This window comes from Candidatus Accumulibacter phosphatis (assembly GCF_012939955.1).
Taxonomy (GTDB): Bacteria; Pseudomonadota; Gammaproteobacteria; order Burkholderiales; family Rhodocyclaceae; genus Accumulibacter; species Accumulibacter delftensis.
The window spans coordinates 56,985-105,530 of the sequence record NZ_SPMY01000040.1 but is presented as its reverse complement, the minus strand read 5'-3'; the positions used below and the strand labels follow the sequence as shown (position 1 = coordinate 105,530).

The window sequence follows — 48,546 nt, the reverse complement described above, 5'->3', positions numbered from 1 at the left end:
GCGGGATGCACAGCGGCGGCCTTTCCAGTTCGACCGCCTTGACGTGCCCGTTTTCCATCAGACTGGTCAGGGCGAACCTGCGGCCAGCATCGTCTCCTACAGGGTGCGAGAAGTAATTGTCTCCCCCAACGAAGTAGATCGCTTGGCCATCCTTCTCCAGAATCGCCAACCCTTCGCCCACTTTCTGCGCACCATCGGGAAACCCCGGAAGCCACGACTGCCTCAACGCCTGCTCCTCCTTGCACCCCGAGTAACGCTTGCTCTATGCCATACGAAAACTACAGCCTTCAAAATAAAGTGCCACTTGCAATTCCTGAATTCTACCTACATTCCCGGTCGGGATCAGGAAATCTGAACTTGGCGGTTCGCTGCTGCTGAACGGCAAGCAACGAATAAATCGCGGTTTCCAAGCCCAGGTCATCGGCTTTTCCGACACTACCACCGGCCTGCAGGGGCGCAGCGTGTGGACCGACGAGAACGGCGACAAGGTCTTCAGCGAGTTAAGCGGTGAAGGGCTCGGCCCGGGCCTGCTGATCGAAGGCAAGCTTATTGGCGGTACCGGTCGCTACGCCGGCGTTAGCGGTGAATACAGCTTCAAATGGAAGCGCATCGGCGCTTTCGAAGGCAGCGAACTGACCGGCCGGGTCGTCGATCTGAATGGCTGGGCTCGCCTCGGGTCGCCCAGTGCGGTTGCTCCCACCACTGCAGGAGGTCAACAATGAGTACAGCCGCTTTCGGAACGGGAAGGATCGTGAAACTGGTGATCCTCCTGATCATGTTTTTCGGCCTCTGGTTCGCGCCGGTTCCCGCGGGCCTGACCGTTGAGGCCTGGCATCTGTTTGCCGTCTTCGCCTCGGCAATCACCTCCGTGGTCCTCAATGTCTTCCCGCTCTTCACTTCGGCGGTGTTGGCTTGTGCGATCGTCGTGCTTACCGGCACACTGACTCCGGAGAAGGCCTACGGTGCCTTTGCCAACGCCATCGTGCTCCTGGTGGTGACCGCTTTCCTGGTCTCTCAGGCGGTGGTCAAGAGCGGACTTGGCAAGCGCATCAGTCTCTATGTGATTTCGCTATTCGGGAAATCGACGCTCGGCCTGGCGTACAGCATCTTCATTACCGACACCCTGATTGCCCCCGGTTTCCCGAGCAATACCGCTCGCGGTGGCGTTCTCTTCCCGGTGATCCTGGCCCTGGCGCAAAGCAGGGGCTCGACACCCGACGACGAGAACCTGCGCCGCCTCGGCGGCTACCTGATGTTTTGCGGCATGGCCAGCCTGGCCATCACCTCGGCACTGTGGTTCACCGCCACCTCGGGCAACCCGGTCGGAGCAGCACTCGCCGCCGAACACGGGATGAGCATTGATTTCGGCTCCTGGCTGCTTGCCTCCAGCGTACCCTGTCTGGTGGTGATCGCCCTGCTCCCGGCTCTGCTCTATCGTGTTTTTCCGCCAGGAATCACCGCCACTCCGGAAGCTCCAGGCATCGCCCGCAAAGAGCTGCAGACCATGGGGCCGATGTCGCGCAACGAGTGGATCACGGCGGTGACTTTCGTGATCATGGTCACCGGCTGGATACTGGCGGCTCCCTACAAGCTCAACCTGACGGCAATTGCCCTGGCCGGTCTCGCCACGCTGATGATCAGCGGCGTTTTAACGCTTGAAGACATCAACAAGCAGGGCGGCACGCTGGTCACTTTCATCTGGCTGGCCATACTTTTTGGCATGAGTGGGCAGCTCAACGAAATGGGCTTCATGGGCTACGTCGGCGAGCGACTGGCTGTCGGGCTGGAAGGCCTCGCCTGGCCGGTCGCCTACGTTGCCTTGCTGGTCATTTATGTGTTGCTCCACTTCGGGTTCGTCAGTCAGAACGCGCAGGTCCTGGCGCTGCTCGGAGTGTTTCTCGACGTCGGCGTGAAGTCGGGCGTTCCCGTCCATTTGATGGCCTACGCGCTGCTGTTTGCCAGTAGCTACTTCTCGGTCATTACGCCACAAGGCGGCAGCCAGAACATCATCTTCGTCGCCAGCGGCTATCTCAAGCAGAGCGAACTGTACCGCCTGGGGCTGACGACAACCGCCTTCTGCACCCTGGTGTTTCTGGTCATCGGCACCCCCTGGATACTCTGGGTCGGCTAGTCCGAACAGACCGCGCGGAGGCGCTACCCCGCTCGCCACGGGTAGCGCGATCGAGCAGCCCACATAGCCGGCGGCAACGAACCGCCAGCACCTCTGGAGACAAGTCATGAACCTAAATACAGGCACCGCTGGCCCCGACTCGACCTCATTGAGTCGCCACCGCAGCGTTTGGGACGTACGATCGGAAAGCTGGATCGGGCTGGTCGACGTCCTCTCGCAGCTCGCCAAGCTGGCACAGGATGACCCCGGCCGGGAAGAGCGCTTGACCAAGGTCGGCGCCCTGACAGAAGCCTTGCGGCCGATTGAAGCCTGTTGGGCGTATCCGGGCCGCCGCGCCTTCGCCGAGCTCTGTAGCCACATCGATCGCGGCAACCTGGCGCATGCCGCAATCATCGCTCGCCGCTTTCATCGCACGCTGGCCTCGCTGACCTATCGCCACGAGGGTACGGGGGCGAAAAACGATGCCGATTTGCCCTCGCAGATCGAAAGCGAGCAGGAGTACCAGGCGCAGCTGCGCTGCCCATACTTCGAGGTTCTGGTCGTCGACGACATGCTGGTCGAAGAAGAGGAAGCGCTGCATCGCCAGGTGCGCAACGAGCGCAGACCTGACGACGATTTCGTTTACGACGTGGTCGTCGTGCCGACTTTCGAGGATGCACTGGTTGCATCATGGGTGAACTTCAACCTGCAGGCAGTGGTGATCCGCTACGGCTTTCCCTACCGGTCGCTCTACTTCCGCGAACTCGTCGGGCGGCGCTACATTGATGGTGCTGAGGTCGACGGCGAGTTGCTGCCCGAGTCAGAGCGCGGTCCTCTGCTCGGTCGACAGATCGCGAAGTTGCGTCCGGAGCTGGATCTCTATCTGGTCACCGACGTCAATGTCGAAGACGTGGCGGCGAAGGCGGGGGAAACTTTCAACCGCATATTTTTCGGCGAAGAAGACAAGCTCGAACTCAACCATTCGATCATGCAAGGGGTTGCCGAGCGCTATCACACCCCGTTCTTCGACGCCTTGTGCAAGTACGCGAAGCAGCCTACCGGCGTTTTCCACGCCCTGCCGCTGGCGCGTGGCAAGTCGATCATGAATTCGAACTGGATCGGCGACCTCGGCCAATTCTATGGCATGAACCTGTTCATGGCCGAGACCTCGGCCACCTCGGGCGGGCTCGATTCGCTGCTCGAACCCACGGGCTCGTTGAAACTGGCTCAGGAGTATGCCGCACGGGCCTTCGGCTCACGGCGCACTTTCCTGGTCACCAACGGCACATCAACGGCCAACAAGGTCGTTGTCCAGGCCATCGTCCGGCCCGACGACATCGTTCTGGTTGACCGCAATTGCCACAAGTCGCACCACTACGGGATGGTCCTGGCCGGCGCACAGGTCACCTACCTGGAGGCCTATCCGCTGCACGAGTACTCGATGTACGGTGCGGTGCCGATCCGCCACATCAAGGAAACGCTGCTCGACTTGCGCCGCGCCGGGACGCTGAACCGCGTACGCATGGTGCTGCTGACCAACTGCACCTTCGATGGCATCGTCTACAACGTCGAGCGGCTGATGCTCGAGTGCCTGGCCATCAAGCCTGACCTGGTGTTCCTGTGGGACGAGGCGTGGTTCGCCTTCGCGCGTTTCCACCCGGTCTACCGCCCACGCACGGCCATGGGTGCCGCCGCCAAGCTGACCGAGATGTTCAAGAGCGAGGCCTATGCCAAACGCTACGCGGAATTCGCCAGCAGTTTTGACGAGGCGGCCTGGGCTGACGACGAGAAAGTCCTGAACACTCGCCTGCTGCCGGACCCCGGCAAGGCACGAATCCGCGTCTACGCCACCCATTCGACGCACAAGACGCTGACCGCCCTGCGCCAGGGCTCGATGATCCACGTCTGGGATCAGGACTTCAAGGACAAGGCCGAGGAAGCCTTCCATGAGGCCTACATGACGCATACCTCGACTTCGCCCAACTACCAGATCCTCGCCACCCTCGATGTCGGGCGGCGGCAAGTGGAAATGGAAGGCTACGAACTGGTGCAGCGCCAGCTCGAACTGGCGATGAACCTGCGCGACCAGGTGGCCGCGAATCCCCAGCTCAACAGCCACTTCCGTTTCCTGACCGTGACCGACATGGTGCCGGAGGAGTTTCGCGAGTCGCACGTCGAATCGCTGTACAACATGGAGACGGGCTGGGAAAACCTGTTGAAAGCCTGGCAGTCGGACGAGTTTGCGCTCGACCCCAGCCGCGCCACGCTGGCCATCGGCCTGACCGGGATGGACGGTGACACGATCAAGAACAAGTACCTGATGGACAAGTACGATATCCAGATCAACAAGACCTCGCGCAATACGGTGCTGTTCATGACCAACATCGGCACCACCCGCTCGACGATCGCCTACCTGCTCGGCGTGCTGGTCAAGATCGCCCGCGACGTGGACAACAGGGTGCGCGACATGAGCACTCCGGAACTTCGTATCCATGAAAAACGCGTGCGCTCCCTGACCCTGGAACTGCCCCCGTTGCCCAACTTCTCGTGCTTCCACCAGGCCTTCCGCGGCCGCAGCCTGGACGGGCAGAGCGAGACGCGCGATGGCGACGTCCGCAGCGCCTTCTTCCTTAGCTACGAGGATGCCAACTGCGAGTACCTGACCATGGACGATACGGCCAAGGCGATCAGGAACGCACGCGAATGCGTCTCTGCTCAGTTCGTCATCCCTTACCCGCCGGGCTTCCCGATTCTCGTGCCGGGACAGGTGATCAGTGCCGAGATATTGCAGTTCATGCAGGCGCTTGATGTGCGAGAGATCCATGGTTTCCGGCCTGAACTGGGCTTTCGCATCTTTACCGAAGCCGCACTCGAACTGGCAGGGCAGGCAAACGCAGTCTGGAAAGCGCAGGTCAATGCCAGCGCCGAGGCGGCGGAAGGCGAGTGAAATGACCGCTGGTGAGCGTCAATCCAGCCGTCTTTTTGTGGTGACAACGAAGAGGAGAAAATAATGACTTTCAAAGTAAAGACAATTTCCGACCTGCGGCTGATGTTTCATCGCAACGAGCGACCGATCTATTTCATCAGCGCCACCAACTTCAATCTGCTGGGAATCGACCAGTGGGTGAATCGCTTCCGCTTCATCAGCTACATCGATTGCTTCGATGGCCGGCATCCGAACGTCTTCGTCCCGCAGGAGACGCCGCACGACGAGTTCACGTCGATCGAAGACATCAACAACCACATGTTGCAGCACAAGGACGTGATCGACTTCATCGAGCGCCGCGGTGGCAGCCCGGCGGCAACCTTCCTGATGTTTGACGAGAAGACCGAGGAGCTGGCCAAGGAACTGGGCATGGAAGTCTGGTTTCCGCCGGCCAAACTGCGCCAGCGTTGCGACAACAAGATGGAGACGGTACGCATCGGCAACAAGGCCGGCGTGTTGTCGGTACCGAACGCCCTCGATAAGGTGAGCAGCTTCGCCAACCTTATGGAAATTGCCGAGCGCCACGGACTGGGCAAGCACCTGGTCCTGCAGTCGGCCTTCGGTGATTCCGGCCACACGACTTTCTTCATCTCTTGCGAAGACGATTTCAACAAGCACAAGGAAGATATCTGCAAGGATCCCGAAATCAAGATCATGAAGCGCATCAACTGCCGTGGGGCGACGCTCGAAGCCTGCGCCACGCAGTCGGGAACTCTGGTCGGACCGATGCTTACCGAAGTCGTCGGTGCCAGCGAACTGACGCCCTACAAGGGCGGCTGGTGTGGCAACGAGGTTTTCCCCGGTTCCTTCTCGGAAGCCGTGCGCGCCCAGGTCAGAGACATGACCGAGCGTTTTGGCAACCAGTTGATCGAGGAAGGTTACCGAGGGTACTTCGACCTCGATTTCCTGATCGACCAGGACAGCGGCGACGTCTATCTCGGCGAACTGAACCCACGCGTCTGTGGCGCCAGCCCGATGACCAACCACGCGGCCTTTGCCTATGCCGATGCCCCGCTCTTCCTCTTCCACCTGCTGGAATTCTCGGGCGTGCCCTTCGATCTCAACGTCAGCGAAATCAACGAGCGCTGGGCGCAGCCGCACTTCATCGATTCGTGGTCGCAGGTGGTGATGAAGTACACTGACAAGAACGTCGATCAGGTCACGCACGCGCCGGGCACCGGCATTTACCGCATGAGCGAAGACGGCAGCGTCAGCTTCCAGCGCTTCGACTATAACCGCCAGGCGATCGACAGCGAACGCGAGGCCTTCTTCCTGCGCATCACCGGTTCGGGTGACTATCGCTATGAGGGCGCCGACCTCGGTATCCTGATTACGCGTGGCCGTTCGATGGACGATAACTTCAAGCTCAACCTGCGCGCCCGTGACTGGATTCGCGGCATCAAGCAGTACTATGCCGGCAAACCAATCGTTACCACCGAGCACGAGGCGGCACCGGAGCCCGGCGCGTTCAAGATCCTTTGACCGCCGTGCCGCACGCGGACCTGCCTATCCACCAGCGATTTACGGCGCTGGTGGAGGACACTCCCGGCCCATTGTGGCAGGCGCTTTTCGAACGCTGCTGGCCGGGTTACCGCGACTGGTACCTGCGCAGCGGCGTCTTCGATCGCCCCAGCTACCTTGAAAGCCGGCGCGCGCTGCGCCAGCACATGCCGGAGCTGGTACCCACCTGGGAGCAACTGGTCGAGTTGGCCGGCGGTGGCGACATTGAGGCGCGCGCGCTTTCCTTGTGGTGCCCGCCGGCTTATATTGCCGGTTGCTCGCAAGCAGTGTGGATCGACCCTTGCGGCGCCCAAGACCCGGCGCTGGTGCGCAACTACGACTACGCCCCGGCCTTGCTGGAAGGCAACTGGCTGGCCACCCGCTGGTGCGGCCATCGGGTGCTGGCCATGGGCGATTGTCTATGGGGAGCGCTGGATGGCATGAACGAGGCGGGCCTGGCCGCTTCACTGAGCTTCGGCGGCAGAACGCAAACCGGCACGGGCTTCGGCATCCCGCTGGTGATGCGCTACCTGCTGGAGGTATCGAGCACGGTACAGGATGCCTGCGCGATCCTCAAACGCCTCCCCGTACACATGTCGTACAGCATCACGCTGCTCGACACTTCCGGAAATTGGGCCACCGTGTTCGTCGGACCCGACGAAGCCCCCTATGTCAGTCGCCGGCGGGCGGTCACCAACTTCCAGCACAAGGTCGATTGGCCGCAGCACGCCAAGGCAACTTGTGCCGTCGAGCGCTTCGCCGCCCTGGAACAGCTGGTCGACAAAAAGCATTCCTTGCTGGAACTCACGACAGCACTGCTGCAGCCGCCGCTGTTCCAGACCAGTTACCGACGCGGTTACGGCACGCTGTACGGTGCCGTGTACCAACCGACAGACCGCCGTGTCGAGTTGCTCTGGCAAGACCAGCGTTGGCAGCAGTCCGTGCTCGCGCCGCATGCCGGCGAGCGCGACATCGTGTTCCCGAGCGGCCCGAACTGAAGCCGACCGGTGACCAATTATCCGTTTGAAGAGGAGACAAAGACGATGTTCACTATTTCGCGGCGCCTCGCCATTGCTGTAACGCTTGCCACTGTCCCCCTGCTGTCGGCTCCGGTCTTGGCGCAGGAATTGACCGGTACGCTCAAGAAGATCAAGGAGACCGGGTTGATCACGTTGGGCCATCGCGAATCGTCGATTCCGTTCTCGTACTACGACGACAAGCAGCAGGTGGTCGGCTACTCGCAGGACATGATGCTCAAGGCGGTGGAGGCAATCAAGGCCGACTTGCAGCTTGCCAAGCTCGATATCAAGCTGCTGCCGGTAACCTCGGAGAATCGCATCACGCTCGTCCAGAATGGAAGCGTCGACCTCGAATGCGGTTCGACGACCAACACCGCCGAACGTCAGAAACAGGTCAGTTTCTCGTACAGCATTTTCGTCGCCGGCACCCGACTAATGACCAAGACCAGCTCCGGGATCAAGGATTTTCCCGATCTGGCTGGCAAGAACGTCGTGACCACCGCCGGCACCACCTCCGAGCGTCTGCTGCGCAAGATGAACCAAGATAGCAATATGAAGATGAAGATCATCAGCGCCAAGGATCACGGGGAAGCGTTCCTGCTCCTGGAAAACGGCGGCGCGGCGGCTTTCGTCATGGACGAGGGGTTGCTCTTTGGGGAAATGGCCAAAGCCAAGAACGCCCGCGAATGGAGCGTGGTCGGTACGCCGCAATCGTATGAAGCCTATGGCTGCATGATGCGCAAGGACGACCCGGCGTTCAAGAAGGTCGTCGATGCGGGGCTGGCCAAAGTGATGACCTCAGGCGAAGCCGACAAGCTCTACGCCAAGTGGTTCCTGCAGCCGATCCCGCCGAAGGGCTTGAACCTCAACTTTGCCCTCTCGTACGCGCTCAAGAAACTGTACAAATCGCCCAACGACAAGGCCTACGATTAGGGCAGCAAGGGCAAGCACGCATTCGGCACCGACCTTTCGTGTACTGAAGAAAGGCCAGGCAGCGTCGCTGCCTGGCCTTTCTTACTTTCCCGCACCGGAGTAAACCGCTGCGGGCACCCGCCTCCGCTGATCAGCCTGAGGCCCACGCAGATGGCCGGACTGCCCGCATCCGCTACAGCTCAGTGGCCTCGACCCTTGCAAGGTCGGTCGCGCGGGCACTCGCGGACGGTCAGTTCAGGCGCCCACCGCCCGCAGCGATGCCTCGATGATATCCAGGCCTTCGTTGAGCACGGCATCCGAAATGGTCAGCGGCACCATTACCCGCAAGACATTGCCATGCGGCCCGCACAAGAGCAGCAGCAAGCCGCGTTGCGCCGCTTCATTCTTCAGAGCGACAGCGATGTCCGCTGCCGGCTGCTTTGCATCGCCGTTGCGGCAGAACTCAACCGCCGTCATCGCCCCCAGTCCGCGCACCTCGATGATCGTCGAGAATTTCTCCTGCATGGCGGTAAATCGCTCGCGCATGTGTTCGCCAAGGGCGATCGAGCGCGCGCAGAGTTGTTCTTCCTCGACCACGTCGAGTACCGCCAGGGCGCCGGCAACGGCCATCGGATTTCCGGCGTAGGTGGAACCCAGACCGCCGACCTCTGCAGCGTCCATGATCGCCGCCTTGCCGACTACCGCGGCAATCGGCAAGCCACCGCCGAGGCCTTTGGCCAAGGTGATGATGTCGGGCTCGACAGCATAGTGCTCGCTGGCAAACAGCTTGCCGCAGCGGCCAATGCCGGTCTGCACTTCGTCGGCAACGAGAAGAATTCCGTGCGTGTCGCATAGTGCCCGCAGGCGGCGCAGGAAGCCGAGCGGCGCCGGGACATAGCCACCTTCTCCCTGCACCGGTTCAATGAAGATTGCCGCAACGCGCGAAGCTTCGATAGTGGTCGTGAAAAGTCGCTCGATAGCCGCGATGGAATCGTCCTCCGAGACACCCTGCAGGGCATTCGGGAAGGGAACGTGGAAGATCTCGCCCGGGAATGGCCCGAACTTGATCTTGTAGGGAGCCACCTTGCCGGTCAGTGCGAGACCGAACATGGTGCGACCATGGAAGCCGCCACCGAAGGCAATCATGCCCGAACGCCCAGTAGCCGCACGGGCGATCTTGACCGCATTCTCGACGGCTTCGGCGCCGGTGTTGACCAGAAACGACTTCTTCGGCGTGCTCCCCGGGGCAGCCGCATTTAGCCGCTCACACAGTTCGACGTAGGATTCGTAGGCCACTACCTGGAAGCAGGTATGGGTGAAGGCCGCCAGTTGCTGGCGCGCCGCCTCAACGACCCGGGGGTGGCAATGCCCGGTATTGACCACCGCAATACCCGCGCAGAAGTCGATCCAGCGACGACCTTCGACATCCCAGATTTCGGCATTTCTGGCAGTTTCGGCAAACAGTGCGTGCCCCTGGCCGACACCTTTGGGCAGCGCTGCCGTGCGCCGGGCCATCAGCTCGGAATTGGTTTTAAGGTTCAGTTTTTCGCTCGGTGCATTCATGTTCATTTCCTTTGCAAACTTGACTTGGCGGCTCAAACAATACCGCCGATACAGATGTATTTGATTTCCAGGTAGTCCTCAATCCCGTACTTGGAACCTTCGCGACCCAGCCCGGACGACTTCATGCCGCCGAACGGCGCAAGCTCGGTCGAGATCAGACCGGTGTTGATGCCGACCATGCCGTATTCGAGGGCGCTGGCTACCCGCAAGCTGCGCGCCAGATTCTCGGTGTAGAAATAGGACGCCAGGCCGTACTCGGTATCGTTGGCCATCGCCACCGCATCGGCTTCGGTCTTGAAAGCGAACACCGGCGCCACTGGCCCGAAAACCTCTTCGCGAGCGATGCGCATCTGCGCCGTCACCCCCGCCAGTATCGTTGGCTCGTAATAGGTCTTGCCGAGGCTGTGGGGCTTGCCGCCACAAACGATACGAGCCCCCTTGCCAAGCGCATCGGCAACCAGCTCCTCCACCTTGGCGATCGCCGCGTCATCGATCAGCGGACCTTGCGTGACCCCCTCTTCCGCCCCATTACCGACACGCAGAGTGCCAACTGCGGCAGCGAGTTTTTCGACAAATTGATCGAGGACGCCTTCCTGGACCAGCAAGCGGTTCGCACAGACGCAGGTCTGGCCCGTATTGCGATACTTTGAGAGCATCGCTCCCTGCACGGCGGCATCCAGATCGGCATCGTCGAAGACAATGAACGGGGCATTGCCGCCCAACTCGAGCGACAGCTTCTTGATCGTCGGCGCACACTGCTGCATGAGAATCCGACCGACCTCCGTAGACCCGGTAAAGCTGAGCTTGCGGACCGTTGGATTGGCGCACAGCTCGCCACCAATAGCGATCGGGTCTCCGGTGAGCACATTAAAGACCCCTTTGGGGACTCCGGCGCGCTCCGCCAGCTCGGCCAGCGCAAGCGCCGACAGTGGCGTCGCTTCAGCGGGCTTGAGCACTACCGAGCAGCCCGCCGCCAGCGCCGGACCAACCTTGCGGGTAATCATCGCGGCCGGGAAATTCCATGGCGTGATCGCGGCACAGACGCCAATCGCTTCCTTGCTTACCAGGATACGTTTGTCGGCGTGATGAGGGGGAATCATGTCGCCGTAGATGCGCTTTCCTTCCTCGGCAAACCACTCGATGAACGAGGCGGCGTAGGTGATCTCGCCACGCGATTCGGCAAGTGGCTTGCCCTGCTCCGCAGTCATGATTCGAGCGAGGTCCTCCTGATTGGCAAGCAGCAACTCACACCAACGGCGGAGCACCTTCGCCCTCTCACCTGCAGTCCTGGCACTCCAGGTGCGCTGTGCAAGCCGCGCCGCCTCGATGGCGCGACGGGTCTCCGCCGCGCCCGCGTCGGGCACGTCCGCCAGGTGCCTCCCGGTAGCCGGGTTGGTCACGGCGAAGGTCAGCCCACCATCGGCGCCAACCCATTGTCCATCGATGTAGCACAACTGCCTGAGCAGTGATTTGTCGGCAAGCTCCAAAGACTTATCTCCTGTTGGCCGGGTCAATCTGCAGAAACGGTCATCAGGGCCGAAGCCGGCCGCGAACTGCGCACCCCGAAGTGGCGCCACTTTACATGGGCGATCGGTGCAATAACGAACCACTTATTGAGATAATGCTGCTACCAATTTAGCGAAGTCACTGATCGACAGTTCGCTTTTCGCAGACCTGGTCCAGCTCGCCACGAAGGCGGGGCGAGCGAACGTGGCTCGCGAGCGGAGCCGCAGCGAGTGATCTGACGGGGATGATTCCCGGCCTTGCCGCCGTCGCCGCCAAGGCGCTTGCGCTAGCCGCCAGCGCTGCCCGCAGCGCTGGCTTGCCGGATACGACGGAAAGCGCTCGCCCTTAGCGGTAGACGATCACCGGCACCTTGGAGTGTGAAAGCACCTTCTGGGTGACACTGCCAAGCAACAGCTTCTTGATTTCGCTGCGACCACGCGAGGCGATGAAGATGGCGTCGCACTTCTTCTTCCGCGCCGTTTCGATGATGCCCTCGAACGCCGACGCTGGCTTGGTAGTGAATCCAGCATACTCTACACCGGCAGCAGCAGCGGCCGTGGATATCTCCTCAAGGTATTTCTCAGCGGTGGCCCGCTGCAGCCGGTCGAGCTTGCTCGCCATGCCCTTGTCGATAATGTCACCGTCGCCAAACATGGAATACGGCAGCATCACGATGCCGGAGTAGCCAGTGACTTTCGCTCCCAGCGACTTCGCGAACTGGATGCCGGCCTTGATGGCCTTGCGCGATACGACCGAACCGTCGGTGGGGATAAGGATGTTTTTGAACATGTGCAGTTCTCCTGGTAGTTGTTGCCTGGCTGCGAGGCGGCATGCCCCTGCTCTTTCCCGGCGCGAGGAAAACGCTACCGCAACGCCAGTTCTCCTGATCGCGAGTCGAAGGCCGGCAGGCGCCCTCAGGCACACCCTCCTCCCGACATCCCCGCCATCCACCTCACCTGCCCAAAACGATGGCCAAGCCAAAGATGCGGAAAATAGTATATGGGCTCAGCTGAATCGCGGTCAATCTCAAGGACGAAGTGCCTGTGCAGCAGTGTTAACGACCCTTGCACACACCGGTGGCGGTCGACGCCTCAAAGGTAGCGCATCGCGTCGTCAAAATTGATCTTTTTCGGAGGCGGCAATTCGCTGCGCGCGACGCGTGCCAGCACGAAAGCTCGGCGCATCGGCGGCGATCCCCTGAGTTCTGCGAGGCCGAAATCGACGTCCGCGGCAGCGTCCGTGCTGGCTGCATCGATCACCACGTTCATCGGGCTGAGGCGCAAGCACTTTGTCTCGACGTGCAGATAGCGCTGCGGGTTTTCGAGCACCGTCGTCAGGCTTTCGAGTTCGGCATCGAGGACCAATTCACTGCCCCCGATGGCTCCCAGTTGCCGCTCGTTTTCCAGCAATTCCGCCTGCAGTCTGGCCTGCTCGCTTGCTGCCGCCGGAGCTCCGCCGAACATTGACCCCAGGCCCGGTCCCTGCTGTTGAAGAAGTCGCAGGCGTGCCCGCATCAGCGCACGACTTCCTTGCAGTTCCTGCCTTTCGACACGCTCCCGGCCAATCTCCGACAAGGCCTGACCAAGCAGGTATTCGAAAGCCTCGACACCGACGATGCGGCGCAAACGCGCCTCGTCGCTGCCGCAGATGCGCGTCCCGTGATCCGAGAAACTGACGCTGGTCTGGGCAACGTCACGCTGCACCATGCCGCCTTGCAGCGCCATTCCCAAGACCCGCTTTTCATTGAGCGCCATGCCCAGAACCAGGCAAGCTTCATCGAGTTCCGGAAACTTGTCGAACAGGGTGCGCAAATTGTCCGAGCGGCCGAGAACAGACGGAATATCGGAGGACGCGACAAAGAACGCCTTTAGAGCAGGATCGGAGGACCACATGGCCGACGCAAGCGGTCGTGCGGCGGGCAGCGCCTGAACCAGCGTGCGCAGGAATTCGATCGTCGTCGTGACGGCGGGCGTCAGGCGCCTGTGGCAGTTGGGCAACAGCTTGAGGCGTGGGTTGGTCAGCGTAATCGCCTTGTCGACCGCCCCGCGAACCATCTCGTCAGACACCCGATCCGGATCGAATTGACCCGGCCTGTTCTTGAACCAGTCGAGAATACCCATGGCACCTTCCTCCTGCGGAAATGGCTGAGCAAATCAAAGCGCGAGCAGCACCAAGCCGCGGGTGTTGAGACCTCGGCGCAGTGGCTGCCTGCTCCTGTTTCGTACGCTCCGGAATCGGCTTGGCGATTTACGTCGGCGACTTCGCCAGTTGCGTGCACGATGATTCCGAAACAAGCTTCGCCCCAGCGTCTTTCCAGGGCTGCCGAAATTGTGGCGACTCCAATCTTACTGTACCGGCGGCAGCACACAGGCGACCGATTGCTTTGCCGGGCCAGCGCACACCCGGGTGTTTCCTGCCCGCCGCCCTGACAGCTCCCGTGCAGCGGGTTCCTGCTGCAGGGCTTTCCGCCACAGTCGAGACTCGAGAGTTTACTGCGACTTGCAATTATGTTGTGATGCGCAGGAGTGGTCGCCTTCTTGCCAAGATTATCGGCGTTTCCGCCGCCTCAACAACTTTCGCTCTGGAGTACTGCATCATGAAAGCTCGCTCGCTCGTTCTCTCTGCTTTGCTGGCCATGACTGTCGCCGCCTGTGGTCAACAAGACGATGCCGCCGTCAAGGCCGCGAAGGAGTCTGCGAAAAAAGCGGAAACCGCCATTGCCGCCGCCACAGAGGCGACCAAGGCGGCAGCAAGTGACGCCGCCGTAGTGGTCAAAGCGAGCGCCGCCGAGGCCACCCTGGCTGCCAAGGAAGCCAGCAAGGAGTTGGTCATCAAGGCCGCAGACGCGACCAGTGATGCCGCCGACAAAGCCAAGGAAGCGGTAAGCAAATAGGCTCCGCCCGACGTGACGACGCTCGACCGCGAATAGCAACATCGGCCAGAGCTTGTTTCTTGCGACCAAGTGGAAAGGAATTCCAGGATGCAGGCAACTGCCGCGTGTGCGGATACAGATTCCGATCTCTATCGGGCGGCATGATCGTCGCTTCGCTGGTCAGCGGCAGCGATGGTTCCGCCCGCCACCTCAAGGCGGTCGCGCAATCTTCGCCGAGCTGCGCGGAGCAAGCCGAGTGACTACCAGCATTCCCGGATTTTCCGCACCGAGCGTCGGAAGCGAGGCGCCTCTGGAGATGCTTTCCGCCTGCCACGGCAGGATTGAAGCGCAATGCGCGACCTTGCGGCGCCTGCTTCCACACCTGCTTTCCCATGGCGTCGACGACGCGGCGCGCACGGGGGCGAGCAGAGTGATGCGCTACTTCGACACCGCCGCCAGGCAACACCATGCAGACGAGGAAGACGACCTCTTCCCGGCCTTGATCGAGTCCATGGCCGGATCGGACGCCATCTGCCTGCGCGAAATAATCGACGGTTTGAAAGCCGATCACCGCGCACTGGAAGCGTGTTGGCGACACCTGCGCGGCACCCTCGAACGGATCGCGGCCGGCGAGCAGGTGTCCCTGGTCGTTGACGATGTCGAAGCGCTGGCCGTTCGCTATGAGCGCCACATCGAGCGCGAGGAAAAGGAACTCTTGCCAATGGCGGCGCGCTTGTTGAGCGATGAGGAGCTGGCTCGAGTCGGACGCGCGATGCGGGCGCGTCGGAGAATCGACGAAAGTTAGGCGGTAGCCTCGGGCACGTCAGCGCTATTCCCGTCCGCTGCGATCAAGCCAACCGCTACAGCTCGCTGCCCGATAGTTGCGCCACCTGCGCCTGGGCGCGATGCCCGACATCGAGCGCCGTCGCGACCACTTTAATCCCACCAGCGGAACGTGAACCAGCCTCGCACCTTGTTGCGGCGATCACCAGAGCCATGTCGTCGGTGCTTTTTTCGCCCTCGCAGGCGCTCTCGACGAAATGGCGCGCTCCTGCATTTCCGCCAGATGGCGCAGGGAAGCGCCAGGCGTGGCATTGGACAAGCAGAAGTTCAGGGTCTCGCCATTCATTTCACGGCGTACCAGGAGATGCCAGTTGTCAGCCGACGCGGATCTGCCATCCCAGACCCATACCCGCTGGATCAGATAGTCGGCGCGCAGCTTGCGCTTGCGATTCTCCCCGCCCGTGATCAAGAGCCGGCGCCACGCGCTTGTCGGCTGAGCAGACATCCAGGCAATCACGGAAGTGGGCGCTGCCTTTTCGCGCAAGCGTAGTGATGCGCGAACCAAAGACGATCGTTCATCCGCCACGACTGGCGACGGTTCGTCGACATAGACGGCCCTATCCGGGTGAATCTCCAGCAGGAAAGTCTCCCCCGCGCTATCCAGTTCGCTGGGGAGCCATGGCAGGTGGCCGCAAGTACCATCGAAAGCAAGGAAGGAGAAGAGGTAACCGTCCCGCCGGGCGCGCCGCACGACGTCGAGGGCGATTTCACGTCGGCGACTGAGCTCCGGTGTGACCACGGCCACTTTGGCCACTTCCGCCTCTTCGGCCACCTTGAGGCAGGGGACAGCGGTGCTCCAGGTGGGCAGCTCGGAGTCCAGCAGAGCCACGACGCTCTTTCGCGCCACCGCCGCACGGTCCGCCCCCCCGCCGGCAGCAGCCTGATTCGCGGCCACCGCATCGCGTTCGGCGTGTGTGATGGCACGCCCCAATGCAAAGCTGCCCATCCCCTGTTCTCCGCGCAAACCGCCTACTTCATCTTGGCGACGTAGGCATCCATCACCAGATCGAGGTCCTTCTGGATTTCCTTGTTGTACGGCTTGTTGAGAACCGTGTTGGGCTTCAACTTCCACTCGGGCGTGCCGTCGGCAAGCGCCTGAACCAGTTCCCAACGGTAGGTGAAGGTCTTGTCATTCAAACTGCGCAAAGCCTCCAGGCGCTTCGGCCCAATCACGTTCAACTTTTCCAGGGCCGCGAATTTGGCCGGGTCCACCGTGATTGCTTCGACCAGGGAGTCATCGACAAGCTTCAGGCTGGTCTTGTAAGGCAAATCCGGCAGAGCCTTGTCGATGGCGCTTTTTAGCGCGCCCGAAGTAGTGAAGTTCTTGCTGACCACCGCGGACAACGCCTTGGCATCCACCGCATCGCCATGATGAACCAGCAATTGATTGGAGAGACGATATTCCGAGGCGTTGTAGACCGTTTGTCCGAAGACGTTTTGCAGAAAGAAAAGAAATACATAGCAAACCAGCGCCGCGATGACCGGGGTCTGAATCCAGGCCAGGCCAATACGCCCGACGACGCTCCATTTGATGTTTTTGGCGTTCTTGATCAGCCCGATGCCGACCACTCCGCCGACGACTGCCTGCGAACTCGATACCGGTACCAGAGGGATCGTCGGCAGGCCAATGGAAGCGAGAGCAAACTCCAGGCCTTCCGAGGCGAAGAGGAACAGAACCAGCGAGGTGGAGATGATCACCACAAAGGCACCGACCGGGGTCAGCGGGGCGATTGACGTTCCCACAGTCATCATCACCCTCTTGGCGTAGCTGAAGACGCCGACGGCAATGGCAATCCCGCCGAGCAAAAACAGCTGCTGCAAACCAGAGAACTCGAACACCCCGGCGTGCAGATCCCGAAACGGATTTGCACCGATGAAGACGCCCATCACATTGCCGATGTTGTTGGCGCCCAGCGAATACGCCCCCAACGCGCCGGCAACGACCAGACCAATACGGGTCAAGGCATCCAGGCGAATGATGTGAATCTGCGTCTTCTCGAGCCACTTCATCACACCCTTGTAGAGAAAGTAGCTGAAGAAGCCGGTGAGCACCGGGCTGGCAATCCAGGTGGCACAAATGGTCTTGAAGACGCTGTAGTCGGTCACCGAACCGGTGAACAGGTTCCAGCCGATGATCGCCCCCACTACTGCCTGCGTCGTCGAAACCGGCAAGCCGGTGATGGTCATCCAGGCGACCACGGCCGCTGCCGAAAAAGCGACCATGAAGGCGCCGCCCAAGGCGTTGATCGCGCCGAGCTTGGACAAGGTGTGTGCTGCTCCGGCGCCACTGACGATCGCGCCGGCAATCACGCCGATCGTGAGGATGATCGCAGCGGTCCGGAACTTGACCATTCGCGAGGCGACCGCCGTACCGAACACGTTGGCCGCATCGTTGGCGCCCAGCGACCAGCCCAGGAACAAACCGCTGGAGAGGTAAAGGAATATCGTAGGATCCATAGTCTCGGCGTCTCCCTGGGCTTAATGTGAAAGTCGCGCAAGCGACTCACGAAACTCCCTTCTCCCTCGCGGGAGAAGGGTCGGGGAAGAGGGAAAACGGTCATGACTTTCATAATCTGAGGTGTATCGATTGTCATGACCGTTAGTCCAGGCGCTTGATGGTGTAGATCGCCAGCCAGTCGGCGACGTCCTCGGATTCATCTGCGATATGGTCGATCGCATCGATGAAGCGGCGCAGGTGCAGCTTTTCGGCCAGAGGCATGGACGACCCGAAGACGGCGCGTTTCAGCTTGTCGGATGCGCGGTCGGCATCCTTTTCATAGAACATCACCTTGTGCAGGTGATCGCGAACCGAATGAATGTCACGCAGGAAAGCCCGGGACGCGAGCACGGTGCTCTCGACGGCCATGGACACGCTTTCGGCCAGTTCCCGCAGGTCGGCGTGCAGCTCCTGAGAGAAAGCGGGCCGTTCGATGGCGAACGACACCATCGTCTCTTCCATGACATTGAGCAGGCAGTCCAGATCTTCCAGCAAACTGAGAACGTCGCCACGAAAGTCGGGGATCAGGGCCATGGTATAAAGCTCTTGCTCGACCTGGCGACGCAGGTCGTCCCCTTTGTGCTCCAGTTCGTTGAGCTGCTTCAGCTTGGCCGCCAGGTCGTCATTGGCTGCTGAATCCAGGTACACCCCAATCGCGGAGCGAAACGCAAGGCCGCCCTGCGAAACGGTGTCGAGGAAGGAATCGAAGTGCATTTCCACTTCTCGCGTGGTGTGAAACAGGCGCAGCTTGCTCTTGTCCATTAAGGTCTCCTTTTTGCCGGTGTGAAAATGCTCGGTAATTGCAATTACGGCCGAAGATGTCGCCCTTGCCTGACAGCCGAGGCGACCTCACATCGGGCACCTTGACGCCGAAAGCAAATGGCGAAATCGTGGCCGCCGGGCGGCGTCGCTGCAGTACATGACGCTGCGGTCGCGTGGACTATTTGCCGATGGCAGGCTTGACCACGACCTGCCTCCCTGTCGTCTGTCGACGAGTGCTTCAGAATGCTCGACTCGGCCGGGTCGGTCGCGGCAAATCCGGCTGACAACGCCGCTGGCCGGGCACGGATGAGCGCGGCAAACGGCTTTTCCCCGCAACAAATAAAGCACGAATCATGCCATAAAACAGACAAGCAACACTTCACATGCTGAATCAGTGACCTGGCGGCAATAGCCGGGGCCACGCGACGTCCGCTTTGGGGTGCAACAAGATGGACATTGTCGGTCATGACCGACCGTTGAAGCAAGGTATTTTGTAGGTACACCGGTGTCTTGTGTCTCCTCCGGCGGAATCGCGCGTAAAGACGCGACGTTACACCCTGTCTCCGGCGACCCGTGCTTGAGACTGCCGCAGGAACTTGCTGGCTGTGCGACGGCCGCCACACAGGCGGGCGCGGGAATCGCCGTCACCCCTCCGCTTTGGCAACGCCGCTTTGCTGCGCACCCGCACCGCTTTCTCTTTCTGCTAAGCTCCCGGCCGATAGCCCGTCGCGGGCCGCAAGTTACTGCCGCAGGATTCTTCACAGCTCCGCTCTGATGATCGTCAATGTTCGACCAGCTACGAAAATATGCCGCCGCCTATGCCGTGGCGATCGGTGGGGTGGTGCTGACCTGCTGGTCGTCGTGGAATGTGCGCGAGGAGTTGCAAAGCAGCCACCGCAGGGAATTTCAGTGGGCGGCCAGCGATCGCATCGAGTCGGTGCGAGCGGTGGTCGACCAGGGACTCGACGCCTTGCGGGAGATTCGCGGACTTTTCTACGCCGCCCACGAACTTGACGAAAGCGCCTTCAGCGCCTTTGCCGACCCTATCCTGCAGCGTCGCCCGTACATCGCAAGCCTGCTCTGGGCCCCACTGCTGAACGCGCCGCGGCAAGAACCATCAGCCGCTGTCATCGGCGGCGCACCAACAACGACAGCGGCAGTGAACGACGATCCACTGGGCTCTGAGCGCGAGCAACTCACTCGAATCCCCGTTGTCCTCGCCGCGTCACGCGCAATCTCCGAACTCGCCAAAGGCGTCGACCTGAACACCAGCAGCGAACTCGCGGCATTGTTCGCGCGGGCCCGCGAGAACGGAAAGATTGCCGTCAGCGGGCGCATGACGCTGACGCGCCCAGGCAGGAACAGCCTGTCTGTCATCTACGCCGCATTGCCGATCTATGCCCCTGCAAGCCCGCAAAGTAGCCCGGCGCCCGAGGGTTTCGTGCTTGGCGTCTATGACATCGAGGAACTGCTCCACTTCGCCATCAAGCGCCTCGAACCACGCGGGGTCGAGGTACTGGTGCGCGACGAGACGACGGGCGACGACGCGCAGTTCCTCCCGCAGTTCCTCCATTTCTACGCCAGCCGTCTGGAACCCGGCGCCACCGCGACGGCCACCGGCTGGCTTCCGGAGCAGGACGAGAATCAGCCACGGATGGTGGCCACGATTCGCGTTGGCGACCGCAGCTGGACAGTCACCTGCGTGGCCACGCATACCTTTCGTAGCGCTGAGGCATTCACCGAGGCGCATTGGTCAGTGATGGTCGCCGGCCTCTTGTTTACGGCGTTGCTCAGTTTTTACCTGGTGCACAGTCGGCGCGAAATGGACAATCGCAGCCGACTCGCAAAAACCATCTTCGAGCGCGAAGAACTGCTTCGCCAGCTCGCCGAAACGGTCGATGTCGCTTTCTGGGCGATCAACGCCGAGGCAACGCGCCTGGAGTATATCGGACCCGCTTTCCGGCAGCTGGCCGGTGACGAGGTCGAACTGGACGGTACGGCACCATCGCTGCTGCTCGACGTTTTCGCGCCGAAAGACCGGCAAGTGCTCAGCGCAGCGATTGCCGACTTGCAGGCGGATGGTGGGCGATTTTCGCTGATCCTGCCGGTGTCACCTGACTGCCGGGGCCAGCGAAATCTGCACTGGCTGCGCGTCTGTGGCTTCCCGGTCCGTTCGCCGGAGCACGGCTTGAGCCGTATCGTCGGCTTTTGCGAGGACATCACCGCGCACAAGCTGGCCGAGGATGCGCTGCGCGACTCGGAAACGAAGTTACGGACCTTGTTCAATCATTCGCCCGACCTGATCTTTACTGTCGATGAGCAGGCCCGGATCCTGTTCGCAAACCGGCCGCTGCCGCACCCGCTTGCCGGCGCTGACGACAAGCGCTCCGAACTGGCCTTGCCAGCCCATATTCGCGACGCATACCTGGACAAGTTGCGGCAGGTATTCGCCGGCGGCCAGATCGAACACTGCCAGTACACCGCCGACGACGCTACCTGGTGGGAAATTCGCATGGTGCCGATCGGTTCGGACAATGCCGCCAAAACGGGCAGAGCGATGACCGCAGCGATGGTGGTGATTACCGACATCACCGAGAACCGGAAGCTGCAGTGGCAGGCGATCCGCAGTGCCCGCCTGGCGTCGCTTGGCGTGCTGTCGGCAGGCATTGCGCACGAAATCAGCAACCCCAATCACGCCATCATGGCTCACGCGCACCTGTTGGCCCGCATCTGGCAGGATGCCCTGCCCATCCTTGTCGAATACGAACAGGAGCAAGGGGATTTCCTGCTCGCTGGCTTGAGCTTTGCGCAGGCGAGCGAGACCATTTCACGCGGCATGGCTGACGTCGGTGAAAACGCCAGGCGGATTCAGAAAATCATTGGCAATCTGAAACACCTGGGTAAGCAGGATCACGGGCATATGGACGAACTCGCCGACATCGCGAAAATCCTCAAGGCCGTCCTGACTTTGCTCGATGCGCGCATCCGCAAGGAAAGTGATTGCCTGACCCTGGCTCTGCCGGAGGGCTTGCCACCCGTCAGAGGCAACGTCCAGCAACTGGAGCAGGTGTTCATCAACGTTATCGTCAATGCCCTCGAGTCGCTGCCGAATCGGAGCTGCTCGGTGAGAATTACCGCCGGGCTGGACCGCTCCGGCAGCCGGATCATCGTCCGCGTCGAGGATCAGGGCACAGGCATGAGCGACGAGGTCATGGCCCAGATCAGTGAGCCGTTTTTCACCACCAAGGCAGAAAGTGGTGGCACCGGGCTGGGTCTGTCCATCTCGTCGTCGATCGTCGAGAAGCACGGAGGGCGCTTGCGCTTCGCGTCCAACAAGGGCTCTGGAACAACGGTGAGCATCTATTTGCCGATTGTCAAGGAGGCGTGAATGAAAGAGCAGTCGCCGGCCAGCTGGCCGGTCTTCCTCGTCGATGACGACCCGTCGGTCCTGCACGCGACGGCGGCGGTGCTGCACAGCGCCGGCGTCGCCAGAATCGAGAGCATCGACGACAGTCGGAAGCTGCTGCCGGCGCTTGAACGGCAGCCAGCCAGCACCATCCTTCTTGATCTCTTCATGCCGCATGTCAGCGGCAACGAACTGCTACCCGAGATCGTCCGCCTCTACCCGCAGCTGCCGATCATCGTCATGACTGCCGCTCAGGATGTCGAGACCGCGGTGCTGAGCATGAAGGAAGGCGCTTTCGACTATCTCGTCAAGCCGGTCGAGGAAAGCCGGCTGGTGGCAAGTGTCCGGCACGCGCTGGAGGTACAGTCGCTGCGCCGTGAGATGGGCGTCCTCAAGCACTATCTGTTATCGGACTGCCTGCAGCACGGCGAGGCATTTGCCGGCATCGTGACCAATAGCCGCAAGATGCGCGCGCTCTTCCAGTACATCGAAGCAGTGGCGGTATCGGCAGAGCCGGTGTTGATCTCCGGGGAGACCGGGGCCGGCAAGGAAATGTTCGCCCATGCCCTGCACAAACTCAGTGCTCTGCCCGGGCCGTTCGTGCAGGTCAATGTCGCCGGCCTCGACGACACCCTGTTTTCGGACACCCTCTTCGGCCACCGCAAAGGCGCCTTCACCGGTGCCGACGAAAACCGCGCCGGCCTGATCGCACAAGCCAGCGGCGGTACCCTGTTTCTCGACGAGATCGGCGATTTGTCGATGGCCTCGCAGGTCAAGCTCCTGCGCCTGCTGCAGGAGCACATGTATTTCCCCCTGGGATCCGACGTGGCGCGACCAAGCGACGCCCGCGTCGTCTGTGCGACCAACCACAATCTCGCCCAGCTGATGCGCCAGAACCAGTTTCGCTCCGATCTTTTTTTTTAGGCTCTCGGTGCATCAGGTCGAAGTGCCCCCCCCTACGCCAGCACACCGAGGACCTCACACTGCTCCTGCAGCACTTTCTCGACGAGGCAGCCGCGGCGATCAGGAAACCGGCTCCCGAACCATCGAACGAGTTGATCACGCTGCTCTCGAACTACCACTTCCCGGGTAACGTGCGCGAGCTGCGGGCAATGGTCTTCAACGCCATGGCCTTGCATCGAGGCGGTTCGGTACTGGCCATGGACAGCTTCCGCCAAGCCATTCAAAAGCAACAGCAGCTACGTGCCGACTACCCCGTGGCCGAACCATCCGACGGACTGCCGATCGTCATCCCGGGACGCTTTCCGACCCTTGACGAGGTCGAGGAGGCCATGGTCGCGGAAGCACTCCGCCGCGCCAAAGGCAACCAGGGCGTCGCCGCCACGCTGCTCGGACTGTCGCGTCCGGCTCTCAACAGGCGTTTGGCGCGGCGAGTGATTCAAGCCAGATCCTGAGCCGCGGAATGCGACGAGCCGCAAATCCCGGTCGATCCGCGGCCGATGTAACATTTTGCTATCACAACGCCGGCATTCCGAAACTGCGTGTGCGCCTGTCGGAAAGCGTTTACTGCCACCGGAAATGACGTTGCCCTAAGCGCTACTGCGCTTTGTTTCACCCCCTGGAGCGTAAATGGCAACAGGCATCATGATCGCCAACCCCTGCCCCCACTTGCATTTCCGCTTTCCTGCACATCTGAGGGGGCTGGCATAGAAAATGCTTTGTCGAGTCGGTCGGCCGCGTAGTGGTCGCGTTCAGACTTTTGCCCTCGTCATTTTCTATATGGGAAAGGCTTAAACATGTCAGACGTTAGCACGGAAGCATCTTCTTTCACCCGCCGGCTCCTGCAGCGGGTCTTCCCGACGACCACCGATTTTTTCGCCCTACTCGCCGAACAAAGTGCTCATGTGAATGGCGCCGCCGGCCTGCTCGTCGAATACATGGGCAGCGACAGCTCCCAGGCGACCAAGAAAATCGGCGATGCCGGGCGCGAGGGCGATCGACAGAAGATTCGCAACCTGACCCTGCTGAACGAAGCTTTCTCGACGCCAATCGACCGTGAAGACCTGCATCGGGCGTTCATCAATCTCGATGAGATCATCAACAGCTGCCAATCAATCGTCGTCGAAATGGATAGCGAGCTTCTCGCCCTGAAGCCTGACAAGGCCTGCCTGGAAATGGCTGTTTACCTCAAGGCCGGGGTGGAAGCGGTGGCCGCGGGCTATGGCCGCCTGGCGAAGGAACCGCAAGCAGGCCGGGCCGACGCCGAGAAAGCCGATCAAGCGGTGAAGAGCCTGACCCGCACCCTCCGGCGCGCCCTGGCCGAATTATTTCAGGACAACGACTTCCAGAATATTTTCCGGCGCAAGGAGATCTACACCCAACTGAGCCGGGCCGGCGACCGTCTCAACATCTGTAACAGCACACTACTGGATATTGTCGTGAAGCTCTGCTGAACACCCGCCGTGTCTTGCGGAGGCGGGGAACACGAGCGTCCCGACTGCTCCTGGCCGCGTGTCGGGTGAAGGCAGGGATCGAGAAGGCCGCTGCTGCTTGGCGCCCACGCCGTCCGCGGGGTTCACGTTGTGCCCTTGCGCACAGCGCTCCCAACAATCACTCAAAGCACTGCATGCAATGGAAGCCCTGCCTATTTAGCGCTGCTGACCGCTGCCGTATAGGGGTTTTATTGCAGCCCGTGGCGGCCCCGTAGTCAACGGCCAGGAACCTGATCCTTTGCGCGAACGGCGCGGAGTTTGTCCATAGCGTGATGCATGCTTTATTGTCATGCCAAAAAAACAGTCAGCAGCGCGCCCCGTTCGCACAGCCAGGGCGTTGAGCCGCTATACTTCCGAGCACACCCGACGCAGCGTGGACAAGATCTCCAGGACTGCGTTTTATTTTTGGCCCTGCAGCAGACCAATGGTCCACAGCAGGGCGATTTCTGCCGTTATGGCGGGAGGCCTCAAGGCATGGAAATGGCATTGAATCTCAAGAACGACAAACTCGTCGGTGATTTCTGGGGCGGTTTGGCGTCGATGCTGGTCGCCCTGCCGTCGGCAATCGCTTTCGGCGTCACCATCTACGCCGCCATCGGCCCCGAGTACGCCGGCCTGGGGGCGCTGGCCGGCATTCTCGGGACCACCGCTCTTGGCCTGATCGCACCGACACTCGGTGGCACTGACCGCCTGATCACGGCACCTTGTGCGCCGGCGGCGGCGGTGTGCTCGGCCTTTGCCATTGAACTGGTACAAAACGGCGTTCCGGCGACCTTCATCGTGCTGATGTTAACCGCCCTCGGTCTGGTCTGCGGGATCGTGCAGCTGCTGCTCGGCTTTCTCGGCGTCGGCGGACTGATCAAGTACATCCCGTTTCCGGTCGTCAGTGGCTACCTCAGTGGCGTCGGCCTGATCATCATCGGCAGCCAGATCCCCAAGTTCATGGGCGTAATGGATGGCTCATCCTGGTGGCGAGTGGTGATTGCGCCCCATCTGTGGCACTGGCAAACGGCGCTGATTGGCGCGGTAACCATCGCCGTGATGCTCGGTGCGCCGCGCTTCACGCGCCTCGTGCCGGCCGCGATTCTCGGTTTGCTGGCTGGCGTGATCACCTATTTCGCGATCGCTTACACGGTCGACGACTCCTTGCTGGTCATGGAAGGCAACGCGCTGATCATTGGCCCGCTGGGTGGCACGGCTTCGAGCATGCTGAACGCGATCACCGGCCGCTGGCACGAAATAGGCGAGCTCAAGCTCAGTCAGATCGGTGCGCTGCTTGGCACGGCGCTGACCCTGGGCGTTCTGCTGTCGATCGATACGCTGAAGACCTGCGTGGTGCTCGATACCATGACCCGCAGCCGCCACGATTCGAACCGTGAACTGATCGCCCAGGGCTCCGGAAACATCGCCTCGGCCTGCGTGGGTGGCATGCCGGGCGCCGGCCAGATGGGAGCAACCCTGGTCAATCTCACAAGCGGTGGCCAGACGCGGATTTCCGGCGTCATCGAAGGGGTGCTGTCACTGATCACTTTCCTCGCCCTGGGAAGCCTCATTGCCTGGATTCCGGTCGCCTCCCTGGCGGCCATCCTGATCATCGTCGGCGTGCGCATGATCGACCGCAGCAGCCTGCATCTGCTGGACTCGCCATGGACGCGCTTCGACTTCTTCGTGGTCCTGACGGTGGTTGCCGTGGCCCTTGGCTACAGCCTGATCGCGGCGTCGGGCGTGGGCATCGTTCTGGCCATGCTGCTTTTCATCCGCGAGCAACTGAGCAGTACCGTGATCCGCAACAAGATTGACGGTGGCAGCCGCTTTTCGAAGCGCGTGCGCTTGCGTGAGGACATGGAATTGCTCGAGAAAGAGGGAAAGCAGACGGCCATTCTGGAGCTGCAGGGCAGCCTTTTCTTCGGCACCAAGGATCAGTTGTATCTGGCGCTCGAACAGGAAGTCGGTACGCGTAAGTACCTGGTGCTCGACATGCGGCGCGTCCAGTCGGTGGACGTCACGGCCGTGCATCTGCTGGAGCAGATCAGGGACTCGCTGATCGAACGTGACGCTTTTCTGATCTTCTGCAGTGTCTCGAAGACGCTGCCCAATGGCCGCAACATAGGCGAGCTCTTCGAGCAGATGGCGCTGACGACGACCAGCGAGCAGGTCAAGATCTTCCCTGAACTCGACGACGCCATCGAATGGATTGAAGACCAGATCCTGGGCAAGGATGTGCAACAGGAAGCCGACATCGCTCCGCTGGAACTCGCCGACATCGAGGTCTTCAGCGACCACAAGGATGAGACCCTGATTGACCTCGAAGCGTCCTTCGAGCGACGCTCGGTGGCCAAGGATGGCAAGGTGTACTCGTTCGGCGATCAGGGCGACGAGCTGTTCCTGATTCGCAAGGGAGCGGTGCGCATCACGCTGCCGAGTGCTGGCGACCTCCCCGGCCATCACGCGCTGACCCACGGCCGCGGTGACTTCTTCGGCGGGATGGCCTTTCTTTCCCACATGGCGCGCTTCAACGACGCCACCGCCGTCGAGGATACCGAACTCTTTGTGCTGCCACGTCACCAGTTGGAGAAACTGCGCGAGGAACACAAGCGGCTGGCCTTCGAGCTGATCGAGGCGGTCGCCAAAGTGCTGGCCATGCGCCTGCGCTATTCCGACAAGGAACTGATGGCCATGCAGGATTGAGGTGCAAGTCGCGCAAGCGACTGACGGAGCACCCTCCTACCCGCGGAGGATGTCGCGGGCCTGGCCATCTAGACCCTCGGCTACGCGGCGGGGTCGAAGTGGAAAGCGGAAGCCATGCCCCTCGCCGATCGCGGCAAGCAGCTTCTGGACCTGCTGAGCATCGAGGGACTGGGCCCGCCGCACGTGGCCGGGAGGGGCGGCGCTACGCCTGGGGAGAAGCCTTCGACCCCAGCCGCTGCAACAGCTTCGAAACCCATGTCCGGGGCCCCACGCCGGTGGGCGTGTTTCCCGGGCGAGATACCCCGCAAGGTCTTGCGGACATATGTGGCAACGTTTTTGAATGGACCGGCAGCCTCTACCGCGCGTATCGCTACGAGGCCGGCGATGGCCGCGAGAATCCCGACGATGGCGAAAGGCCGGCGCGTGGTGCGCGGTGGCTCGTGGTTCGACAGTCGCCGCGCACCACGCGCCGGACATCGCCGCCCGGATCGGTATCGCCTGGCTCGTCGTACTGGTTCAGGCACCACTCCCAGACGTTCCCGGCCATGTCGTGGCAACCCCAGGGGGAGGTTCCTTGCGGATAGATGCCTGCCGCCGAGGTCTGCGCGAGGTAGTGCGGTCCCTCCGCTTCCCATGTCTCGTTGATGTTGGCCTGCCCCGACTCGAATTCGCCCCAGGGGAATTCGCGGCCATCAGCGCCGCGAGCGGCCTTTTCCCATTCCTGCTCGGTCGGTAGCCGGACCTCATGGCCGAGCATCTGGCTCAGCCAGCGGCAGAAGGCCATGGCCTCGAACCACGAGGGTGAACCTTACCTCGCGCTCGCCGACAGCCAACAGGCTGGCGGCTGTCGCCCGGTGCAAGAGCTGGCTGTCGAGAAATCTGGCCGCCTCCGCCCTGGCGACTGTCGTCGCGGTATCGCCGTGCCTATCGGCGTCCCCGGCATATACATGCTTGGCTGAAAGTCAAAAGCGAAAGCAAACCGACTGGCTTTCTCGCCTCGTCAGGCCGTCGACGCCAGATTTCTACGGAAAAGCGACACCGTTAACAGCCCATGAACGGTCTGAGCAGATCGGCGGCTCGGTCGATGATGTTCATTCGACGGTGTTCTTGGTGTTCGCGCCGGGAAGCAAGGGGGACATGGACAGTCGTCAAGCGATGGAAATGCGATTCGGATGATAGCGCGAAACGGCAATGCCCAGGCACGGCGAGCTGGAAGGCCTCTGAGCGCCATCGACCGCATTGGCACGGTGCGTAACGCCCCGGTTCAAGCCTCCCAGAAACCAGGTATTGCGGAACCATGGCCAGCAACGGGAAGAGCATCGCCGATGCGATCGCGGCGCTGTCACCAGACCAGACCTTCGGGATGTCTCCCATGTAGCCGAGACAAGCTGGCTTTCGATGCGGTTTTGCCGCGGAGTCGCTGACCGCCGCCGACCGACGTCTGAGGTTCGCGTCGCCGTCCGCGTCAGTCAAGCCAAGGTTGAGCACCGAAAAGTCGCCGCCTCGCTACCGATACGCTCGGGTAGCGCCTGCGTCGTCCCGGTGATGGCGATCTGCGCGTTGACGTCGCGTAGGGTGATCGGCTGGACGAGCGGGTCGATCTCGCTTCCGGCGCCGTCACGCAAAAAGAACGTGACGCTGTCGCTGGCATCCGCCGAGAGCTCGCCCTCGTATGCCGATAGGTGATCTTGCCGGCCAGTATGTCGTCCTGGCTGAACACGCTGCCAACGCTGAGCGGAATTCCGTTCTTGAGCAACGTCCACTTCCCGGGCAGGGAGTCGACGCGGTCGGTGAGCTGGTCGTTCTGGTTGTCCTGATCGACGACCGGCAGCTCCGTGTGGGTGATCGTCGCCGTGCCACCTTCATTCAACACCATAGGCACGGCGGGTGTCCCCGTCGGCACGTCGTTGCGCGCGCTGACGATAAAGCTGGCGCCAAGAATCGAGCGCTACCGACGAGTTCCATCAGAGCCACCCTGCTCCCGTTTCCGGCGCCAAGGGTAGCGCCAGAGGCGTCGTTGCTCACCTACCAAGCGCCGCATCCGTGGACCGGCAGACGCCTACCGATGGTCGCCGTCGCTATCCACGACGCTGATTTCGAGCACCTCACCGTCGATCGCCTGCGAGTCGACCACCCGATGCAGGAACTGATAGGCCACCCGCCATTGCACGCGCCCGCAGAGCAGAGTCACGGTCTTGTCGTTGAGACGAATGACCTTGCCACTTCTTTCCTGCTGGTCGCGGCCGACGAAGCCGACCATCTCGCCGACAGCGACCTCATTGCGACCCAGCCCCTGGCGTGGCTGCTCGCGAATCTCGACGTCGGCACCATCGACGTTGATCGCCGCATACTCAATCAGCCAGCGCTTTTGCGTCGCAATCTCCAGGACCAGCACGCGCTTGCGACGCAGTTCGATGATTAGTCCGCTGGAGCTCGCGTTTTCCCTCGGCTCGAAATAGGAAATCGTCTGCCCGACGCGCAGCCGCGAACGAATCGAATCAAGCCACTGCGGCTGTTCGAGTACGCGGTCGATCCCCGCCCGCATCCGGTACAGCTCGAAGGCGGAAGCCTGATTGAGCGCTTTGAGCACATCGGAGAAATTCATTCTGGAGCCTCTTTGCGGGACTTGGTGGGTGGCAGTCGAAACGTCGCAGCCACTAAGGAGAGCATCGCCGCCCTGGCTGCAAACCTGCCCAGCGGCCCAGTTACCGATTGTATCGCCGCGAAAGCCTTTGCAGCGACCCCGGGCGGACAGCGAACGGCCGAAGCTTGCAACATCGCAGGTGATCCCTTCGCGCGCTTCCCGGACCTATTCCTCGGGGAATCTCACCATCAACTGCTGCACGATCCAGGTCGCCTCGGCTTCCGTAAGAAAGCGATGCCAAGGTGGCATTGCTGTCCCCGGACGACCGCCGTAGATGGTGGCCACCAGTGAGTCGACGGGCTTGTCGCGCAAGGCCTCGGGCGTCAGGGCCGGACCCAGGCCACCGTGCAAGGTCATGCCGTGGCAGGAACCGCAGTCCTGACGAACGAGGTGCACGAGTTGCTTCTGGCGTTCGGGCGTCGGTGCCTCAGGCTGAGGAGCAGCCTCGGCAAAGGCGCCGGGAGAAACCAGCAACAGGGCGAGAACAAGAACGATGGGCATGGTCGGCGAGTCGGTAGGGTTGGGCTCTGTGGCGCCTTGGCTCGCCCTCTTCCGCGCTAACGAGAAGAAGGCAGCGAGCCGGCATTTTATCCGAAGACGGCCTTGAAAACGGCTCGCACGGCGCCCGATCGCTGTCCATCGGTGACACAGCAGCGGCAGTTTGCGCGCTCGTCCCCCACGGCCCATAATGCGCGCTTGCGTCGCCGGCAAATGGCGGCGGGAATCGATAACGCGATAACGACGCGACAACAGCGGGAGACAAGCAATGGATCTTTGGACATGCCCGGCAGTGGTCACCGGGGCAGCATCGGGCCTGGGTGCGGAAACGGCGCGTTATCTCGCCGAGGCGGGAGCCAAGGTGACGGTCATCGACATCGATGCGGTCGGCGTACAAAAAGTTGCCGACGAAATCGGCGGCCTGGCCATTCCCTGCGATGTCGCCAATTCACTCGCTGCGGAGGAGGCCCTGGCGACGGCGCGCGATGCGCACGGAGCGGCGCGCGTGCTGGTGCACTGCGTCGGCCGCGGGCACTCGGAACCGACCGTGGGTGTCAATGGGCCGATGCCGCTCGAGGACTTCCGCCAACTGGTTGAAGTGAACCTGATCTCGACCTTCAACATGATGCGTCTCGCCGCCGCCGATATGGCGCGGCTGCAGCCGCGCTCAAACGGCGAACGCGGCGTCATCCTGTCGACCGCTTCGGTCGCCGCCTACGATGGGCAGAGCGGCGAAGCGGCCTATGCGGCGTCGAAAGGCGGCGTGGTGAGCATGATCCTGCCGGCGGCGCGCGAACTCGGCCCGCTGGGCATCCGCGTCGTCGGTATCGCCCCCGGGCTGTTCGGCACGCCGACACTGTTTGCCATGGAAAAGAACCTCGATTCGCGGCTGGCACACCAGATCCCGTTTCCGCATCGCTTCGGCGACCCCTCCGAGTTCGCGATGCTGGTCCTGCACGTGTTGAAAAACGTGATGATCAACGGCACCGTGCTGCGCCTCGACGGTGGTCACCACCGCTGAACACGCGCCACGGCGTAGCCAGCGATAACCGCCACCACTCATTCGTCAGCTTTGGCTGGTAAAGGATGCTTGTGAGCAAGACACTCGTATTGCACCTCGTCTCGCATGCCTCGGGAGAACTGGTCGAGTTGCTGGCGCGTAACGCCATCGCTCAGTTCGCAGGGCTGGAAGTCGAGCGCCGACTATGGAAGATGGTCCGTCACCTCGGCCAGGTGCCCGAGATTCTTGGCGAGGTGGCGCAGAGGCCGGGTTACGTCCTGCACAGCATCAGCCACGCCGACGTCCGACAGGCGCTCGAAGAGGGTTGCGGCCGTCTGCTCGTCCCCTGCCAGTTTGCCCTCGAACCGCTGATCGCGAACCTCGCCGAGTACTCCAACACGACTGTTCAGTTCCACAGCAGTTCAGGCGACGCTTTCGACGAAGACTACTACCGCCGCATCGAGGCCATGAAATATACCCTGGCCCACGATGACGGCATTGCCAGCGAAGATCTCGATGGCGCCGACGTGATCGTCGTCGGCGTCTCGCGGGCCACCAAGACACCAACCTGCATGTACCTGGCCTCACGCGGCATCAAGGCCGCCAACGTACCACTGGTGCCGTTCTCGCCGCCGCCGATGGGACTGCTGAAAGCAAATGGACCGCTGATCGTCGGGCTGACGGTGGACCCGACACGGCTGGCGCGCGTCCGCTCCGCGCGCTTGCGGTCATGGGACAACGAAGACAGCCAGTACAACGACTTCAACGCCTTGCGCAAGGAGGTGCAGGACGCCCGTCGCCTGTTCGTCGCACGCAACTGGCCGGTGATCGACGTCACTCACCGCTCGATCGAGCAAGTGTCGGCAATGATCATCGATCTGCTCAGGGCACGCGCCAGCGACGCGCCCATATAGAGCGAGGCATCGCGGGCGTTCCGATGCGCCTGTGAGAGCCTTTTCTTGCCGCCGGTCGGCCTGTCGGTCCGGCTTGCTGCCGCCAGGCTTGAAATCAGGAATCCGGCAGGGTGAGAATCCACTTGACCAGGATGCGGATGTTGTCCTTGCCGGCGCGCTTGTTGGCCGACATGTAGTCGTCACCCCAGACGCCACCACCGCCCTTATAGACTTTTTCCACCAGCACTTCCTCGACTTCCGGTTTGCCGCGATAGCGTTTTGCGACATCGCGCCAGGCGGGGCCGCGTACTTTTATCTCGACATCGTGGCAGCCCAGGCAACGACTCTCGTCGGCCAGTTCAAGCATGGCAGGGTCAACCGGCGGTGGCGCGGCGATGGCCAACTGCGAACACATGGCGGCCGATAGCAAAAAGACGGGCACTTTCATCGTTGATTCCTTGCGGCAGTTGAGGTGCTGACGATTATGCCGGCAATCGAGCCAAAAAAAAACCGGGGGGGCCATGGCCCCCCCGGCTCAGAACAGACGCTCAGCAGAGATCAGTAGACGTCGTGCTGGGTGTTGTAGACGTTGAACTTGCCGGTCGGCGTGACCAGACGCTTGTCCTTGATCACTTTCTTGACCGTACGCGTCTTGTCATCAACGACGACGATTGCCGACGGCTCGGTCTTGTTGCCGGTCCAGACGGAGAACCAGACCTCGTCACCTTTTTCGTTGTACTCGCCATGCACCACGCGCTGCAGACCCTTGGTCTTGCCGAGATCGGCAGCAGCAGCGAGGTTGATAACCTGCGACTTGGCGTCCGGATTACCCAGTTCGTCGATGTTATAGACGGAGACCGAACCGGCCAGTTCAGGATCTGGGTTCAGCGGCGCATCGGACCACAGGTTCTTCGAATTCGGATGCGTCTTCACGAACAGTGAGTTGGCACCGTGGTTCTTGAGTTCCTGAACGACTTTCCAGGCTTGCTCCGGATGGCCTTTGGGATCCGTACCGATCAGGGTGATCACGTCAGCGCCAAGGTGCGACGTTGCCCAGACCGGACCATACTTCGGATGAGTGAAGTTGGCGCCACGACCCGGGTGCGGGATCTTGGCAGTGTCGACCAGAGCAGCCAGCTTGCCTTCCTTGGTGTCGACCACGGCGATCTTGTTGGACGCGTTGGCCGCAACGAGGAAGTAGCGCTTGGTCGAGTCAAAACCGCCGTCATGCAGGAACTTGGCGGAGTTGATGGTCACTTCCTTGAGGTTGGCGATGTCGGAGTAGTCAACCAGCTTGATCATGCCGGTTTCCTTGATGTTGATCACCCACTCCGGCTTGTCGTGCGAAGAGACGATCGAAGCCACCCGCGGCTCCGGGTGATACTCGCCATCGACCGTGACGCCGCGCGTCGAAACCAGCTTCAGCGGCTCGAGGGTTTCGCCATCAAGAATCGCGTACTGGGGAGGCCAGTAGGCGCCGACGACGGCGTACTTGTCCTCGTAGCCTTTGTACTTCGAGGTGTCGACCGAACGCGCTTCGTAGCCGGCCTTCATCGTGGCCACGATCTTCGGCTCTTTGTACCACATGTCGATCAGATCGTAACGGCCGTCACGGCCAATGACGTGAACGTAACGCCCGGAAGCCGAAATACGCGAGATATGCACCGCGTAACCGGTCTTGACGATACCCCAGATTTCCTTGGTATCGCCATTGATCAGGGCAACCTCACCCGAGTCACGCAGGGTCACCGCGAAGACGTTCTTGAGGTTGACGTCGTTCATCTGCTTGGTCGGGCGCTCGGCGACCGGCACAACCAGCTTCCAGCTTTCCTTCATGTCTTTCATGCCCCATTCCGGCGGCACGTCGGCCGGCATCTGGACATACTTGGCCATGTCGGCAAGCTCCTTCTTCGACAGAATGTCGTCGAAGTTGGGCATGCCGCCCTCGGTACCGTAAGTCATGATTTTTTCAAGACGCGAGGAACCGAGCTTGGTGGTGTTCTGCGGCTCGAGATTCTTACCGGTCGCCCCCTTGCGCAGCATGCCATGGCAGCCAGCGCAACGTTCGAAATAGGTCTTGCCGGAAGCCGCCTTGTCCTCGGCCGACAGCGTCGGTGCGTCGGCAGCCGGCGCGGCGGCCTTCTCGGCCTTGGCCGCAAATGCCATGTTCATCGCGAACGGCAACGCTGCCAGCATCAATACGTTACGAATTACCTTCTGCATGCTTGTTTCCTCTCCTCTTGAAATTTCTCGACTGTCGCCCGGTTAACATCCGTGTCAGACTCGGCGCAGGATGACATGCCTGTGCGGGTCCATTCCTTGACCTCCATCAAATATCAGGGATCGCAGAAAGCCTATGGTCGCGTCCGAGTTGAAAAGCAAGGCGACGGGCGCTTATGCTTGCACCTCAGCCAAAAACCGGAAAAAAAGGAATGATGCAAACACCCTCCTCGCCGTTAGTCGGAACCGTCTACATCGTCGGCAGCGGGCCCGGTGACCTCGATCTGCTCACCCTGCGCGCCGCGCGGCTGATCGGCGAAGCGGACGCCATCGTCTATGATCATCTGATTGCCGAAGGGGTCCTCGAACTGGCGCGTGCGAACGCCGAGAAGATCTACGTCGGCAAGAAAAGCTCCAATCACACCGTCCCGCAGGAGCAACTCAATCAACTGCTGGTTCGCCTCGCGCTTGCCGGTAGGAAAGTCGTCCGCCTCAAGGGGGGCGACCCCTTCATTTTTGGACGAGGCGGCGAGGAAATCGAAACTCTCGTCGAGTCCGGCATCCCTTTCGAGGTCGTTCCCGGAGTGACCGCCGCCGCCGGCTGCGCGGCCTACTGCGGCATCCCGCTGACGCATCGCGATCATGCCCAGGCGGTAGCCTTCGCGACCGGCCACCTCAAGGACGGCACGATCAATCTCGACTGGCCGGCTTTGGCCCGCCCGAAGCTGACCGTGGTCTTCTACATGGGCGTCGGCGGCCTCGCCGAAATCTGCCGCCAGATGATCGCCCACGGTCTACCGGCCAGCCACCCGGCAGCCGTCGTGCAACATGGCACGACTCGCCGGCAACGGGTGTTGACTGCCGATCTGGGAAGCCTGCCGGCGCGTGTCGAAGCGGCGGGAATCGGCTCGCCAGCACTGATCATCGTCGGTACGGTGGTTCGCCTGCACGACAAGTTGGCCTGGTTCCAGCCGCCGTCAGGCAACTCGACCTGATGCTAGCACTGGCCGCCCGGCGAGCCCTTGCCCCTCCTCGCTCAGACAACGATCGCCAGCGCCAGGAGAAGCGCGTAGACGAACTGCAAGCGGGCAGTGCTAGCCAGTATCTGGTTGAAGACCGGACCCGCGGGCGCACGCCGAAAGCGCTGCAGCAGCCGCAACGCTGGCGGCAGTAGTAGCAGCGGCAGGACTACTAGCCAGAGCCCGCGCCCCATCGCCAGCGCCAGGCAGGGCAACAACAGCAAGGGCAGCAACAGTTCCGCCGCATAGACCCATTGCGTCGCCTGCCGGCCGACGACGACGGCCAGGGTTCGCCTGCCGGCCCGCGCATCGGTCGCCAGATCGCGGTAGTTGTTGACCGTGATCACCGCCGCAGCGAACAGCCCGAGCATTGCTCCGGCCAGCAGAGCGGCCGGGCTGATCGACAAGGTCTGCAGGTAGTAGCTGCCACCCACGGCCGCCAGGCCGAAAAAGAGCACCACGAACAATTCGCCGAGCGGGGTATAGGCGATCGGCCATGGGCCGCCGGTGTAAGCCCAGGCGGCGAGCAGCGACGCCAGCCCGATGACGACGATCGGCCAACCACCGTGGTAGGCGAGATAAATGCCGAAGTTGAACGCCAGCGCCAAGGCGAGCCACGCCGCGCGCCGTACGGCGGCAGGCGGCAACCAGCCCATTGCCGTCACTCGCGGCGGCCCGAGACGATCGGGCGTATCGCTGCCGCGTTCGAAATCACCCACGTCGTTGTGCAAATTGGTGCCGATCTGGATCAGCAAGGCGGCCAGCAGAGCGACCAGCGCAGGCTGCCAGAGGAACTTGCCGGTCTGCGCCCAGGCGACGGCATGGCCAACGAGCAGCGGCGCGACGGACACCGTCAGCGTCTTGGGTCGGATGGCAAGCCACCAGGCGCCGAGAGGCGAGGGCTGCACGGCAGGTTCAAGCATTGCGCGGAGTAAGTCGTCCGGGGGTTTTGGGATTTGAGGAGTTCCGGGCTTGCCGCCCACCCCCCAGCATAAATCCAGGCGCAATTCTGGCGTAAAACAAACCGGGAAAGGTGGTTTTTTGCGGTAACATGCGCCCAAATGACCAACAAGGCAGCGCCGCAAATGCTTGAAACCAAACAAAAACCCGCATTTCTGCGGGTTATAGGTGGTGCCGAGAGGGGGAATCGAACCCCCACGATGTCACCATCGGCGGATTTTGAGTCCGCTGCGTCTACCGATTCCGCCATCTCGGCTTCGGCCCGAAGTTCGCGAGCCAGAAGAGCTGCGAATTATCGCTGATTCTCCGGCAGCCGACAAGCTACAAAATGGCCAGGCCAGCAATAAGGCACGCAGCCAGCCATCCCTAGCCTGCCCGCCGCTGGACAGCCCCCCTTAGCCCCCTTAGTCCCCAAGCACTCCAAGTACGCTACACACCCATGCTCACCCTTGATGACTTTGACTTCGACCTGCCGGGCGAACTGATCGCCCAGCACCCGACTGGCGAACGCAGCGCCAGCCGACTGCTGCAACTCGGCGACGGCGCGCTTGCCGATCAGCGCTTCACAGCACTCCCGGACCTGCTGGCTGCCGGCGATCTGCTGGTGTTCAACGATACGCGCGTGATCCGCGCCCGCCTCCTCGGCCACAAGGAGAGTGGTGGCCACATTGAAGTGCTGGTCGAGCGCATCGTCGACGCTCGCCACGCGGTGGCGCAGATCCGCGCCAGCAAGTCGCCGAAAACCGGCAGTCGGATCATTCTCGAAGACGCGATCATCCTGATCGTCGACGGCCGTAGCGGCGAACAGGGCGAATTCTTCGACGTGCGCCTGGCAGACGAGCAGGCCAAGGGCGGGGCAGACGAAGGCGACCTATGGAACCTGCTCGAAAAACACGGCCGCTTGCCGCTACCGCCCTACATTACGCACCCCGCCAACGCCGACGATGAAGCTCGCTATCAGACCGTTTTCGCGCGCCACCCGGGCGCCGTCGCGGCGCCGACGGCCGGCCTGCATTTCGACGACGCGCTGCTGGCGGAACTTGCGCAGCGCGGCGTCGAAGTGGCGTACTTGACGCTGCACGTCGGCGCCGGCACCTTTCAGCCGGTGCGCGTACATCAGATCGCCGCACACCGCATGCACGCCGAGCGCTTCGAGATTCCGTCGGCAACCATCGCCGCCATCGCCCGCACCCGCGCCCGCGGCGGCCAAGTCGTCGCCGTCGGAACGACCAGTCTGCGCGCCCTCGAAGCGGCTGCACAGTGCGGTGACCTGCAGGCCGGCCCCGCCGAGACGGATATCTTCATCACCCCCGGCTACAGGTTTCGGGTGGTGGACCGTTTGATCACCAATTTTCACCTGCCGAAATCGACCCTGCTGATGCTGGTTTCGGCGTTCGCCGGCCGCGACGCCATTCGTTGCGCGTATCGACACGCGATCGCCGAACGCTACCGCTTCTTCAGCTACGGCGACGCGATGCTGCTGACCCGCCGCTCCTGACTCTGACACTTTTCACACTCACCCACTTTCACCCTCCGCCTGCCACGCACCTGCCACCCTCCATTTTCACACTCACGCGCCAATGAACACTCCCGCTCTGAACGCCGCCGCCATCGAGAAACTCGACCGCCAAGGGCTGCCGCCCGACATTCACAAGGTCGCACTGGCCAGCGCGCTGCTGTGGACTTTTCGCACCAATACCGACGTGCACCGCCTGCTTTCGCTGAGTGGGCTGCAGAATGCCGCGGGAAAGACCTTTAGCGCCAGCGAGGTCAGGGCCGCCACCCAGAAGCTCCGGGAAAGCGAGCTGCTGGTCGACGAGCCCTCGCGGGCGACTACTTTTCATCTCGTCGACGCATTGCGTACAACTCTCTATCGGCAGCTACTGGAAACCAGTCACGGTGACTCGCTGGCACGCCTGATCGCTGACGCCGACCGCTTTAACCCCGCCAGAACGGCTTACTACTGGCCCACGGCCAGTGTTCCGACGACCGTCGCCTACGTACGCGCCAAGTTTCTCTCCGGCGCAGCCAGCGAAGAGCTGTCGCACATGCGCATGATCCTGTCCCGCTCGATGGACTGGAGCGTAATCCTCGGCGAGGCCGTCCTGCAGCCTTTCGACGGACCGAGTTTCCAGCGCATCGAACCGCTCTGGCGTTCGCAGCTCGCTTGCCAGGCGACCGCCAGCGTCTGCGTCTTCTGTGCGCAGCGCTTCTTGCCGCTCGCCGATTGGGCGGTCGAGCAGCTGGCCAACGATCCCCAGGCCTTGTCCACCGACCTGCGGCTCACCCTCGGCGAACTGGCCATGCAGCGCGGCGACAGCGCCATGCTGGAAACAGCGCTGGATGGAGTTGACGAGGGCCTGAGCACGGCGATTCGTGCCGCGGCGCTGGTCATCGATGGGCAGTGGGGCGCCGGCCAGGCAACATTCGAAGCGGCGCTCAAGCTGTGCAAGAGCGAAATTGGCGGCAGCAAAAACCTCCTGCCCGGCAGCCTCGCCTGGTTCTATCCGCTTTCACTACTCGCGCAGGCGACGCCCAGGCACCTCGAACTGGCGCGCAAGTTCTGCGTCGGCGAGTCCGGCAAGCGTGCCCCCAGCCCCTACGGTGGCTGGGGGCGCTGGGTGCACGCCATCGACGTCCGCCTCGGCAGGATACCGCTCGAGCAGGCAGCGTTCAGGCCGACTCACGACCTGCAGACGCGCTGGGCACTCGACTCGCTATGGGCGGTCTTGCTCGCCGCCTGGCTGGGTCACGAGACGATCGCCGAAAACAACCCGCAGGCCGCCCTGAGCGAGTGGCGAGCGCTGATCGACACCCTCCGCCAGGCATTGAACAGCTGCCGCCTGACCGCGCTGATGCCGATGCTCGACGGCAGCCAGGCGGTACTCGAAGGACGCGATCCGCCCGAACATTTCTTCATTGCCGGTAGTGGCCAGCAATGGCAGGAGGTCCTGCTGGCGCTGCAATCGCTGGGCGGCAGTCAGCCGGCCAGCGGCAACGGCGAAGCGACGCGCGTACTCTGGGAACTCGAAATCGGCGGCCAGGGTGATCTGCTCGCCATCAAGCCCTTCGAACAGAAGCGCGGCCAACGCAGCTGGGGCCGGCCGCGCCCCATGAGCCTGGCGAGGATCGCCGGCAACCAGCAGCTGGCAAGCGCGGATGCGAAAGTCGCGCGCGCCGTGCGCCTCGAACACGGCTACCGCAATCGCTACCACATCGATCTGGCGGCGGCGATTGTGGCACTGCCCGGGCACCCGTACATCGTCCTGCCAGGTGCGCCAGAGCAGTTCGTCGACCTCAGTGAAGCGGCGCCGGAACTTGAAGTAGTCCGCGAAAAGGGGCGCTTCGTGATGCGCGTCGAGCCGCCACTACGCGCACCGCTTGCGGCCACTTCCTACTTTGCGCAGGACGCCGACGAACGTCGTGAAGCGGAAGCACTGCGTCTGATCACGCTCGTCGTCGATGCTCCTCAGCGCCTGCGTCTGGTTCGTTTTTCGAGTGCGCAGCAGCAGGCTGCACAGCTCGTCTCGGGTCGTTTTTCGGTGCCCGCCGAGGCACCGAATGCGCAAGACGAACTCACCAAGACCCTGCACGCGCTGGCGCTTCATTTCCACGTTCATGCCGACTCGACCCAGGCGACGCGGCAAGTGAGCAGTGACTCCCGGCTGCGCGCCGAACTTTCACCGCTTGGGGACGATCTCTCGCTACGCCTGGTGGTCGCGCCGCTCGGTCCGGACGGACCGCGCCTACCGGCCGCGGCGGGCAGAGTACGCTTGATGGCGGTACTCGGCAGCGAAACAGTCGGCACCGAGCGCGACCTGAACGAGGAGCGCCAGCATCTGGACTCGGTACTCGACGCCCTGCCCTTTCTCGACGGCGGCGAGCGCGATGGCTGCGGCAGCGAATGGCTGATCGAAGACCCGGAGGAAGCACTGGCGGTGGTCGAAGCACTGCCGAGTTTGTCGGCGATTGCTGCGGTCGACTGGCCGAAGGGCAAGAGCGTGCGTGTACTCACCCTCGACAGCCGCCAGCTCGGCGTAAAAATCAGCCGCGAACGCGACTGGTTCCGGCTCGCCGGACAGGCGACCCTCGACGAGGGCCTGGTCCTGCAGCTGGAAACTCTGCTCAGTGCGGCCCGCGCCAAGAGCCGTTTCGTGCCCATGGGCAACGGCGTGTACGCGGCTCTGACCCGCTCGCTGAAGCAAAAACTGAGCGATCTGGCAGCGGTGCTGGAAAGCGACAAGAACGGTGGCAAGGTGCCGACCATCGCCGCCGCCTGGCTCGACGAGATTCTCGACGGCACCGAACTCGACGCCAGCAAGGACTTCCGCCAGGCCATCGACCGCCTGCGCCAGGCGCAGGCCCTGGTTCCGAAACTCCCCAGCCTGCTGCAGGCCAGCCTGCGACCGTATCAGGAAGACGGCTATCAGTGGGCGATCCGCCTGGCGACTGCTGGCGTCGGCGGCTGCCTGGCCGACGACATGGGCCTCGGCAAGACCCTGCAGGCGCTCGCCGTGCTTCTCGAACGCGCCGCTGGCGGCGCCGCATTGGTCATCGCGCCGACCTCCGTATGCGGCAACTGGCTGGCAGAAACGTTGCGCTTTGCGCCCAGCATCAACGTCCGGATCTACAGCGAGGCGAGCGACAGCGAACGCGAGGAACTGGTCACCACGGCCGGACCGCAGGACCTGCTGATCGTCTCCTACACGCTGCTGCAACTGGCCCAGGAGCGCTTCGCCGGGCGCCACTGGCACACTCTGATCGCCGACGAGGCGCAGGCCATCAAGAACGCCGCCGCCAAGCGTTCGCAGGCGGTCTTCGCCCTCGACGCCGACTTTCGTTTGGCATTGACCGGCACGCCGGTCGAAAACCGCCTCTCCGACCTCTGGTCGATCATGCGCTTCGCCAACCCCGGCCTGCTCGGCAGCAGCAGCCGCTTCGACGAGCGCTTCGCCGGCCCGATCGAACGTAACCGCGACCGCGAGGCACAGCACGTGCTCAAACGTCTGGTCGGCCCCTTCGTTCTGCGGCGCACCAAGTCGGAAGTCCTGCAAGAGCTGCCCGCGCGCACCGAGCTGATTCTGACGGTGACTCCGGAAGCGGCGGAAGCGGCACACTACGAAGCGCTGCGCCGCGAAGCCGCGAACGAAATCGACGCCAGCCTCGACACTGCGCCGCAGGCACAAGCGCGCTTCAACATCCTCGCCCAGCTGACGCGCCTGCGTCGCGCCGCCTGTGACCCACGCCTTTGCAGCCCCGAACTCGGTATCGTCGGCGCCAAGGTGCAGGCTTTCGCCGAACTCGCCGCCGAACTCGTTGCGAACGGACACAAAGCGCTTGTTTTCAGTCAGTTCGTGGATTTTCTTTCAATGTTACGCGAACAGATGGATGCGGCCGGAATCGCTTATCAGTACCTCGATGGCAGCACTCCCGCCGCCGAGCGTACGCGGCGCGTCGCCGCTTTCCAGGCCGGTGAAGGCGATCTCTTCCTGATCAGCCTCAAAGCCGGTGGCTTCGGGCTCAACCTGACCGCCGCTGATTACGTGGTCATCACCGATCCATGGTGGAACCCGGCCACTGAAGACCAGGCCATGGGTCGTGCGCATCGCATCGGCCAACTGCGGCCGGTGACCGTCTATCGCCTGGTGACCAAGGGCAGCGTCGAGGAACGCATCGTCGAATTGCACCACGAGAAACGCGCGCTGGCCGAAAGCATCCTGGAAGAAGGCGAAGCCAGCGCCCTGCCCTCTACCGAGGATCTGGTGGCGCTGATTCGCGGCGCGGGCTGATTCGCGACGCCTGGACCAAATTCGCGGCGCGGGCTGATTCGCGACGCAGGCGGTGACCACTCCCGGAAAATAGCTATTTGCCTTGACCGGAAGCGCCGATTTTTCTATCCTGCCGAGGTACGCGCGGGGCGGCGCAGCCGCCCACGTGCCCGCTCTGTGCACCAACCATACTGACATCGAAAGAAAAAAGGGATAGATCATGGCTGAAGAAACCACGACCAGCACGACCAAGAAGAAACCAGCCGCCAGCAAGTCGGCGACCAAACCAACGACATTAGCCGCTGCGGCAGCCACCAAGCCGTCCGCAGCCAAGCCACCGGTGGCGACGAAAGCCGCTCCCGCTGCGGTGAAGAAGCCGGCGGTGAAGAAGCCCGCAGCGCCTGCGGCCACCACCATCCCTGCAGCGAGCAGCCCACAGCCCGTGGCCGCTGCGCCGACCCCCGCTGCCACGCCAGGCGCAGAAAAGCCGAGCGCTGAAGAACGCTATTCCATGGTCCAGTCGGCGGCCTACTTCATTGCTGAAAATGACGGTTTTCAAGGCTCTTCGACGCAATACTGGATTGAGGCCGAACGTGATGTGGCCGCACGACTCGGGGAAATGTAAGACCCGCGTAGCGGCAAAGATCTCGCTTTACGGCCTCCGCGTCGCGGAGCGCCGCTTACTGATGAGGGGTTTGTAGCCATGCGCAAGCGAGTAATCTCCGATGTCCAGCAGGCCGGCGCTTCGCCGCACGGGGACTGGCTCAATCTCGAAGACCTGGCTGAGGTAGAAATCAGTTCGGAAGACGCGGCTCACCCCATCGAGTCTGCCCTGGTGCCAGGCGGCGGCAGCGGCTGGCGTGCCGCTGTTTCGGGCAAGCAGACCATCCGCCTGCTCTTTGCACAGCCGCAGACGTTGCGCAGGATCTGGCTGTCCTTCGTCGAAACCTCGGTGCAGCGTACCCAGGAGTACGTTCTGCGCTGCTCTGCCGATGGCGGACAATCGTTCCGGGACATCGTCAGGCAGCAATGGAACTTCAGCCCGGACGGGGCCACCAGCCAGAGCGAAGACCATCGCGTCGAGCTGGCTGCGGTCAACATCCTCGAACTGATCATTACCCCCGACATCGGCGAGCAGGCGGCGTTCGCATCGCTGGCACAGCTGCGCATCGCCTGAGGGGCCGCGTTCTCGCGCGCCGGCTGGCGACCGTCGCCATGCCCGCCAGGCAGATGTACGAACAGGCACGAAAACACACGAAGATGCACGCGCGCGGACGCCGGGCGCGCCAGCTTGCTACAATGGCGGATTGACTCTGCTGCAGGCTCCCGACGATGAAACGCAACCGCTTCTCCTCCCGCAAGCGTATTTCTGCTGACGCCACCGAACTCGGCCGTCTGGCCATCGGCTTGGCCGAGTCGGGCAGCAAGCTCGAGGATTTGTTCTGGCAGAAACGTCTGGCCGAACTCGTCGACCAACTGCTGCACGATGGCGCCGAGGAGGACTTGAACGCCTCGCTGGACCGCCTCTTCGACACGCACGCGATGGCCCATGACGATCTCGCCGACATCGTCGAGTCACAGGCCGAATCGTGCATCATGCTCGATCGCGGCCAGGATTTCGACGTCCTGCTGATTGCGGTTCCGGTACTCGGCTGGTCGCGCTTCTCGATTCCCGCGACGGCGATTCCGCAGGGCCTCCTGCAGACCTTGAAGGTCCAGCTTGGGGCGCACGTGTTTGCCGCCGGTGCCCGCGTCGCGCTGGCCGATTACCTCTATAGCCCGGACCAGCTCCCGCACAGTTTTGTCGACACCTGGCAACTGCTGCAGAAACTCGGTGCAGCGGCGCTCGCCGGCTGTGATCTCAGCGTAGACGCCGCCAGCATGCCGGAAACAAACCGCTTCCTCTCCGACACCCGCTACGTGATCGGGGCGCTGGCGGTGCCGCGTGGCCTGCCCCTTTTCCGCTGGAACGAGGAAGACAAGAGCACCCGTGAGACGGCGCTCAAGGAGTGGCTGCGCCAGGGCGCCCCCTGCTTCGAACCGCTGCTGACCGGCTGTGCCTATCAACCGCTGCTCGCCGACGCCTACCATGCCGCCTGTCGCGCCGCCGACAGCGCCTCGCGCCCCTACTCGCTGAACGCCTCGGTGGCCTTCCTGCAGGCGACACTTGGTGAGTCAGCCGACAATCTGCGCGCCATCGTCGGCGGCTTTCACGACAAGCGGCTGGAAGAATACCGCATCGGCTTTGGCCCATGCGACGACGATGTCATTTACCACGGCGTGGTCTGGCCTTTGCTGGGCATTGAAGACGAAACGACCGACGTGGCTGGAGAAATCGAGGGCGTGCTGCGCAAGACCGGTCTCAAGGAAGTCACCGTCCTTGACCAGCAGTTCCCCTATGAGTTCTGCGACGACTGCGGCGCACCGCTGTATCCCAATATCGAGGGTGAGACGGTCCATGCCGAAATGCCCGAGCAGGACGACTCGCCCTCGCAGACGCTGCACTGAGCGGCGGCGGGCAAACTCTGATGACCAATAGCGATCTGCTGCAGCGCAGCCTGGCGGCCGTCTGGCACCCGTGCACCCAGATGAAACAGCATGCGGAAGGCGATAGCGCCCTGCCGATGATTCCCATCGCCAGCGGCAAGGGCGTCTGGCTGCACGATTTCGATGGCCGACGCTACCTGGACGGGATCAGCTCGTGGTGGGTCAATCTCTTCGGCCACTGTAATCCGCGCATCAACGCCGCGCTGCACGCGCAGCTCGAGCAACTCGAACACGTGCTTCTGGCCGGCTGCACGCACCAGCCGGTGGTCGAGCTTTCCGAGCGCCTGTCAGCACTTACCGGCGGCGCGCTCGGCCATTGCTTCTACGCTTCCGACGGCGCTTCGGCGACTGAAATCGCGCTCAAGATGTCATTTCATTCGTGGCGTAACCGCGGCCAGGGCGGCAAACAGGAATTCCTTTGCCTGCGCGGCAGTTACCACGGTGAAACCGTCGGCGCGCTGGCGGTGACCGACGTCGCCTTGTTCAAAGACGCCTACGCACCGCTGATTCGTCCGGCGAGCACCGTGCCGACACCTGACGCACGCCTGGCGCAAGAGGGAGAGTCGGCGCTTGATGTCGCCCGCCGTGCCGCCGCGGCGCTCGAGCGCCATCTTGACGAGCATCACTCGCGCATCGCAGCCCTGATCGTCGAGCCGCTCATCCAGTGCGCCAGCGGCATGGCCATGTACGACCCCGAATACCTACGCCTGGCCCGCGCCCTCTGTGACCGCTATCAGGTGCACCTGATCTGTGACGAGATTGCCGTCGGCTGTGGCCGCAGCGGCACTTTCTTCGCCCACGAGCAGGCCGGCATCCGGCCGGACTTCCTGTGTTTGTCGAAAGGCATTTCCGGCGGCTACCTGCCGCTGTCGATGGTGCTCACCACTGACACCGTCTATGCCGCCTTCTACGACGACCGCGTCAGCCGTGGCTTTCTGCATTCGCACTCCTACACCGGCAACGCTCTGGCCTGCCGAGCCGCTCTGGCGACGCTCGACATCTTTGCCGAAGACCGGGTCATCGACACCAATCGAGCACTCAGCGCGCATCTCGGCAACTGCCTGAAGCCGCTAGCCGATCACCCGCACGTGCGTCATCTCCGCCAGTGCGGCATGATCGCTGCGTTCGACGTGCGCAGCGACGACACGCAGTTCTCCGAGCGCTTCTACCGCCAGGCGCTGGCCAGGGAAATCCTGCTGCGACCGATCGGCAACACGATTTATTTCATGCCGCCGTATGTGATCAGCCAGGAGGAGTGCGACTTTCTCGTCGCGCGCGCCATCGCCGCACTGGACGCCGCGCTGCACTCATGATCTGGGAAGAACTGCACAGCGAACTCGACGCCCTGCAGGCAGCCGGGCTCAGACGCACGCGTCGCACCCTGGACCTTCCCTGCGGTCCGCAGGCGCGCGTCGATGGGCGCTCGCTGATCAGCTTCTGCAGCAACGATTACCTGGGCCTGGCCAAGGACCCGGTGCTGATCGAGGCGGCCTGCCTCGGTGCCAGGAGCTGGGGCGTCGGCAGCGGCGCCTCGCACCTGGTCAGCGGCCACCTGACGCCGCACGCCACCCTCGAACAGAAGTTGGCCGATTTCACGGGCTTTGCCCGCGCCCTGCTCTTCTCCACCGGCTACATGGCCAATCTGGGAATCATTCCGGCGCTGGTCGGGCGCAAGGACGCGGTCTTCGCCGACCGCCTCAACCACGCTTCGCTGATCGACGCTGTGCAGCTCTCACGTGCCGAAAGCCAGCGCTACCCGCACGCTGATCTGGCGGCACTCGAGCGCCTGCTCGCCGCCAGCCCGGCACCCCGCAAGCTGATCCTCAGCGATGCGGTATTCAGCATGGACGGTGATCTGGCACCCTTGCCGGGGCTGCTGGAACTCGCCGAACGCTTCGACGCCTGGCTGGTGATCGACGACGCGCATGGTTTCGGCGTCCTCGGCGCGCAAGGCCGCGGCAGTCTCGCGCATTTCCAGCTACCCGCCGCCAAACGCCTGCTGTACATGGGTACCCTCGGCAAGGCAGCGGGGGCGGCCGGCGCTTTCGTGGCTGGCGACAGGACGGTCATCGACTGGCTGGAGCAGCGCGCGCGCACCTACCTCTTCACCACGGCCGGCAGCCCGGCCACCGCCTGTGCGCTAATCGCCAGTCTGGATTTGATCGCCGACGGTGACGCCCGGCGCAGCCGGCTATGGCAGCTCATTGCGCAGTTGCGCGACGGGCTGGCCGGCACGCGCTGGCACCTGTTGCCCTCGCCGACAGCCATCCAGCCGGTGATCATCGGCGACAACCACGAGACCCTGCGCATCGCCAGCGCGCTCTACGACCGCGGCCTGTGGGTGCCGGCGATCCGGCCGCCGACGGTGGCCAAGGGAACGGCACGCCTGCGCGTATCACTGACCGCAAGCCACACTGAGGAACAGCTCGCGCAACTGGTCGACGCGCTGCGTGAGCTGGCATGAACACTGCCAGCGGCAGCGGCCCGGATCTGGCCCTGATCCACGGCTGGGGGCTGGGCAGCTGGGTCTGGCAGCCAGTGCTCGATCGCTTGTCGCGCAACTGCCGCATACACCTGATCGACTTGCCCGGCTACGGCCAAAGCGCCGCTGACGGCGATGCGCACACCAATTTCCCTGATTTTTCGGCGACGGCGCAGGCGCTGCTCGACGCGCTGCCGGAGCGGGTCACCCTGTGTGGCTGGTCACTCGGCGGCCTGCTCGCCATGCGCGCCGCGCTGCTGGCACCCGAACGAGTCTCCGGGCTGGTACTGGTCGGCAGCACGCCCAGTTTCCTGCAGCGCGCCGACTGGCCGACAGCACAAACGCCGGCACTGGTCGACCACTTTTCGGCCGGCGTCGAGGTGCAGCCACAGCAGACCCTGCAGCGTTTCGTCACCGTCCTCAGCCAGGGCGACGCCAAGGCGCGAGCAATCACCCGTATGCTCCTCGCCGGTCTGCGCGCAGCGCCCCAGCCCGACAGCAGCACGCTGCGCGGTGGCCTGGAGTGGCTACGCGAGCTTGATCTGCGGCCCTTACTGCCAGGCATTGCCACGCGCAGCCTGATAATCCATGGCCGCGAGGACCCGCTCAACCCGGCCGCGGCGGCAACCTACCTGGCGGGACAGCTGGCGAACGCGCAACTGGATATTTTCGACAATACCGGGCATGCCCCCTTCCTGGCCAACCCGGATCGCTTCGCGCGACTGCTGGACGACTTCTGTCATGCCCCTGTTACTACCCGCTAAGCCGCGCGTTCGTGAATCCTTCGCGCGTGCCGCCGCCTCCTACGACGACGCCGCAGTCTTGCAGCGCCAGGTCGGTGAGCGCCTGCTGGCCGATTTTTCACCGCTTCCAGAACCAGGCACGATCATCGATGCCGGCTGTGGCACGGGCCATGGTTGCCGCCTGCTACGCGCACGCTGGCCGAGCGCGCACATCACGGCGGTCGACTTCGCGACAAGCATGCTCGCCGTCGCGCGCAGCGCTGCCGATCACTGCCTGGCCGCAGACATCGAAGCGCTGCCCTGTAGCGACGAGCGCTATTCGACCTGGTGGTCCAACCTGACCGTGCAATGGTGCGATAGCGGCAAGGTGTTTGCTGAAGCGCGGCGCGTTCTGCGTCCCGGCGGACAACTGGCGCTGAGCACGCTCGGACCACAGACCTTTGCCGAACTGCGCGCGGCCTTCATCGGCATCGACCGCCACCGCCACACCCTGAGCTTCAGCGAACCAGACGCCATTGCTGCGGCGCTGACGCTTGCCGGCTTCGCCGAAGTCAGACTGCAACGCCAGACAATCAACATGCACTACCCGGATCTGAAAACCCTGCTGCGCGCGGTCAAGGAAATCGGTGCCAACTCGGTCGGTGAAGGCGCGCGC

The 48,546-nt window shown here is 62.6% G+C and carries 40 protein-coding genes, 1 tRNA gene and 3 pseudogenes (1 of these 44 cut by a window edge); 27 read left to right on the top strand and 17 right to left on the bottom strand.

Annotated elements, in window-relative coordinates:
* A partial coding sequence (locus tag E4Q23_RS14410) for a hypothetical protein (protein ID WP_169067269.1) occupies positions 1-226 on the bottom strand: 226 nt, incomplete at its 3' end.
* Between the two features lie 235 nt (positions 227-461).
* Between E4Q23_RS14410 and E4Q23_RS14405 the strand changes: the two genes are divergently transcribed.
* The 6 genes from E4Q23_RS14405 to E4Q23_RS14380 all read left to right on the top strand — a co-directional run bounded on the left by E4Q23_RS14405 (position 462) and on the right by E4Q23_RS14380 (position 8,548).
* The gene (locus E4Q23_RS14405; protein ID WP_169067268.1) at positions 462-722 is read left to right on the top strand and encodes a hypothetical protein; all 261 of its coding nucleotides are present in this window, start codon (positions 462-464) and stop codon (positions 720-722) included.
* On the top strand, positions 719-2,131 hold the full coding sequence (locus tag E4Q23_RS14400; RefSeq protein WP_169067267.1) for a DASS family sodium-coupled anion symporter: 1,413 nt from the start codon (positions 719-721) through the stop codon (positions 2,129-2,131). Before E4Q23_RS14405 ends, E4Q23_RS14400 begins: the two co-directional genes overlap by 4 nt.
* Positions 2,132-2,237: 106 nt before the next feature.
* Positions 2,238-5,057, top strand: a complete 2,820-nt coding sequence (locus E4Q23_RS14395) for an aminotransferase class I/II-fold pyridoxal phosphate-dependent enzyme (protein ID WP_169067266.1) — start codon at positions 2,238-2,240, stop codon at positions 5,055-5,057.
* Between the two features lie 63 nt (positions 5,058-5,120).
* Positions 5,121-6,578 (top strand): biotin carboxylase, encoded by a 1,458-nt coding sequence (locus tag E4Q23_RS14390; protein ID WP_169067265.1) that lies wholly within the window; start codon positions 5,121-5,123, stop codon positions 6,576-6,578.
* A 5-nt stretch (positions 6,579-6,583) separates the two neighbouring features.
* Positions 6,584-7,594, top strand: coding sequence for a C45 family peptidase (locus E4Q23_RS14385; RefSeq protein WP_336511696.1), 1,011 nt, complete (start codon positions 6,584-6,586; stop codon positions 7,592-7,594).
* Between the two features lie 45 nt (positions 7,595-7,639).
* Entirely contained in the window at positions 7,640-8,548 is a 909-nt protein-coding gene (locus tag E4Q23_RS14380) for a glutamate/aspartate ABC transporter substrate-binding protein (protein ID WP_169067264.1), read from the top strand.
* A gap of 234 nt (positions 8,549-8,782) precedes the next feature.
* On the opposite strand, the gene gabT is transcribed toward E4Q23_RS14380, so the two are convergent.
* The 4 genes from gabT to E4Q23_RS14360 all read right to left on the bottom strand — a co-directional run bounded on the left by gabT (position 8,783) and on the right by E4Q23_RS14360 (position 13,716).
* Entirely contained in the window at positions 8,783-10,090 is a 1,308-nt protein-coding gene (gabT, locus tag E4Q23_RS14375; protein WP_169067263.1) for a 4-aminobutyrate--2-oxoglutarate transaminase, read from the bottom strand.
* Positions 10,091-10,122: 32 nt separating this feature from the next.
* Entirely contained in the window at positions 10,123-11,577 is a 1,455-nt protein-coding gene (locus E4Q23_RS14370; RefSeq protein WP_169067262.1) for an NAD-dependent succinate-semialdehyde dehydrogenase, read from the bottom strand.
* A gap of 364 nt (positions 11,578-11,941) precedes the next feature.
* On the bottom strand, positions 11,942-12,385 hold the full coding sequence (locus tag E4Q23_RS14365) for a universal stress protein (RefSeq protein WP_169067261.1): 444 nt from the start codon (positions 12,383-12,385) through the stop codon (positions 11,942-11,944).
* A gap of 302 nt (positions 12,386-12,687) precedes the next feature.
* Positions 12,688-13,716 carry a hypothetical protein gene (locus E4Q23_RS14360; RefSeq protein WP_169067260.1) on the bottom strand — a complete coding sequence of 343 codons (1,029 nt, stop codon included), beginning with the start codon at positions 13,714-13,716 and terminating at the stop codon, positions 12,688-12,690.
* Between the two features lie 476 nt (positions 13,717-14,192).
* Between E4Q23_RS14360 and E4Q23_RS14355 the strand changes: the two genes are divergently transcribed.
* Together E4Q23_RS14355 and E4Q23_RS14350 are read left to right on the top strand one after the other, a co-directional pair.
* Positions 14,193-14,489: a hypothetical protein gene (locus E4Q23_RS14355; RefSeq protein ID WP_169067259.1), complete on the top strand. Its 297-nt coding sequence runs from the start codon at positions 14,193-14,195 to the stop codon at positions 14,487-14,489.
* A 235-nt stretch (positions 14,490-14,724) separates the two neighbouring features.
* On the top strand, positions 14,725-15,273 hold the full coding sequence (locus E4Q23_RS14350) for a hemerythrin domain-containing protein (RefSeq protein WP_291996453.1): 549 nt from the start codon (positions 14,725-14,727) through the stop codon (positions 15,271-15,273).
* Positions 15,274-15,453: 180 nt separating this feature from the next.
* Here the strand turns inward: E4Q23_RS14350 and E4Q23_RS14345 are convergent, their stop codons facing one another.
* The 3 genes from E4Q23_RS14345 to E4Q23_RS14335 all read right to left on the bottom strand — a co-directional run bounded on the left by E4Q23_RS14345 (position 15,454) and on the right by E4Q23_RS14335 (position 18,570).
* A complete protein-coding gene (locus E4Q23_RS14345; protein WP_169067258.1) occupies positions 15,454-16,257 on the bottom strand; it encodes a transposase in 804 nt (267 codons plus the stop codon).
* A 23-nt stretch (positions 16,258-16,280) separates the two neighbouring features.
* Positions 16,281-17,768, bottom strand: coding sequence for an inorganic phosphate transporter (locus tag E4Q23_RS14340; RefSeq protein WP_169067257.1), 1,488 nt, complete (start codon positions 17,766-17,768; stop codon positions 16,281-16,283).
* Between the two features lie 142 nt (positions 17,769-17,910).
* Positions 17,911-18,570, bottom strand: a complete 660-nt coding sequence (locus E4Q23_RS14335; RefSeq protein ID WP_169067256.1) for a DUF47 domain-containing protein — start codon at positions 18,568-18,570, stop codon at positions 17,911-17,913.
* Between the two features lie 784 nt (positions 18,571-19,354).
* On the opposite strand from E4Q23_RS14335, the gene E4Q23_RS14330 reads away from it, so the two are divergent.
* From E4Q23_RS14330 to E4Q23_RS25250, 6 genes and pseudogenes are all read left to right on the top strand, one after another.
* Entirely contained in the window at positions 19,355-21,958 is a 2,604-nt protein-coding gene (locus E4Q23_RS14330) for an ATP-binding protein (protein ID WP_169067255.1), read from the top strand.
* On the top strand, positions 21,959-22,900 hold the full coding sequence (locus E4Q23_RS14325) for a sigma-54 dependent transcriptional regulator (protein WP_336511695.1): 942 nt from the start codon (positions 21,959-21,961) through the stop codon (positions 22,898-22,900).
* Between the two features lie 131 nt (positions 22,901-23,031).
* Positions 23,032-23,391 carry a helix-turn-helix domain-containing protein gene (locus E4Q23_RS24895; RefSeq protein ID WP_336511694.1) on the top strand — a complete coding sequence of 120 codons (360 nt, stop codon included), beginning with the start codon at positions 23,032-23,034 and terminating at the stop codon, positions 23,389-23,391.
* A 342-nt stretch (positions 23,392-23,733) separates the two neighbouring features.
* Positions 23,734-24,390 carry a DUF47 domain-containing protein gene (locus tag E4Q23_RS14320; RefSeq protein WP_169067254.1) on the top strand — a complete coding sequence of 219 codons (657 nt, stop codon included), beginning with the start codon at positions 23,734-23,736 and terminating at the stop codon, positions 24,388-24,390.
* A 513-nt stretch (positions 24,391-24,903) separates the two neighbouring features.
* Positions 24,904-27,117: a SulP family inorganic anion transporter gene (locus E4Q23_RS14315; RefSeq protein ID WP_248595452.1), complete on the top strand. Its 2,214-nt coding sequence runs from the start codon at positions 24,904-24,906 to the stop codon at positions 27,115-27,117.
* Positions 27,118-27,215: 98 nt separating this feature from the next.
* Positions 27,216-27,539: pseudogene (locus E4Q23_RS25250) on the top strand (SUMF1/EgtB/PvdO family nonheme iron enzyme); the annotation flags it as partial.
* Here E4Q23_RS25250 and E4Q23_RS14305 read toward each other — a convergent pair.
* A pseudogene (locus E4Q23_RS14305) lies at positions 27,488-27,904 on the bottom strand (formylglycine-generating enzyme family protein); the annotation flags it as partial. The pseudogenes E4Q23_RS25250 and E4Q23_RS14305 sit on opposite strands and share 52 nt — an antisense overlap.
* Before the next feature lie 164 nt (positions 27,905-28,068).
* On the opposite strand from E4Q23_RS14305, the gene E4Q23_RS14295 reads away from it, so the two are divergent.
* Positions 28,069-28,293: a hypothetical protein gene (locus tag E4Q23_RS14295; protein WP_169067251.1), complete on the top strand. Its 225-nt coding sequence runs from the start codon at positions 28,069-28,071 to the stop codon at positions 28,291-28,293.
* Positions 28,294-28,586: 293 nt separating this feature from the next.
* Here the strand turns inward: E4Q23_RS14295 and E4Q23_RS23940 are convergent, their stop codons facing one another.
* From E4Q23_RS23940 to E4Q23_RS14280, 4 genes and pseudogenes are all read right to left on the bottom strand, one after another.
* Positions 28,587-28,742, bottom strand: coding sequence for a hypothetical protein (locus E4Q23_RS23940; protein ID WP_248595451.1), 156 nt, complete (start codon positions 28,740-28,742; stop codon positions 28,587-28,589).
* A 44-nt stretch (positions 28,743-28,786) separates the two neighbouring features.
* A pseudogene (locus E4Q23_RS25245) lies at positions 28,787-28,993 on the bottom strand (cadherin-like domain-containing protein); the annotation flags it as partial.
* A 183-nt stretch (positions 28,994-29,176) separates the two neighbouring features.
* The gene (locus E4Q23_RS14285; protein WP_169067249.1) at positions 29,177-29,722 is read right to left on the bottom strand and encodes a hypothetical protein; all 546 of its coding nucleotides are present in this window, start codon (positions 29,720-29,722) and stop codon (positions 29,177-29,179) included.
* Positions 29,723-29,926: 204 nt separating this feature from the next.
* Positions 29,927-30,262, bottom strand: coding sequence for a c-type cytochrome (locus E4Q23_RS14280; protein ID WP_169067248.1), 336 nt, complete (start codon positions 30,260-30,262; stop codon positions 29,927-29,929).
* A 265-nt stretch (positions 30,263-30,527) separates the two neighbouring features.
* Here E4Q23_RS14280 and E4Q23_RS14275 point away from each other — a divergent pair, with 265 nt between their 5' ends.
* Positions 30,528-31,280 carry an SDR family oxidoreductase gene (locus tag E4Q23_RS14275; RefSeq protein WP_169067247.1) on the top strand — a complete coding sequence of 251 codons (753 nt, stop codon included), beginning with the start codon at positions 30,528-30,530 and terminating at the stop codon, positions 31,278-31,280.
* Between the two features lie 71 nt (positions 31,281-31,351).
* Positions 31,352-32,173: a pyruvate, water dikinase regulatory protein gene (locus tag E4Q23_RS14270; protein ID WP_169067246.1), complete on the top strand. Its 822-nt coding sequence runs from the start codon at positions 31,352-31,354 to the stop codon at positions 32,171-32,173.
* Between the two features lie 94 nt (positions 32,174-32,267).
* Here the strand turns inward: E4Q23_RS14270 and E4Q23_RS14265 are convergent, their stop codons facing one another.
* A complete protein-coding gene (locus tag E4Q23_RS14265; protein ID WP_169067245.1) occupies positions 32,268-32,600 on the bottom strand; it encodes a c-type cytochrome in 333 nt (110 codons plus the stop codon).
* Positions 32,601-32,710: 110 nt separating this feature from the next.
* Positions 32,711-34,375, bottom strand: coding sequence for a nitrite reductase (locus E4Q23_RS14260; RefSeq protein ID WP_169067244.1), 1,665 nt, complete (start codon positions 34,373-34,375; stop codon positions 32,711-32,713).
* 209 nt (positions 34,376-34,584) lie between these two features.
* Between E4Q23_RS14260 and cobA the strand changes: the two genes are divergently transcribed.
* Positions 34,585-35,367, top strand: coding sequence for a uroporphyrinogen-III C-methyltransferase (cobA, locus tag E4Q23_RS14255; protein WP_169067243.1), 783 nt, complete (start codon positions 34,585-34,587; stop codon positions 35,365-35,367).
* A 41-nt stretch (positions 35,368-35,408) separates the two neighbouring features.
* On the opposite strand, the gene E4Q23_RS14250 is transcribed toward cobA, so the two are convergent.
* Positions 35,409-36,299 (bottom strand): 1,4-dihydroxy-2-naphthoate polyprenyltransferase, encoded by an 891-nt coding sequence (locus E4Q23_RS14250; RefSeq protein WP_336511693.1) that lies wholly within the window; start codon positions 36,297-36,299, stop codon positions 35,409-35,411.
* A 221-nt stretch (positions 36,300-36,520) separates the two neighbouring features.
* Positions 36,521-36,607, bottom strand: a tRNA-Leu gene (locus E4Q23_RS14245).
* 183 nt (positions 36,608-36,790) lie between these two features.
* Here E4Q23_RS14245 and queA point away from each other — a divergent pair.
* The 9 genes from queA to bioC all read left to right on the top strand — a co-directional run.
* Positions 36,791-37,849 carry a tRNA preQ1(34) S-adenosylmethionine ribosyltransferase-isomerase QueA gene (gene queA, locus E4Q23_RS14240; protein ID WP_169067241.1) on the top strand — a complete coding sequence of 353 codons (1,059 nt, stop codon included), beginning with the start codon at positions 36,791-36,793 and terminating at the stop codon, positions 37,847-37,849.
* 82 nt (positions 37,850-37,931) lie between these two features.
* Positions 37,932-42,140: an SNF2-related protein gene (locus tag E4Q23_RS14235; protein WP_248595449.1), complete on the top strand. Its 4,209-nt coding sequence runs from the start codon at positions 37,932-37,934 to the stop codon at positions 42,138-42,140.
* Between the two features lie 199 nt (positions 42,141-42,339).
* Entirely contained in the window at positions 42,340-42,744 is a 405-nt protein-coding gene (locus E4Q23_RS14230; protein ID WP_169067240.1) for a DUF2934 domain-containing protein, read from the top strand.
* Between the two features lie 78 nt (positions 42,745-42,822).
* Entirely contained in the window at positions 42,823-43,296 is a 474-nt protein-coding gene (locus E4Q23_RS14225; RefSeq protein WP_169067239.1) for a carbohydrate-binding protein, read from the top strand.
* A gap of 155 nt (positions 43,297-43,451) precedes the next feature.
* On the top strand, positions 43,452-44,627 hold the full coding sequence (locus E4Q23_RS14220) for a DUF2863 family protein (RefSeq protein ID WP_169067238.1): 1,176 nt from the start codon (positions 43,452-43,454) through the stop codon (positions 44,625-44,627).
* 20 nt (positions 44,628-44,647) lie between these two features.
* Positions 44,648-45,979 (top strand): adenosylmethionine--8-amino-7-oxononanoate transaminase, encoded by a 1,332-nt coding sequence (locus tag E4Q23_RS14215; protein WP_169067237.1) that lies wholly within the window; start codon positions 44,648-44,650, stop codon positions 45,977-45,979.
* Positions 45,976-47,130 (top strand): 8-amino-7-oxononanoate synthase, encoded by a 1,155-nt coding sequence (bioF, locus tag E4Q23_RS14210; protein ID WP_169067236.1) that lies wholly within the window; start codon positions 45,976-45,978, stop codon positions 47,128-47,130. Before E4Q23_RS14215 ends, bioF begins: the two co-directional genes overlap by 4 nt.
* Positions 47,127-47,912 (top strand): alpha/beta fold hydrolase, encoded by a 786-nt coding sequence (locus E4Q23_RS14205; protein ID WP_169067235.1) that lies wholly within the window; start codon positions 47,127-47,129, stop codon positions 47,910-47,912. Before bioF ends, E4Q23_RS14205 begins: the two co-directional genes overlap by 4 nt.
* Positions 47,890-48,546, top strand: partial view of a malonyl-ACP O-methyltransferase BioC gene (gene bioC, locus E4Q23_RS14200; RefSeq protein WP_169067234.1) — the 5' portion only. 117 nt of this gene lie beyond the right edge of the window; the window shows 657 of its 774 coding nt (coding positions 1-657); its start codon is at positions 47,890-47,892; its stop codon lies beyond the right edge, outside the window. Before E4Q23_RS14205 ends, bioC begins: the two co-directional genes overlap by 23 nt.

Coding starts and splice junctions, on each gene's coding strand:
- E4Q23_RS14330 (WP_169067255.1), top strand. CDS start 19,355: ATGTTCGACCAGCTACGAAAATATGCCGCCGCCTATGCCGTGGCGATC.
- bioF (WP_169067236.1), top strand. CDS start 45,976: ATGATCTGGGAAGAACTGCACAGCGAACTCGACGCCCTGCAGGCAGCC.
- E4Q23_RS14280 (WP_169067248.1), bottom strand. CDS start 30,262: ATGCCCATCGTTCTTGTTCTCGCCCTGTTGCTGGTTTCTCCCGGCGCC.
- E4Q23_RS14265 (WP_169067245.1), bottom strand. CDS start 32,600: ATGAAAGTGCCCGTCTTTTTGCTATCGGCCGCCATGTGTTCGCAGTTG.
- E4Q23_RS14315 (WP_248595452.1), top strand. CDS start 24,904: ATGGAAATGGCATTGAATCTCAAGAACGACAAACTCGTCGGTGATTTC.
- E4Q23_RS14345 (WP_169067258.1), bottom strand. CDS start 16,257: ATGGGCAGCTTTGCATTGGGGCGTGCCATCACACACGCCGAACGCGAT.
- queA (WP_169067241.1), top strand. CDS start 36,791: ATGCTCACCCTTGATGACTTTGACTTCGACCTGCCGGGCGAACTGATC.
- E4Q23_RS14395 (WP_169067266.1), top strand. CDS start 2,238: ATGAACCTAAATACAGGCACCGCTGGCCCCGACTCGACCTCATTGAGT.
- E4Q23_RS14225 (WP_169067239.1), top strand. CDS start 42,823: ATGCGCAAGCGAGTAATCTCCGATGTCCAGCAGGCCGGCGCTTCGCCG.
- E4Q23_RS14235 (WP_248595449.1), top strand. CDS start 37,932: ATGAACACTCCCGCTCTGAACGCCGCCGCCATCGAGAAACTCGACCGC.
- E4Q23_RS14230 (WP_169067240.1), top strand. CDS start 42,340: ATGGCTGAAGAAACCACGACCAGCACGACCAAGAAGAAACCAGCCGCC.
- E4Q23_RS14260 (WP_169067244.1), bottom strand. CDS start 34,375: ATGCAGAAGGTAATTCGTAACGTATTGATGCTGGCAGCGTTGCCGTTC.
- E4Q23_RS14340 (WP_169067257.1), bottom strand. CDS start 17,768: ATGGATCCTACGATATTCCTTTACCTCTCCAGCGGTTTGTTCCTGGGC.
- E4Q23_RS14215 (WP_169067237.1), top strand. CDS start 44,648: ATGACCAATAGCGATCTGCTGCAGCGCAGCCTGGCGGCCGTCTGGCAC.
- E4Q23_RS14365 (WP_169067261.1), bottom strand. CDS start 12,385: ATGTTCAAAAACATCCTTATCCCCACCGACGGTTCGGTCGTATCGCGC.
- E4Q23_RS14205 (WP_169067235.1), top strand. CDS start 47,127: ATGAACACTGCCAGCGGCAGCGGCCCGGATCTGGCCCTGATCCACGGC.
- E4Q23_RS14320 (WP_169067254.1), top strand. CDS start 23,734: ATGTCAGACGTTAGCACGGAAGCATCTTCTTTCACCCGCCGGCTCCTG.
- cobA (WP_169067243.1), top strand. CDS start 34,585: ATGATGCAAACACCCTCCTCGCCGTTAGTCGGAACCGTCTACATCGTC.
- E4Q23_RS14390 (WP_169067265.1), top strand. CDS start 5,121: ATGACTTTCAAAGTAAAGACAATTTCCGACCTGCGGCTGATGTTTCAT.
- gabT (WP_169067263.1), bottom strand. CDS start 10,090: ATGAATGCACCGAGCGAAAAACTGAACCTTAAAACCAATTCCGAGCTG.
- E4Q23_RS14355 (WP_169067259.1), top strand. CDS start 14,193: ATGAAAGCTCGCTCGCTCGTTCTCTCTGCTTTGCTGGCCATGACTGTC.
- E4Q23_RS14220 (WP_169067238.1), top strand. CDS start 43,452: ATGAAACGCAACCGCTTCTCCTCCCGCAAGCGTATTTCTGCTGACGCC.
- E4Q23_RS14360 (WP_169067260.1), bottom strand. CDS start 13,716: ATGGGTATTCTCGACTGGTTCAAGAACAGGCCGGGTCAATTCGATCCG.
- E4Q23_RS14275 (WP_169067247.1), top strand. CDS start 30,528: ATGGATCTTTGGACATGCCCGGCAGTGGTCACCGGGGCAGCATCGGGC.
- E4Q23_RS14325 (WP_336511695.1), top strand. CDS start 21,959: ATGAAAGAGCAGTCGCCGGCCAGCTGGCCGGTCTTCCTCGTCGATGAC.
- E4Q23_RS14285 (WP_169067249.1), bottom strand. CDS start 29,722: ATGAATTTCTCCGATGTGCTCAAAGCGCTCAATCAGGCTTCCGCCTTC.
- E4Q23_RS14335 (WP_169067256.1), bottom strand. CDS start 18,570: ATGGACAAGAGCAAGCTGCGCCTGTTTCACACCACGCGAGAAGTGGAA.
- E4Q23_RS14400 (WP_169067267.1), top strand. CDS start 719: ATGAGTACAGCCGCTTTCGGAACGGGAAGGATCGTGAAACTGGTGATC.
- E4Q23_RS14380 (WP_169067264.1), top strand. CDS start 7,640: ATGTTCACTATTTCGCGGCGCCTCGCCATTGCTGTAACGCTTGCCACT.